General features: G+C 62.6%; 36 protein-coding genes and 1 pseudogene. 31 read left to right on the top strand and 6 right to left on the bottom strand.

The features are described 5' to 3' along the window. The coding region (locus GWP04_04310; GenBank protein ID NIA24770.1) for an 8-oxoguanine deaminase at positions 1 to 1,154 on the bottom strand (1,154 nt) is incomplete at its 3' end. A gap of 119 nt (positions 1,155 to 1,273) precedes the next feature. Here GWP04_04310 and GWP04_04305 point away from each other — a divergent pair. Further along, positions 1,274 to 2,274, top strand: a pseudogene (locus GWP04_04305) (adenosine deaminase). Here GWP04_04305 and GWP04_04300 read toward each other — a convergent pair. The 3 genes from GWP04_04300 to GWP04_04290 form a co-directional block, all read right to left on the bottom strand. Continuing rightward, complete coding sequence (locus GWP04_04300; protein NIA24769.1) at positions 2,259 to 3,203, bottom strand: hypothetical protein; 945 nt, start codon at positions 3,201 to 3,203, stop codon at positions 2,259 to 2,261. The pseudogene GWP04_04305 and the gene GWP04_04300 overlap by 16 nt on opposite strands. A gap of 54 nt (positions 3,204 to 3,257) precedes the next feature. Further along, entirely contained in the window at positions 3,258 to 3,485 is a 228-nt protein-coding gene (locus GWP04_04295) for a hypothetical protein (GenBank protein NIA24768.1), read from the bottom strand. 159 nt (positions 3,486 to 3,644) lie between these two features. Next, on the bottom strand, positions 3,645 to 4,469 hold the full coding sequence (locus GWP04_04290) for a hypothetical protein (GenBank protein ID NIA24767.1): 825 nt from the start codon (positions 4,467 to 4,469) through the stop codon (positions 3,645 to 3,647). Positions 4,470 to 4,608: 139 nt separating this feature from the next. On the opposite strand from GWP04_04290, the gene thrS reads away from it, so the two are divergent. Beyond that, positions 4,609 to 6,528: a threonine--tRNA ligase gene (thrS, locus tag GWP04_04285; GenBank protein ID NIA24766.1), complete on the top strand. Its 1,920-nt coding sequence runs from the start codon at positions 4,609 to 4,611 to the stop codon at positions 6,526 to 6,528. A 77-nt stretch (positions 6,529 to 6,605) separates the two neighbouring features. Then, positions 6,606 to 9,158: an MMPL family transporter gene (locus tag GWP04_04280; GenBank protein NIA24765.1), complete on the top strand. Its 2,553-nt coding sequence runs from the start codon at positions 6,606 to 6,608 to the stop codon at positions 9,156 to 9,158. A gap of 51 nt (positions 9,159 to 9,209) precedes the next feature. On the opposite strand, the gene GWP04_04275 is transcribed toward GWP04_04280, so the two are convergent. Both GWP04_04275 and GWP04_04270 read right to left on the bottom strand, forming a co-directional pair. Next, entirely contained in the window at positions 9,210 to 10,508 is a 1,299-nt protein-coding gene (locus GWP04_04275; protein NIA24764.1) for a citrate (Si)-synthase, read from the bottom strand. Positions 10,509 to 10,621: 113 nt separating this feature from the next. Beyond that, positions 10,622 to 12,673 (bottom strand): elongation factor G, encoded by a 2,052-nt coding sequence (locus tag GWP04_04270; GenBank protein NIA24763.1) that lies wholly within the window; start codon positions 12,671 to 12,673, stop codon positions 10,622 to 10,624. 117 nt (positions 12,674 to 12,790) lie between these two features. On the opposite strand from GWP04_04270, the gene GWP04_04265 reads away from it, so the two are divergent. The 28 genes from GWP04_04265 to GWP04_04130 all read left to right on the top strand — a co-directional run bounded on the left by GWP04_04265 (position 12,791) and on the right by GWP04_04130 (position 42,827). Beyond that, positions 12,791 to 13,363 (top strand): CDP-alcohol phosphatidyltransferase family protein, encoded by a 573-nt coding sequence (locus GWP04_04265; protein NIA24762.1) that lies wholly within the window; start codon positions 12,791 to 12,793, stop codon positions 13,361 to 13,363. Beyond that, positions 13,360 to 14,235, top strand: a complete 876-nt coding sequence (locus GWP04_04260) for a phosphatidylinositol mannoside acyltransferase (protein NIA24761.1) — start codon at positions 13,360 to 13,362, stop codon at positions 14,233 to 14,235. The genes GWP04_04265 and GWP04_04260 overlap by 4 nt, the downstream gene beginning before the upstream one ends. After that, positions 14,232 to 15,290 carry a glycosyltransferase gene (locus tag GWP04_04255; GenBank protein ID NIA24760.1) on the top strand — a complete coding sequence of 353 codons (1,059 nt, stop codon included), beginning with the start codon at positions 14,232 to 14,234 and terminating at the stop codon, positions 15,288 to 15,290. The genes GWP04_04260 and GWP04_04255 overlap by 4 nt, the downstream gene beginning before the upstream one ends. 65 nt (positions 15,291 to 15,355) lie before the next feature. Continuing rightward, positions 15,356 to 16,195, top strand: coding sequence for a pyridoxal 5'-phosphate synthase lyase subunit PdxS (pdxS, locus tag GWP04_04250; GenBank protein ID NIA24759.1), 840 nt, complete (start codon positions 15,356 to 15,358; stop codon positions 16,193 to 16,195). A gap of 56 nt (positions 16,196 to 16,251) precedes the next feature. Beyond that, positions 16,252 to 16,770, top strand: a complete 519-nt coding sequence (gene pdxT, locus GWP04_04245) for a pyridoxal 5'-phosphate synthase glutaminase subunit PdxT (GenBank protein ID NIA24758.1) — start codon at positions 16,252 to 16,254, stop codon at positions 16,768 to 16,770. Beyond that, positions 16,770 to 17,510 (top strand): YebC/PmpR family DNA-binding transcriptional regulator, encoded by a 741-nt coding sequence (locus GWP04_04240; protein ID NIA24757.1) that lies wholly within the window; start codon positions 16,770 to 16,772, stop codon positions 17,508 to 17,510. The genes pdxT and GWP04_04240 overlap by 1 nt, the downstream gene beginning before the upstream one ends. Before the next feature lie 50 nt (positions 17,511 to 17,560). Then, positions 17,561 to 18,037, top strand: coding sequence for a crossover junction endodeoxyribonuclease RuvC (gene ruvC / locus GWP04_04235; protein ID NIA24756.1), 477 nt, complete (start codon positions 17,561 to 17,563; stop codon positions 18,035 to 18,037). Beyond that, positions 18,034 to 18,603, top strand: a complete 570-nt coding sequence (gene ruvA / locus GWP04_04230; GenBank protein ID NIA24755.1) for a Holliday junction branch migration protein RuvA — start codon at positions 18,034 to 18,036, stop codon at positions 18,601 to 18,603. The genes ruvC and ruvA overlap by 4 nt, the downstream gene beginning before the upstream one ends. After that, positions 18,600 to 19,625, top strand: coding sequence for a Holliday junction branch migration DNA helicase RuvB (ruvB, locus tag GWP04_04225; GenBank protein NIA24754.1), 1,026 nt, complete (start codon positions 18,600 to 18,602; stop codon positions 19,623 to 19,625). Before ruvA ends, ruvB begins: the two co-directional genes overlap by 4 nt. Before the next feature lie 14 nt (positions 19,626 to 19,639). Further along, the gene (queA, locus tag GWP04_04220; protein ID NIA24753.1) at positions 19,640 to 20,641 is read left to right on the top strand and encodes a tRNA preQ1(34) S-adenosylmethionine ribosyltransferase-isomerase QueA; all 1,002 of its coding nucleotides are present in this window, start codon (positions 19,640 to 19,642) and stop codon (positions 20,639 to 20,641) included. Then, positions 20,641 to 21,756: a tRNA guanosine(34) transglycosylase Tgt gene (gene tgt / locus GWP04_04215; protein NIA24752.1), complete on the top strand. Its 1,116-nt coding sequence runs from the start codon at positions 20,641 to 20,643 to the stop codon at positions 21,754 to 21,756. Before queA ends, tgt begins: the two co-directional genes overlap by 1 nt. Before the next feature lie 55 nt (positions 21,757 to 21,811). Beyond that, complete coding sequence (gene yajC / locus GWP04_04210) at positions 21,812 to 22,093, top strand: preprotein translocase subunit YajC (GenBank protein NIA24751.1); 282 nt, start codon at positions 21,812 to 21,814, stop codon at positions 22,091 to 22,093. A gap of 2 nt (positions 22,094 to 22,095) precedes the next feature. After that, positions 22,096 to 23,619, top strand: coding sequence for a protein translocase subunit SecD (gene secD, locus GWP04_04205; GenBank protein ID NIA24750.1), 1,524 nt, complete (start codon positions 22,096 to 22,098; stop codon positions 23,617 to 23,619). Continuing rightward, complete coding sequence (secF, locus tag GWP04_04200; GenBank protein NIA24749.1) at positions 23,616 to 24,707, top strand: protein translocase subunit SecF; 1,092 nt, start codon at positions 23,616 to 23,618, stop codon at positions 24,705 to 24,707. Before secD ends, secF begins: the two co-directional genes overlap by 4 nt. Positions 24,708 to 24,930: 223 nt before the next feature. Beyond that, positions 24,931 to 25,455, top strand: coding sequence for an adenine phosphoribosyltransferase (locus tag GWP04_04195; protein NIA24748.1), 525 nt, complete (start codon positions 24,931 to 24,933; stop codon positions 25,453 to 25,455). Continuing rightward, positions 25,448 to 27,616 (top strand): RelA/SpoT family protein, encoded by a 2,169-nt coding sequence (locus GWP04_04190; protein NIA24747.1) that lies wholly within the window; start codon positions 25,448 to 25,450, stop codon positions 27,614 to 27,616. The genes GWP04_04195 and GWP04_04190 overlap by 8 nt, the downstream gene beginning before the upstream one ends. Before the next feature lie 109 nt (positions 27,617 to 27,725). Beyond that, positions 27,726 to 28,367 (top strand): MBL fold metallo-hydrolase, encoded by a 642-nt coding sequence (locus tag GWP04_04185; protein NIA24746.1) that lies wholly within the window; start codon positions 27,726 to 27,728, stop codon positions 28,365 to 28,367. Beyond that, complete coding sequence (locus GWP04_04180; GenBank protein ID NIA24745.1) at positions 28,364 to 29,584, top strand: histidine--tRNA ligase; 1,221 nt, start codon at positions 28,364 to 28,366, stop codon at positions 29,582 to 29,584. The genes GWP04_04185 and GWP04_04180 overlap by 4 nt, the downstream gene beginning before the upstream one ends. After that, the gene (gene aspS / locus GWP04_04175; protein ID NIA24744.1) at positions 29,572 to 31,338 is read left to right on the top strand and encodes an aspartate--tRNA ligase; all 1,767 of its coding nucleotides are present in this window, start codon (positions 29,572 to 29,574) and stop codon (positions 31,336 to 31,338) included. The genes GWP04_04180 and aspS overlap by 13 nt, the downstream gene beginning before the upstream one ends. A gap of 1 nt (position 31,339) precedes the next feature. Then, positions 31,340 to 32,668: an AAA family ATPase gene (locus GWP04_04170; GenBank protein NIA24743.1), complete on the top strand. Its 1,329-nt coding sequence runs from the start codon at positions 31,340 to 31,342 to the stop codon at positions 32,666 to 32,668. A gap of 54 nt (positions 32,669 to 32,722) precedes the next feature. Next, the gene (locus GWP04_04165; protein ID NIA24742.1) at positions 32,723 to 32,905 is read left to right on the top strand and encodes a hypothetical protein; all 183 of its coding nucleotides are present in this window, start codon (positions 32,723 to 32,725) and stop codon (positions 32,903 to 32,905) included. A 206-nt stretch (positions 32,906 to 33,111) separates the two neighbouring features. Next, a complete protein-coding gene (alaS, locus tag GWP04_04160; GenBank protein ID NIA24741.1) occupies positions 33,112 to 35,733 on the top strand; it encodes an alanine--tRNA ligase in 2,622 nt (873 codons plus the stop codon). Further along, complete coding sequence (gene ruvX, locus GWP04_04155) at positions 35,733 to 36,137, top strand: Holliday junction resolvase RuvX (protein NIA24740.1); 405 nt, start codon at positions 35,733 to 35,735, stop codon at positions 36,135 to 36,137. The genes alaS and ruvX overlap by 1 nt, the downstream gene beginning before the upstream one ends. Then, positions 36,134 to 37,195 (top strand): endolytic transglycosylase MltG, encoded by a 1,062-nt coding sequence (mltG, locus tag GWP04_04150; protein NIA24739.1) that lies wholly within the window; start codon positions 36,134 to 36,136, stop codon positions 37,193 to 37,195. Before ruvX ends, mltG begins: the two co-directional genes overlap by 4 nt. Positions 37,196 to 37,340: 145 nt before the next feature. Then, positions 37,341 to 38,309: a DUF4388 domain-containing protein gene (locus GWP04_04145; GenBank protein NIA24738.1), complete on the top strand. Its 969-nt coding sequence runs from the start codon at positions 37,341 to 37,343 to the stop codon at positions 38,307 to 38,309. 15 nt (positions 38,310 to 38,324) lie between these two features. After that, the gene (locus GWP04_04140) at positions 38,325 to 40,010 is read left to right on the top strand and encodes a type II secretion system protein GspE (protein ID NIA24737.1); all 1,686 of its coding nucleotides are present in this window, start codon (positions 38,325 to 38,327) and stop codon (positions 40,008 to 40,010) included. A gap of 54 nt (positions 40,011 to 40,064) precedes the next feature. Continuing rightward, positions 40,065 to 41,597 carry a PilT/PilU family type 4a pilus ATPase gene (locus GWP04_04135; GenBank protein ID NIA24736.1) on the top strand — a complete coding sequence of 511 codons (1,533 nt, stop codon included), beginning with the start codon at positions 40,065 to 40,067 and terminating at the stop codon, positions 41,595 to 41,597. Positions 41,598 to 41,606: 9 nt separating this feature from the next. Further along, positions 41,607 to 42,827, top strand: a complete 1,221-nt coding sequence (locus GWP04_04130; GenBank protein NIA24735.1) for a type II secretion system F family protein — start codon at positions 41,607 to 41,609, stop codon at positions 42,825 to 42,827. The last annotated feature ends 197 nt before the right edge of the window (positions 42,828 to 43,024 follow it).

Raw genomic sequence — 43,024 nt, 5'->3', positions numbered from 1 at the left:
GTGAAGTCCGCTGCCTTTCCGGTGGCGAGCGAACCGATATCGTCGCGTCCGAGCACGGCGGCTCCACCAAGCGTTGCGATCTCGAGCGCCGTTCGCACCCCCATGAGAGGTTCGTCGCCGTGGAGGACTCTCGCCAGCAACATCGCGAGGCGCACTTCGCCGAGGAGATCACTTCCATCGTTGGAGGCCGAACCGTCTACGCCGAGACCGACGCGGATCCCGGCGCTCAGGTAGCTCATGACAGGTGCGATACCGGAACCGAGCCGCATGTTGGAGGCCGGACAGTGGGCAACGCCCGTATCGGTCTCGGCCATCAGTCGAATCCCGGCATCGCCGACATGGACGCCGTGAGCGAACCAGACATCGGGTCCGACCCATCCCAGCCGCTCGGCGTATGCGACAGGCGGCACTCCGAACTGCGCGATGCAGAACTCCTCTTCGTCTGCGGTCTCGGCCAGGTGCGTGTGCAGCGAGACCCCGTAGCTGCGCGCAAGCGCAGCTGCCTCGCGCATGGCGTCGGTCGTCACCGAGAACGGCGAGCAAGGTGCGACGACGATACGCAGCATCGACCCGGGTGTCGGGTCGTGATACGACTCGATGACCCGCTGCGTGTCTTCGAGGATCGCGTTTTCATCCTCGACGAGGGAATCCGGAGGAAGGCCGCCATCGCTCTCGCCGAGGCTCATCGAACCACGAGCCGCGTGGAAACGAATACCGACTTCCCGGGCTGCATCGATCGTGTCATCGAGGCGGCTTCCATTGGGAAACAGGTAGAGGTGGTCCGATGTGGTCGTACAACCGCTGAGAGCCAGTTCGGTGAGACCGACCTTCGCCGAGAGGCGAATGTCGGCGGGCGTGATTCTCGCCCAAACCGGGTAGAGGGTCTGGAGCCAGGGGAAGAGTTCGGCATCTTGTGTTCCGGGGAGTGCTCGTGTGAGCGTCTGATAGAGATGGTGATGGGTGTTGACGAGCCCGGGCAAAACGACATGACCGGACACGTCCAGGACCTCGTCGGCCCTGTCGGGCAGCTCTGCGGTCGGCCCGACCTGCTCGATCCATCCGTCGCGTGCAAACAGGCCACCGTCACTGATCTCGCGTCGATCCGGATCCATCGTGACCAGGACGGCTGCGTGTTTGACGAGGAGAGTTCCCATCAGGACCTCGCTTTCTCGTGGCAGTTCTTGCATCGATGTCCGGTCGATCAAGACTTCGTTTCGACTTCCGTCTTTGCATCGTACCGGCGTAATCTTGGTGGAACGGGGAAAGGTACACGTTGGAGGATTTCATCCGAGAGCTGCCAAAGGCCGAGCTACACATGCATATCGAAGGCTCCCTGGAACCCGAGATGATGATGGCCTTGGCCGAACGAAACGATATCTCGATTCCCTTCGCTTCGGTGAAGGAGATCCGCGATGCGTACGACTTCAATGACTTGCAGTCGTTTCTCGACATCTACTACGACGGTGCCTCCGTATTGAGAACCGAGCAGGACTTCTACGACCTGGCCTGGGCCTACCTACGGCGCGCCGCAGCAGATGGCGTGAAGCGGGCTGAGATCTTCTTTGATCCGCAGACACACACTTCGCGCGGCATCGCGTTCTCCACCGTCATCTCCGGTCTGCATCGCGCCGTTGACGACGCACGCGATCTTGGGGTGTCGGCCGCGTTGATCATGTCGTTCTTGCGCCACCTCAGCCCGGAAGAGGCGATGCAGACGCTCGATGACGGCCTCCGGTACCGTTCGTGGCTGATCGGTGTCGGCCTCGACTCCTCCGAGAAGGGGCGGCCGCCGGAGCTTTTCGGGGAGGTGTTCGCCAAGGCACGGAGCGAGGGGCTGCATCTCGTAGCCCATGCAGGTGAGGAGGGTCCACCCGAGTACATCCGTCAGGCTCTCGACGTCTTGGGGGTCGAGCGGATCGACCACGGCGTCCGGATCGATGAAGATCCCGGACTGGTCCGTCGGATCATCTCTGAACGAGTGCCCCTCACGATGTGCCCGCTCTCCAACGTCAAGCTTCACGTATTCGACAAACTCGAACATCACAATCTGAAACGCCTGCTCGATGCGGGAGCGATGGTGACGATCAACTCCGACGATCCTGCCTACTTCGGTGGGTACATCGCAGATAACTACGAGGCCACACGGATGCTCTCGGGCTGACCACGAGCGAGATCGTGACGATTGCCCGCAACTCGATCGAAGCTGCATTCGTCACACCCGCCGAACGCGAGAATCTACTGGCGGACCTCGATGCCTGTCAGCTCACGAGATGACGTTCGAGTACCTGCCACACTTCAGGGCCGGCGAGCTTCGTTCGTAGCGACGCCAGAGTTCTGATGAAGGTGGGAACCGCCTGCTCGGGATCCATGGGATTCGGCCGCATCACGGCGAGTACCGCCGGTGTCGGTCGCAGGACGAGGGTATCGGTCGCCGGCCAGGCGGTTGCGACGGCGACGAGTTCGTCGTGGAGTGCAGAACGCCCGACCCGGTCGAACATGGGCTCGTAGAAACGGGCCTTCTGGCGTTGCTCCTCCGCGGCCATGGGAGCGAGGATCAGAAGGAGGTCAAGCGGCTCGGGGTTGCCGAGTACCAGGTCCGCATTGGTCCCGGAAACAACCCCACCGTCGACGTAGTTGTTTCCCTCGATTTCGTGCGGAGAGAACACGATCGGGACGGCGGAAGAAGCCGCTACGGCGTCGCGAAGGGCAACGACCGGGGCGTTGATGGTGCCGAACGCCGTCCGGCGCCGCTCTTGTAGATCATATGCCACGATCACGGTCGGACGTTCCGGCCACGTGTCGGCGATCGTTGGGGCCTGCTCTGCGACCCAGTCCGCGATGCCTGAAGGGTCGTATCGTCCTGGAGCCCCGATCACGGAGGTGAGACCGGGCCGCCGGAAACTGGGAACAACGCCGTGTCGAATCCACCTCCCGACACCGTGGATACGGTCCCTTCGATACACCCAGGAGCGGATGCGCTTGGCGACATCCTCTTGCCCCTCGCCCCTCTTGACGATGCTGTCCAGCGACAACGTTCCTGAACGAACGACCGCAGCGGCGAAGGCACCCGCAGAGGTACCGACGATGACGTCCGCGGTCTTGGGCTGCCATCCAGTAGCCATCTCGACGGCCAAGAGAGCTGCAAGGTGATAGGAGGCGCCGGTGACGCCTCCACCTCCAAGAACGAGTCCGACCCTACTCACGGGCAAGAACACTACAGGTATGCGTCGCCATTGAGTGACGTCGCCCGACGACGATCAGGAACTTACGGTGGCGCCGAACTGGTGGTGACAGCTTGGGCAAGCTCGGTCGGACTCATTCGTGTCGGCCCCGCACCACGGGCACGGCAGCTCGGTCGCAGACCGATACGCTTCATCCCAGGTGCCGGCCTCGAACGCGAAGCCGTCACCGGCATCTTGAAATCGGCGGCCGGCGAAGACGACGAGTGCCGTGATGAGCGATGCCGTCAACAACAATTGCACCATGCGGTCTCCTCTCCTGGCGAAGTGTATGAGGGAAGCACTCCAGAAGGAGGGATTTCGCGATCTCTGCTTTCCACACGCATGCCGGGTACCGGCGTGGGGCATCGGGATGAGACCAGATTTCGACTGACAACGGGCGACCGAAAGCCGGCGGCTTCTCGGTCAGGTGATCGCCGACACCAATTGGTCGACGAAAGGCTCGAGATCTTCGAGTCGTCCGTCTCTCATTTCCGCCTGCCGGAGCAGCGACGCGGATATGTGAAACGCCAACCATGCTTTGAGCACGTGACCGTGGATGGTGGCCCCATATGCCTGGGAAAAGGCATCGACGGCCGCGCTGGCATGCTGGGAGAGCTGCCAGTAGGCGAACGTAAAGTCCCACTCGGGAGGGGCCAGCGTGGCCCAGGTCCAGCCGGTCAAGGTGACCTGTCCATCGTCGTTGATGACGAATGCCTCCGGCGCCGGTCGCGTATGGCTGGCGCGAGGAGGGCCGGAGGGAGGGAACTCCAGGTCGGCGGCGAGTTCAAAGACAAGAGCAGGAATCCTCAATCGGCGCCGGTAGCGTTCCAATCTGGTGAAGTTGCCTCTGCTCGCTGTGCGCATCCAGTCTGAATCGATTCCCGCTTCGAGATTGGACAGTTGTGAATAGTCTGCGTCGTGGAGCCTCCTGAGCAGGATTCCGGCTCGCGCCGCCGCCTTTGCGTCACCAGGCAGCGCTCCAAGCGTCCACCTTCCCGCGTCGGCCAGGCGGACCCACTCCAAGTCACCTGTGGATCCCCATTCGAGAACGGTCGGCAGTCCCGGCAAGCCGGCAAGAGCGTCGAGGGCTCTGCGTTCTCTACGTGCGTATGAGGAGGAGCCGTACACCTTGAGAACCGACATTTGCCCGTCGGGAGCCCGCAGCCGGAACACGCTGTTGGTTCCGGTGGAGAGCGCGTTGGCGCTTCCTCCAGCAGCAAGTGTGCGAGCGATGTCTCTTGGCTGCACGTCTCCCCTTTAGGAACCAGTCGGCGATGTGGACGGCTTCGTTTACGCTACAGCAGACTAGCGGTATGTGTTGCATGAATTGTGGGGTATCAAAGGATGACACTCCGAAGCAGCACGAGAGAAGAAGGTCAATGTGTCCATCGAAATCGAGTTACCTGACGGTTCCAGAAGGCCTTTCCCCGACGGCAGCACCGGGCTGGATGTGGCAACCAGTATCGGAAAGAGACTTGCTGCCGCAGCCGTGGCCGTGAAGCTCGATGGTGTCCTGCTCGATCTCACCCGGCCCCTTCCGCACGGAGGACGGCTGGAAATCGTTACGGGGAACACGGACGAGGGGCGCGAGGTGCTGCGCCACTCCGCTGCTCACGTGATGGCACAGGCAGTGCTCTCACTGTTCGAAGGTGCCCGGTTCGCCATCGGCCCCGCCATCGCGGACGGCTTCTACTACGACTTCGATGTCGGCCGTCCCTTCACCGGTGAGGATCTCGAGAGGATCGAGGCTCGCATGCGCGAGATCGTGGCCGAAGATCAGCCGTTCATTCGCGAAGAGGTCTCTGAGGAGGACGCCCTCGCGATGTTCGCCGATCAGCCGTTCAAGATCGAGATCATCGAAACGGTCGAGGAAGGCGAACTCGGAACCGTGATCTCGATCTATCGCAACGATGGGTTTGTGGACCTCTGCCGCGGCCCCCATGTTCCATCGACGTCGAAGATCAAAGCCTTCAAGCTACTACGCAGTGCGGGCGCCTACTGGCGCGGTGACGAGCATCGGCCGCAATTGCAGCGGATCTACGGGACTGCCTGGGAGGACAAGAAGGCCCTTCAGGCCCACCTGGAGCGTCTCGAAGAGGCGGAACGAAGGGACCATCGGAAGCTGGGCGCGGAGCTGGATCTCTTCTCGTTCCCTCCGGAGCTCGGTTCGGGCCTCGCCGTCTGGCACCCCAAGGGTGGAATCGTACGCAACGTCATCGAGGACTACAGCCGGCGGGTACACATGGAGAACGGGTACGAACTCGTGGTCACGCCGCACGTTGCGAAGGCGCATCTCTGGGAGACATCGGGTCATCTCGGCTTCTACGCCGAGAGCATGTACCCGGCCATGGAACTCGACCACGGTGATCCGTACTACGTGAAGCCCATGAACTGTCCGTTCCACGTCCTGATCTTCAAAAGCCGGAGCCGTTCCTATCGGGAGCTGCCACTGCGCCTGTTCGAGCTCGGAACGGTCTACCGGTACGAGCGCTCCGGAGTCATTCACGGTCTCCTGAGAGCGAGGGGCTTTACCCAGGACGACAGCCACATCTTTTGCAGCCGCGACCAGATCGGAACCGAGTTGCAGGGTTTGCTCGATTTCGTCCTCATGGTGCTGCGAGACTTCGGGTTCACCGAATTCGAGGCCGAACTCTCCACCCGGCCCGAGAAGTTCGTCGGCGAGCCGGAGATGTGGGAACTGGCGACCGCCTCGCTGGCGACCGCCCTCGAAATGGCGAACCTGGAGCACACGGTCTCGGAAGGTGATGGAGCCTTCTACGGGCCGAAGATCGATGTGCACATCAGGGACGCGATCGGTCGAAGATGGCAGCTATCGACGATTCAGGTCGATTTCTCGCTTCCGGAGCGGTTCGATGTCGAGTTTGCCAGCGCGGACAACACACGTGATCGTCCAGTGATGATCCATCGCGCCCTGTTCGGGTCCGTCGAGCGTTTCTTCGGGATCCTTCTCGAGCATTATGCAGGGGCGTTCCCCGCCTGGCTCGCCCCGGTGCAGGCTGCGATCGTGCCGGTCGCCGACCGGCACCTGGACTACGCCAATGAGGTTGCCTCCCTGCTTCGCGGCGCAGGGGTACGCGCTCGAGTCGACGAGAGTCAGGAGACCGTGGGGGAGAAGATCCGACGCGCCTTGTCGCTGAAAGATCCGGCGGTTCTCGTGGTCGGAGATCGTGACGAGGAGGCGCGAACCGTGGGTCTGCGCCTGTACAGTGCCGAAAAAGAGGAACGCGGCGTAGCCCTCGAAACTGCTCTGGATCAGTTGGCGGCACTGGTCGCACCGCCCCGATAGCGGCGATTTCGCCTAGATAGGGGAGACCGGCATAATCTTTTCTCCCAGGGAGGGTGCTGACAACCAGGGAGACCTTCGTGAAACGATTCGTCGAAACCATCTCCGCTGTCGTGCGGCGGTGGCCGTGGTGGACCATTGTGGTGATGCTCGTGTTCACCGCGGTCCTGGCTTCGTTTGCTCGACAGGCAAAGGTGACTTCCGGGCAGGAAGGGTTTGCTCCTGACACACCCGAGATCGCCGCGTCGGAAGAGATACGAGAGCTCTTCTCGACCGGAAGCAACGAACAGGTCATGCAGATCATCCTCAGCGGCGATGACGTCATCACCGCCGAGGGGGCCCAGACGGTCGCCAGTATCGAATCGGCGATACGTTCGAGCGACGCCGCTGCCTACATTTCGGACCGCTCAGATCGGGCCGGCATCGTGTCGTTTCTCGGAGGGGTACGTCAGGCAGCGCAGATGCAGGGCATGGACCTGGGCTCCATCTCCGATGAGCAGGTGAAACAGCTCTACAAACTGAGCCTGCAGCACGCGGCGGCGGGACAAGCCGACTACTTGCGTGCCCTTGCCTCCACGAAGGGGAATCACGATGAGGCCACGGCACCGGCCGGACTCGTTGTGGTGTTTCTCGACACGTCGGCCATTCCCAACACAGGCGATGACTTCAGTGCCGTCGTCAACGTCGAGAAGGAGATCGCGGCTACTGCGGAGCAGCACTCGTCCGGGGACATCGATGTCCAGGCGTTCAGCATGCTGCTGCTCTTCGGAGATGACTTCGACTTCTCCGCGGAGGTCGGTCGCCTCTTCCTGAGTGCGTTCTTGATCATCCTGCTGATCCTCGGGTACGTGTACTTCGTGCGGCCTCGCAGGGGGCGTTCCGGATGGAGCGCGATTCGGCGCACGGCCGCCGATGTCGCACTAACCCTGGCCGTGATCCTGACGGCAATCGTGTGGATGCAGGGCTTCGCCGTGCTGTTGGGGCCTGACTACCTCGGCGTGATCGGTGAGCTGAACCAGATCACCCAGATCATTCCCATCCTGCTCATCGGTCTTGGTGTGGACTACGCGATCCACTTGACCGGGCGATATCGGGAGGAGATCGGTCTCGGCAAGACGGTCGCCGACGCTTCCACTCGGGCGATCGGAACGGTGGGTGTGGCCCTCATCCTGGCGACCTTGACAACCGCTGTCGGGTTTCTGACCAATCTGATCTCACCAATCCCCGGGCTCAGAGACTTCGGAATCCTCACTTCGGTGGGGATCGTCGCGGCGTTCTTGTTGATGCTGACGCTGCTGCCGGCGATCAGGCTTCTGCTCGATCGCCGTGCCGAGCGTGGGGGACGGTTGCACGCGGAGTCATTCGTTGCCGACTCGACGGCAAGGGCGCTTCCTCGCATTGCCGCGCGCACGGCGGTGCTCGCAGAACGTCTTCCTGTCGTGACGCTGATGGTGGCATTGGTGCTCGGCGGCCTGGGCGCCTACGGGCTGACGCAGCTCAAGACGACGTTCAGCTTCATCGACTTTCTGCCGGAGAACTCGCCGAGCGTTCGGGCCTTCAAGACGGTGGAAGAGCAGTTCGCGGGGGGCTTCGGTGAAGCGACGAACGTACTCATCAAGGGTGATGTGGCGACGCCACAAGCGTATGAGGCGATGCTGGCGGCGTGGAAGCAACTCGACGACACGCCGGACGTGGTGAGTTTCGGTGGATTTGCGGCAGCAGAATCTCCGCTCGGGGTCATTGCAGACTTGTTACGGTCTGGAGACCAGACGTTCCTGCAGACGGCCGGAGCAGCAGGTTTGGGGCCAGATCTCACTGTTGGACCGGATTCCGATATCGCTGCCATCTTCGACGCGGCCATGGCCGCGGCACCGGAGGCGATGGGCAGGGTGCTTCACAAGGACACCGACGGTTCCTACACCGCGGCCCAGTTCGTGATACAGACCGGGGCGGGCGAGGAGCGGGCCGCCGCCCTGGCCGAGAACCTTCGCCGAGACTTCACCCCGGTCACCGATACGGGCTTGACGGCAGTTCCGACGTCGACATCGATCATCTCGGCGGTGATCGTCAACAAGCTCTCCAGTTCACAGCTCAGGTCGCTGTTCGTGGCGATTCTCGTCGCGATGTTGTTGCTGACCGTCAACTTCTGGTTCGAAACGCGACGTCCCTTCCTCGGTGTGATCACCATCGCGCCGGTCGCTCTCGTCGTGTTGTGGACTTTCGGCATGATGGCGCTGTTCGGGATCTCCTTCAATCCGGTCACGGCGACGCTGTCGGCGATGGCGATCGGGATCGGTGTGCCGTTCACGATCCACGTCACGCACCGTTTCGAAGAAGACCGGGTTCGCTATGACGATCAGGAGGAGGCGATTCGTTCGACTGCCCGGCACACCGGTGCTGCTCTGGCCGGCTCAGCCTTCACGACGATGGCCGGGTTCGGGATCTTGATGACATCCTCGCTCAGACCGATGCAGCAGATGGGTCAGGTGACGGTCTTCGCACTCGGTGCGGCCCTCGTCGCGTCGGTGCTCGTGCTGCCATCCATGCTGGCATTGTGGGATACGTGGCATCGCAAACGCAGCACCACGACGTTCGATCGTGAGCGGCTCAGAGCGCACGGACACATCGAGTAGCAGACGAGGGGGCTCCGTCCGGAGCCCCCTCGAGTCGCTGGTTGGTCGCAGCTAGATTCCGGCGATTTCTTCGAGCATCGCTGTCGTCAACGACTTCGGCCGCTCGATCGGATAACCGAGTGCCCTGTCCCAGACGATGTTGGAGAGGACGCCGAGGGATCGGCCGATTCCGAACAGGACCGTGTAGAAGTCGTACTCCTGGAGTCCGTAGTGCCACTGAATGACACCGGACTGGGCGTCGACGTTCGGCCACGGGTTCTTGGCCTTGCCCTGCTCCTCCAAGATCGGCGGGACGACCTTGTACAGCATGTCCACATACTTGAAGATCGGATCATCCGGCAGATGCTTCAGGCAGAAATTGCGCTGTTCGGCATATCTCGGATCGGTCTTGCGGAGCACGGCGTGGCCGAACCCCGGGATGACCTGACCGGAGTTCAGCGTCTCCCAGACGAACTCCTTCATCTTCTCTTCGGTGGGGACCTCACCACCCATCTTCTCCATGACACCCTGGATCCAGCGCAGCACCTCTTGGTTCGCGAGGCCGTGCAGAGGACCGGCGAGTCCGTTGATCATCGCCGAGGCGGCGTAGTAGACGTCCGAAAGTGCGCTCGCGACCAGATGTCCGGCGTGGGCACTCACGTTTCCGCTCTCGTGATCGGAATGGAGGATGAAGTACAGGCGGGCTACGTCATCGTATGGTTCATCGATACCCATCATGTGGGCGAAGTTGCCACCAAGGTCCAGATTGGGATCCGGAGCGATGGGGGTGTCGCCCCTGTACTTGAGGCGGTAGATGAACGCTCCCAGTTCGGGGAGTCTCGCCCACAGGTTGAGGGCGTCCTCCAAGGTGGGCTGCCAGTGATCCATCTTCCCGAGGCCCTTGTTGTAGGCCTTCACATACTCGGATTCTCTCTGCATGGCCAGGATGGCGGCGGAGAACATGGTCATCGGATGTGTGTCTCGTGGCATCGTCCTGAGCACGTCGAAGACGTACTGGGGGAGACCCGAGCGTTCCTTCAACTCCTGTACCAGCTCCGCAACGTCGTCCTCCGTCGGGATCTCCCCGGTGAGGAGCAGGTAGATGTGGCCTTCGACATAGGGCATTTCTCGTCCCGGGACTTTTGGCAGCAGCGCCAACGTCTCGGGGATGGTGTGCCCGCGGAACCGGATGCCTTCGTTCGGGTCGAGGTAGGAGATATCCGTGACGAGGCACCGTACGCCGCGTGCACCTCCAATGACCTGTCCAATCGTGACGTCCGAGACCTTCACACCACCGTATTCCTTGGCAAGCCGGGTGGTACGAGGCCTCCACTCATCGATTTTGCGCCCGAGCGCTTCCTTCAGTGCCATTGTTCCTCCTTGGCGGTTGGAGTTTCCCGCAAGAGTGCCACCGGCACCCGGCTCGTTGCGTCCGGGTTCATGGGGGCGCTCTCGTAGGAGCGTCGTCGTGTGCGTCTCCCTCCCTACGCCTCTTCCTTCTGGGCAGAAGCGATGATCTTCTGTGCTTCTTGCCTCGGGACCTCCTCGTAGTGGTCGAACGTCATTTCAAAACTACCCCGCCCACCCGTCATGGAGCGCAGGTCGATCGCGTACCGCTGCATCTCGGCGAGGGGAACCTCGGCGGTGACGATTCGAAAGTGCCCCTCCGAATCCATTCCCAGTACGCGGCCCCGCTTTGCGTTCAGGTCGCCGATGACGTCACCCATGTAGTCCTCAGGGACCCGGATGTCTACCCGGACGATTGGTTCGAGCAGAGTGGGGCGCAGATCTTTTGCAGCGGCCCTGACGGCCAGGATCCCTGCCATCCTGAAGGACAGCTCGTCCGAGTCGACAGAGTGGTACTTACCGTCGTAGACGGTTGCCTTGACATCGGTGACCGGGTACCCCGCAAGGATGCCTCGTTCGAGCCCCTCACGTACGCCTTTGTCGACGGCTGGAATGTACTGGCGGGGGATTGACCCACCCTTGATCGCGTTGACGAACTCGTACCCGGCGCCTCGGGGCAGTGGCTCGAAACGCAGGAATGCCACGCCGAACTGGCCTCTCCCACCGCTCTGCTTCTTGTGCTTTCCCTCTGCCTCCGCCTTGGCGCCGATTGTTTCCCGATAGGGGATCTTGGGGATCGAGGTATCGACCTTGACCCCGAACTTGCGTGACAGACGGGCGATGGTGACATCCAGATGGGTATCACCGAGTCCGGACAGGACCGTCTCCTTCGTCTCGGAACGCCGATCGACTTGCAGGGTGGGGTCTTCTTCCACGATGCGCGCCAGCGCGGTCGAGAGCTTTTCCTCGTCCTGTGCCGACTGCGGCGAGACGACGACGCTCATCACCGGCTTCGGCATGGCGACTCGCTGAATGGTGATCTTCGTGCCGGGCATGTGCAGCGTCTCACCGCCTCTGAGGTTCTCGACCTTGGCGACGGCTGCGATGTCTCCGGTGACCAGTTCGGATGCGTCCTTGTGCTCCTTGCCCTGCATGAAGAACAGGTTGTGCACCCTCACCCGCTCGCCGGAGGAGGTCTCGAGATTGTCGTCGGCATGGACGGTGCCGGAGAAGACCCGGAGCAGAGAGATGCGCCCCACGTACGGATCGGACGTGGTCTTGAAAACGTACGCCACAGGGTCTCCGTCCGTGGTGATGGCAAGACTGCCGCCTCCCTCGAGAGGGACCGGTGGTCGCTCGAGGGGACTTGGTCCAAACTCGGTGAGGAACTCCGCGAGCGTGTCGATACCGATGAGACGAGTCGACGATCCACAGAGTACGGGCTGTATGTCGCCCGTGAGGATGCCCTGCCGGGTGACTTCGACGATCTTTGCGCGGTCCGGTTCAACGCCTTCGAAGTAGGCCTCGAGCAGTTCGTCATCGGTCTCCACGACCGATTCGACGAGCGCCATGTGCATCTTCGACATCGTTTCTTCCATCGACTCGGGCGCCTGCGTGGGCGTACCTTTCGGATTTCCGTCCGTGTAGGTCACGGCGGTGTTGGAGACGACTCGTACGAGACCGCTGAGTTCGGCTTCGGTGCCGATGGGGACCTGAACGGGAGCGACGCCCTTTCCGAAAGCCTCACGGAGAGCATCGAGGGTGAGCGAGAACGAAGAACGCTCCCTGTCGAGCTTGTTGATGAAGATGATGCGGGGAAGACCTTCTTCGCCCGCCATGTGCCACATGGCCTCGGTCTGGACTTCGACGCCATCGACCCCGGAGACGACGAATAGCGCGAGGTCTGCTGCACGCAATGCCGAACGTGCATCCCCGACGAAGTCGGCATACCCGGGGGTGTCGATCAGCGTGATCTTGTACCCCTTCCAGGGGAGGGAGGCGAGAGAAAGCCCGAGGGAGAGTTTTCTCTCGATCTCCTCGGGCTCAAAGTCCGTGACGGTGTTGCCATCTTCGGTCCGACCGAGGCGGGTGGTCTCTCCGGCAGTGAAAAGGAGCGCTTCTGCAAGAGAGGTCTTGCCGCTCCCACCATGACCAACCAATGCGACGTTCCTGATTCTCTCCGGGACCACGTGACCTCCTGCCGTTTCGTTGATTCTAGTGAGCCTCGACCGATCTCCTGCCGCTGTTCGACCGCACGTACGGGGGTTGGAACATGGAGGCCCGTTCGTGGTACGTTGCAGCATCGTATGATCGACATGAAAGCTCGCAAACGCACCACGGTTCTGCTTGCGCCGCTCGGCAAGGGGCTGGCCAGGATCGGTGTTCGGGCGTGGCAGGTGACGCTACTCGGGCTGGCAATCACCGTCACGGGTGCCGTGTTCGTCGGTGGCGGAAGGTTCCTCGTGGGCGCCATTCTCGTGCTGGTCGGTGCCGGGGTCGACGCGTTGGACGGCGCGGTCGCCAGAGCGAGTGATTCGGCGTCGGAGCGTGGAGCTTTCCTGGATGCCGCCACGGACCGCATCGGCGAGACGGCCATGTGGACCGGATTGGCGGTCGCCGTTGCGCAGACGACGTCGTGGGTTGCGCTGACCGTTCTCTGCCTCGGAGCATCGTTGATCATCTCGTATCTGCGCGCCAAGGTGGAGACGGGCGGAGTGGACGGACGGGGAGGCCTGATGGGTCGGGCCGAGCGGGTGATCCTGTATGGGGTGGGCCTGCTGTTCGGGTGGATCGGCCCCATGTTGTGGGCGATGACCCTGCTGACCTGGGCAACCGTGGTGCAACGTTTCTGGCTCGGGTGGAAGCGGCTCGGCACGTGAGTCTGTCCTATGCCGCCTATCGCGTCGGCATCGGTTTGGCAGGTGCGCTACCGGAAGGCGTGGTGCGCAGGGTGGGTGAGCGGCTCGGAAGAGCGGCTTTCGACCGTGCCGGGCGACGGCGCAGGATGCTCATCCGCCACATGAGTCGAGTGCTCGGGTCCGAACACGAGGTGGAAGAGGCGGCACGAGAGGCATTTGCAGCCTATGGCCGCTACTGGGCGGAGTCGTTCTGGGTTCGGCCACGCCGTGTTCCCGAGATCCTCCGCCATATCACCACAGAGGGGGTCGAACGGGTGGAGGCGGCGAGGGACGCCGGGTCGGGGATGATCTACGCACTGCCGCACATCGGAAACTGGGAAGTGGCGGGTACGGTCGCTCACGACCTTGGACTCGAACTGCTGGCTGTTGCCGAGTCCCTTCCCGACAGCAAGATCGTTCAATGGTTCGTGGATCTCCGGAAGTCCCTGGGGATCGATGTGGTTCTCGCCAACCAGCCCGGAATCATGGCCGGGCTGACCAAGGCCCTGGAACGGGGGGCCGCAGTCGCCTTGGTCATGGATCGCAACGTCCGCTCTGGCGGCGTGGAGGTCGATTTCTTCGGAGAACGGACATCCATGCCTGTCGGCGCCGCAGTGCTTGGGTTGCGAACCGGAGTGCCGGTGTTTCCGGTTGCTGCCTACTTCCGTGCGGGGAGGGGACATCATCTCGTCGTTGAGCCGCCGGTCGAAATGCCGAGTGAAGGGACCGCCAAGTCACGTGTCGCCGAGGGGACCCAGCGTGTCGCCCGAGCGCTGGAGGGCCTCATCCAACGGGCTCCGAGACAGTGGCACATCGTGCAGCCGAACTGGCCGTCCGATCGGGAGCGCAGGTGAGAATCGCGATTGTGAGCCCATACGGGCTCGATCGGCCCGGCGGCGTGCAGGAGCAAGCTCGTGGCCTGACGAAGCATCTGAGGTCCGCCGGCCACGACGTCCGTTTGATCGGCCCGGGAGCATCCGACGGATCCTGGATATCCGTCGGAGGGACCACCGAGGTGGAAGCCAACGCCGCCGTCGCTCCTGTCTGTCTCGAACCGGGAGCGATCGCGAAGGTGAAGGAGGCGATCGCCTGGGCGCAGGTCGTGCATATCCACGAGCCACTCGTTCCCGTGATCGGTCCGGCGGCGTGGATGGGCGAAGGGATACCTTCGGTGGGGACATTTCATGCAGATCCGGCAGCGGTTGTGAGGGGGATCTATCGATTTGGAGGACCCCTGCTTGCACATCTGCTCGGTCGAATCGATACGCTCACCGCGGTCAGTGAAGAAGCAGCCCGGGCCGTTCGAGGTTTTGTGCCCAATCCGGTAGTCATCCCCAACGGGGTCGACGTTGCCACGTTCGAGCCTTCTCCCGATCGTCTCCCGCACCGTGTAGCCTTCGTGGGTAGGGACGATCCGCGCAAGGGACTCGACTTTCTTCTTCAGGCGTGGCCCCGGGTATCGGGCGTGGTGCCAGACGCGGAACTCGTCGTCGTCGGGGCGCGTCGTGACCTGCAGATTCCCGGAGTGAGCTTCCACGGCAGGGTACCGGAGGACCGAAAGTGGTCTCTGCTCGGGTCCGCCTCGGTTTACTGTGCACCGAACACGGGAGGTGAGAGCTTTGGAATCACACTGCTCGAGGGGATGGCCGCGAGCTGCGCGGTGGTCGCCTCCGACCTCCCCGCGTTTCGTTCTGTCGCCGGGCCGGTCGCCGACTATGTCCGCCCTGGCGACGTCGAGCATCTCGCGGCTGCTCTCGTGAGTGTCCTTACGGATCGAGCACGTGCGCACACGATGGGGGAAGCGGCCAGACGACGCGCGCTGATGTTCGACTGGAGTCGCGTGATCCCTCGCTGGGTCCATCTCTACACCCAGGTATCCGAGCGTTTCGCACACCGGTGTCGTCGGTAGAATCAGATTGAGGAGGAACGAACGTGGAACGTGGAACTGATCTCGTAAAACGCGGCCTTGCCGAGATGCTCAAGGGTGGCGTGATCATGGATGTCGTCAATGCCGAGCAGGCGACGATCGCAGAAGAGGCCGGCGCCGTGGCGGTCATGGCGTTGGAGCGGGTTCCGGCCGACATCCGCAAGGAAGGCGGCGTCGCGCGCATGGCCGACCCGAAAAAGGTCGAGGAGATCATGGCTGCCGTCAGCATCCCTGTGATGGCGAAGGCTCGAATCGGGCACTTCGTCGAGGCCCAGATTCTCCAGTCGCTGGGGGTCGACTACATCGACGAGAGTGAAGTGCTCACTCCCGCCGACGAGGAGCACCACATCGACAAATGGCAGTTCACGACACCGTTCGTGTGCGGAGCCCGAAACCTGGGCGAGGCCCTCCGGCGAATCGCCGAAGGCGCCGCCATGATCCGCACGAAAGGCGAGGCCGGGACCGGCAACGTGGTCGAGGCGGTTCGGCACGTTCGCACAGTGAACAGCGAGTTGCGTGCGCTCACAACGATGGGTTCGGAAGAACTCGCGGCTGCGGCCAAAGATCTCGGAGCCTCGATCGAACTGGTCAGAGAGGTCGCCAAGACCGGCAAGCTCCCCGTAGTCAATTTCGCCGCGGGGGGGATTGCCACTCCCGCAGACGCTGCGCTGATGATGCAACTCGGTTGTGAGGGCGTGTTCGTGGGGTCTGGCATCTTCAAGAGTGAAGATCCTGCGCCCAGGGCCCGAGCGATCGTCGAGGCGGTGACGTTCTGTCACGATCCGGCAGCCATCGCGAAAGCCTCCGAGGGACTGGGCGAGCCGATGCGTGGCATCGACATGAGTGAGCTCGACGAGGACGATCTGCTTCAGACACGGGGCTGGTAGGAGTGTCGGACATCGGGATAGTCGCCCTGCAGGGCGACGTTCGCGAGCACGATCGCATGATTCGCGCTCTCGGATACTCGACGCGCGAAGTGCGACGGCCCGGCGATCTCGATGGGCTCTCGGGGCTGGTTGTTCCTGGAGGCGAGTCGACGACCATCGGTCGGCTCTCGGAACGCTTCGAACTGCTCCGTCCGCTTCGCGAGGTGATCGGCGCCGGCCTGCCGACCTTCGGCACGTGCGCCGGGATGATTTTCCTTGCATCAGGCGTCACCGAAGGCGAGCAACAGCAACTCGGGGTCATCGACGCAGTGGTCCGCCGTAACGCGTTCGGACGGCAAAATGACTCCTTCGAGGCCGATCTCGAGGTACGAGGTCTGGAACAGCCTTTCCACGCGGTGTTCATCCGGGCGCCCTGGGTGGAGTACCTGGGACCGAACGTCGAAGTCCTGGCGGACATCGGGGGGCATCCGGTGCTGATTCGGAGCAACAATGTGGTCGCCGGAGCGTTTCATCCGGAGCTGACCGGTGACGCGAGAATCCATAAGATGGCCCTGAGCGGCACGGGAGCTGGTTGATGTCTGGACATTCGAAGTGGTCGACGATCAAACACAAGAAGGGGGCGAAGGACGCCCAGAGGGGGAAGCTCTTCGCGAAGCTCGTCAAAGCGATCGAGATGGCCGCGAGAGAAGGTGGCGGTGACCCTGCGGCGAATGCGGCGCTTGCACATGCCATCGATAAGGCGAAGTCGGCCTCGGTCCCCAACGACAATATCGACCGTGCCATCAAACGAGGCATCGGTGAGGTGGAAGGTGTCTCCTACGAGGAGTTCTGGTACGAGGGATACGGGCCGGGCGGCGTCGCACTCTTTGTGCAGGTCCTGACCGACAATCGCAATCGTGCCGCGTCGGATGTGCGCTCCACGTTCTCTCGGAACGGTGGAAGCCTAGGTGAGCCGGGCTCCGTTTCATATGTCTTCGAACAGAAGGGGTACCTGCTCGTTGAGGGTGACGAGGACGAGATCATGCTTGCAGCACTCGAAGCCGGAGCGGAGGACATACGACCTTCCGACGGCGCCTTTGAAGTGATCACGGAACCCGGGCTGTTCAGCGAGGTACGGCAGGCGCTGGAGGGAGTCGTCACCAGGATCGAGACTGCGGAGGTCACCCGGCTCCCGAAGACGACGGTTCCGGTGGACCGTTCCTCGGCAGCGAAGGTCCTGCGGCTCGTCGACGCCCTCGAAGATCTCGACGACGTGCAGGAAGTGTTCTCCAATTTCGACATCCCGGATGAGGTGATGGCCGATCTCATGGCCTGATCGGTGCGCAATCCGCGGGTGTGTCCGAGACCCCGGTTATGATCGTACATATGTTCGTTCTGGGTATCGATCCCGGTCTTACGACGACCGGCTATGCAGTGGTCGCGGCTCAGGAGATCGCCGCGATCGGAGTGATCCGCACGCAGGCCGGTCTCCCGGTTCCGGAGCGCCTACTGGAGATCCATCAGGATGTGAGCGCTCTGATCCGAGAGTTTCACCCCTCTGTAATGGCGATAGAGCAGGTCTTCGTGAACCGCAACCTCCGAACGGCGATGTCGGTGGTGAGAGCATCCGGTGCCGCGATGCTGGCTGCCGCTGCGGCCGGGATTCCGGTCCTGGAGTACACGCCGTCCAAGGTGAAGGCGGCCGTGGCCGGGTACGGGAGTGCCACCAAGGGTCAGGTGCAACGGATGGTGGCGCTGCGGATGAGACTTGGCGAAGTGCCGAAGCCGCCGGACGCGGCTGACGCACTGGCCGTCGCTCTCTGTCACCTTCAGGAGGACGGCCTGCGCAGGAGAGTCCCGTGATTGCATCCCTGAGCGGCGCGATTGTGGCCGGGACGAGCGATCGGGTGGTCCTTCAGGTCGGCGGTGTCGGTTTCGAGGTCAGAGTGACACCGAGTACTCGCGCCGAGATCGGCCGAGCAGGAACCGAGGCGACGCTGCACACCCACCTTCACGTCAGAGAAGATGCACTCGAGTTCTACGGCTTCACCGCCGCCAGTGACCGAGATCTCTTTCGACTGCTGCTCACTGCCTCGGGCGTCGGTCCGAAGGTGGCGATGGCCGTGATGGGCGCCCTCACGGCGGACGAGATCCGTCGCGCCGTGATCGCGGAGGACGCAGCCGCCTTGACGGTGGTCCCCGGGATCGGCACGCGCAGCGCCCAGAAACTCATCCTGGAGCTGCGCCCGAAGCTTGCGGGGGCGGAGGCGGACATGATGGGCGGTGCCGCGCTCTCGCGGGTGCGTGAAGCGTTGGAGGGTCTTGGCTACGCGGCGGATGAGATTCACGAAGTCGTTGGCTCCCTTCCGCCCGATGCACCCATCGAGGACAATCTGCGGATGGCACTCAAAGCACTGGGAAGACGATGAGAGAAGACCTACTGACCTCGGCACGACTTCCGGACGACGAGACGACCGACGAAACGCTTCGACCGGAACGTCTCGAGGACTTCGTGGGGCAGGGCAAGGTGAAGGAACGTCTGCAGATCAGCCTCGACGCGGCCAAGCACCTGGGGCACGCGCTCGACCATGTGCTTCTGTCCGGTCCTCCCGGACTTGGCAAGACGACACTCGCAGGGATCATCGCGCACGAGTTGGATACACGGATCAGGGTCACATCGGGCCCTGCGCTCGAACGGCCCGGTGATGTAGCGTCGATCGTCACGAACCTCGAGGACGGTGAGGTCCTGTTCATCGACGAGATTCATCGACTGCCTCGCGCCGTCGAGGAGGTGCTGTATCCGGCGATGGAGGACTTCCGGCTGGATATCGTTCTCGGCAAGGGCCCTTCGGCGCAGTCGATCCGGCTCGAATTGCCTCATTTCACGTTGGTCGGCGCGACCACGCGCAAAGGCAAGGTCACTGCTCCGCTTCGGGATCGTTTCGGTATCGTCGACAAACTCGAGTACTACTCGGATGGAGAGCTCGAGCAGATCGTCATGCGTTCTGCCGGAATCATGAGGGTGCCGATCATCGAAGGGGGAGCGAGGGTGGTCGCGGGGAGGAGTAGAGGTACTCCCAGGATCGCCAATCGACTCCTCTCCAGGGTGCGGGACTTTGCTGTCGCTCGAGCCGGAGGCATCGTGGACGAAGAGACCGCTTCCGAGGCGCTGCGGGTCTTTGAGGTTGACGAACTCGGTCTCGATCGCGTGGACCGGGACATCTTGCGTGCAGTGGTCGAGACCTTCCGCGGGGGTCCCGTTGGCCTGTCCACACTGGCGATCGTCGTTGGTGAGGAAGCCGAGACGGTCGAGGATGCCTACGAACCATTTCTCCTGCAACGAGGGCTTCTGCAGCGAACCCCGCGGGGCCGCATGGCGACGGCAGCCGCGTTTCGTCATCTGGGCCTCGAGCCTCCCCAGAACCTGCAGCCGCGCCTGCTGGATACCTGAGAGCCGAGCAGATCATGCTGACCAGCGAGTTCGACTACGTCCTGCCCCGGATTGCCATCGCCCAAAGGCCGGTCGCACCCAGAGACGCGGCGCGCCTGCTCGACGCGAGGGATCTCACCGACCGGACGTTCCGGGACCTGCCGGCCCTGCTCACGCCGGGCGACCTGGTGGTTGTCAACAACACGAGGGTGCGCGCCGCCCGCCTCCATGGTCGCAAAGAGGAAACGGGCGGCGCGGTCGAAGCGCTGATCCTGACCCGGTCGGATGATGGTCACTGGGAGGCTCTGGTTCGGCCCGCCCGACGTCTGCACGAAGGAACCAGGCTGCGATTTGGGGACTTGCGTGGGCGCATCCTCGAAGAACCGGTACGCGGCAAGGCACTGCTCGAGTTTGAGGGTAGCGACATCGAGGCGCTGATCGCGGCCCACGGAGAAGTGCCCCTCCCGCCGTACATCACGGCCGGACCGTCGGACCCGGAGGACTACCAGACGGTATTCGCCGACAAGGTGGGATCGGCCGCTGCGCCGACCGCCGGCCTGCACTTCAGCGCTCCGGTTCTGGCCGAACTGGCCGATCGCGGTGTCGATGTCGCCACCGTAGACCTCCAGGTTGGCTTGGACACATTTCGGCCGATCGACACCGAGCATGTCGAACATCACGAGATGCACACGGAACGTTTCTCGGTACCGGTCGCAACGGCCGCTGCGGTGGCCGAGGCTCGCAGGCGCGGCGGCCGGGTCGTGGCCATCGGCACCACCGTCGTCAGGGCGCTCGAAGCCGCATCGGTTGGAAATGAGGTGCACGCCGGTGAAGACTCGACGGACTTGTTCATCCGTCCGGGCTACCAGTTCAGTGTCGTGGATGCGCTGGTGACCAACTTCCACATTCCCCGGTCCTCGCTCATCGTTCTCGTCGCCGCTTTTCTCGGACATCGATGGAGGAGCGTCTATGCGACGGCGCTCGAACGTGGCTACCGTTTCCTCTCATTCGGTGACGCCATGTATGCGGAGCGATGATGCGGTTTGAAATCGGGGCGATCGATGGTGCTGCGCGAACAGGAACCCTGGCGACGTCTCACGGCATCGTCAGGACCCCTGCCTTCATGCCGGTGGGAACTCGGGGTACGGTCAAGATGGTCGATAGTCGTGATCTGGCCGAAGCAGGCACACAGATGGTCCTGGCCAACACCTACCACCTGATGCTTCGCCCGGGGGATCACGTCGTCCGTGATCTGGGAGGTCTCCACGCGTTCATGGGCTGGGATGCTCCGATCTTGACCGATTCCGGTGGATATCAGATCTTCTCGCTCGACGCGAAGGTAACCGAGGAAGGTGTGCAGTTTCGATCCTCATACGACGGCTCCCGAGTGGAACTCACTCCCGAGGACGCCGTGGGAGTTCAGGAGAATCTGGGTTCCGACATCGCGATGATGCTGGACGTTCTCATCGGTCTGCCGGCACCTCGAGAAGATGTGCAGGGCGCCATGGAGAGGACGCTGCGGTGGTCCGCCCGGGCGGTGAAGGCGCACGAGAGGGAAGACCAGGCGCTCTTCGGGATCGTTCAAGGCGGCACCGACCCCGAACTTCGCAAGAAGAGCGCGGCGGTGACCGCGACGCTGGGATTCGACGGGTTCGGTATCGGGGGGCTGTCCGTCGGGGAGTCGGAAGCCGAACGCAACCATGCGATCGAAGTCGTGGTCGCAGAGCTACCGGAAGATCGCGTTCGCTACATGATGGGACTTGGCGATACCGAGGGGATGCTCGACAGCGTCCTACGAGGTGTGGATCTGTTCGATTGCGTCTGGCCGACACGGCTTGCACGCCATGGGAAGGTGCTTGCCTCGACGGGCGACTACAGCATTCGCCGAGCCGAGTCCAAACGCTCCGCCGCACCGCTCGATCCGAGCTGTGGCTGCCGAACATGCGGGTCATACAGCAGGGGGTATCTGCGTCACCTATTCCTGACGGGCGAACCGACGGGTCTTCGGTTGCTGACGCTGCACAATCTCGTCTACACGGCGTCGCTGATGGGCCAGATCCGCGAGAGCATCGAATCGGGAGCTGTAGAATCGTTCCGGCGAGCGACTCTGGAGGCGAGAGTTTCCGCCCGATCGGAGGACTCGCTAGCATGACGGCCGCCCGCTCAGCGCGGGCACCCAGTCACGAAGAAGGGTTGACGTGTTGGTATTGGCTCAGACGCAGGGTGCGGGCGGAAGCTCCTGGACTTCGTTGATCTTCCTCGCGCTGCTGATCGGGATGTTCTATGTATTGCTCATCCGACCGCAGCGTGTCAGGGCGAAGAAGCAGCGGGAAGTCGCCGCGAGCCTCCAAATCGGCGACAAGGTGCAGACGTACGGCGGTGTGTTCGGTGTTGTGATCTCACTCGATGAAGATTCTGTCGTGCTCGGACTCGAAGAAGGACGGATGCGCATCTCCCGGCGAGCAATTGCCGGGAAGCGAGACAGCTGACCATGGCTCGGCGCGTCATCACTCTGGTCATTGTGCTGCTGCTCGCCTACGGGGGCGTGGCCATAATCGTTGGGACGCATACAACTCCGAAACTGGGACTGGACCTCAAGGGAGGAACCTCAGTCATTCTGCGAGCACCGGACGGGACCGATCCAGATGTGCTGGCAAAAGCAGTAGAGATCATGCGCGGGCGCATCGAGGCATTCGGTGTCCAGGAGCCCGAGATCTCCATCAGTGGGAAGAACGGCGTGCTCGTTCAGCTTCCGGGCGTCACCGATCGTGAACGAGCGCTCGAGGCAATCGGACAGACCGGCGTGCTCTCTTTCCGACCGGTGATCGAGTCTTTCCTCCGCAGTCCTCTGCTTCAGCCTCCAACGACGACTACCGAGGCGACTGGTGAGACGACCGGCTCGAGTGAGTCGACGACGACCACCACCTTGCCTCCGAACGTTGATCCGGAGACGGGCTACACCATAAAGGATGATCCCACACTGTTGGACGCGTGGCTCCCCGAGTACGGCCCCGACGGGAACGTGATCGCCGGATACCACGTCGGCACGCTGATCAACCCTGAGACAGGGGAGCCGGACCCGCTGACGGGCAAGGACCTCACTGAAGCGTTGGCGAACTTCAGCCAGAACGGGCAATGGCAGGTCAATCTGCGTCTGAATGACGAGGGAGCCCGCAAGTTCCAGGAGATCACCAAGGCTGCTGCGCAGTATCCGATCGGGGATCCAAGACGGCAGATTGCCATCGTGCTCGATGGAAAGGTCATCTCCTCGCCGCAAGTGGCAGAGTCCGTCGACCCGAACCTCGGAATCGCCGGGGGCACGGCGGTCATCACTCTCGGCGCCGGGGAGAATCAGCAGAGCGAGGCGCAGGATCTCGCCGTTGTCCTGCGGTACGGTTCCCTCCCCATTGCCTTTGAACGCGACCAGGTGCAGAGCGTTTCGGCGACCCTCGGTGCGGACTCACTGCATTCCGGCCTCGTGGCCGGCCTCGCGGGTCTGATCCTCGTGGCGATCTACATGATTCTCTACTACCGGTCTTTGGGTGCGGTAACGATTCTCGGGCTGAGCGTGTTCGGTTCACTGATGCTGATCGTCCTCGGACTGCTCAGCAAGACCTCCGGGCTCACCCTCACCCTCGCCGGCGTGACCGCAATCGTGGTTTCGGTCGGCATCACCGCGGACTCGTACATCGTGTTCTATGAACGTATCAAAGAAGAACTCCATCGGGGCCGAACGATGCGCGCGGCGGTCGACGAAGGCTTCTCGAGAGCATTCCACACGATCCTCACCGCGGATACCGTCTCGTTCCTTGCCGCAGTGCTGTTGTGGCTGCTCGCCGTGGGTCCCATCAAGGGCTTCGCTCTCACACTGGGCATCGCGACGTTCCTCGACATCCTCGTTGCGTACTTCTTCACTCGAAATGCTGTCAGCATCATCTCCCATGGACCCCTGGGGGAGGGCGGTTTCTTCAGCATCCGTGCCGCTGCCGGCGGAGTGCGGGGGGAGGCATCATGAACTTCGTCACTCGTTTGTATCGGGGGGAGACCTCCTTCGACTTCGTCGGGGCAAAGCGGATGTGGTTGACGATGTCATCGTCGTTCGTGCTGGTCTCGCTCCTTGCGATCATCATCTTCGGCCTCAACTTGAGCTTGGATTTCAAAGGTGGCGTGGCCGTGGACGTCAACAACGTCGCCGGTGTCGACGTTGCGACGGTCCGGAACGCGTTGACCCCGCTCGGGCTCGCCGATGCGAAGATCCAGATGCTCGCGGGTGGTGACGATATCCGGGTTCAGGTCGGCGCCCTGAGTCCAGAAGAATCCCGCGCGTTCCAGGAAGCAGTCGCCGCTGTTTCAGGAGTATCACTCGCCGAGGTATCCGTGGAGGAGGTCGGGCCGACCTTCGGCGCGGAAATCACCAAGCGTGCGGTTATCGCGCTCGTCGTGTTCCTCGCAGCAGTTGTCCTGTTCATGACGTGGCGACTCGAATGGAAGATGGCCGTCTCCGGTATCACCGCGCTTTTCCACGACTTGATCATCACGTTTGGTGTCTACGCCCTCACACGATTCGAGGTGACACCCGCAACCATCATCGGTGTGCTGACGATTCTCGGATACTCGTTGTACGACACCGTCGTGGTGTTCGACAAAGTGAAGGAGAACATCGAGGAGTTGCACACCGAGCGAATGACGCTGACAGAACTCGTCAACCGTTCGATGAACCAGGTGCTCATGCGGTCGATCAACACGTCGTTGACGAGCCTTCTGCCGGTGGGGAGCCTGTTGTTTGTCGGCTCGTTCCTCCTTGGTGCCCACACACTTCGTGACTTCGCTCTCGCCCTGTTCGTCGGAATCGCAGCCGGCACGTATTCCTCGATAGGGGTCGCCTCGCCGATCCTCGCAACGTGGAAAGAACACGAAGACGAATGGGCGCGAGTGCGTCGCCGCAAAGAGCGCGGGAGAGGTGATGGAACCCCCCGGCGAGCGAAGGCAACCGTCGTCGAGACTACCGACACGGCCCCGAAGCCTTCGCAGGGGGCTCCGAGGCGTCAGAGTGGGGCCGCCCCGCGGCCGCCGAAGAAGGGGAAGAAGGGCCGCCGGCGCTAGGAACCTGTGGCGCACTGCGCGGCACGCGTCTCGACAGTGCTGAGGAGTTCAGCCACCACACCAGCTTCCAGCCGCCGACTCTCGCGTTCTCAGCCTTCAGCAGGAGCCGCGACGGTCGCCCTACGGTCTTGGGTCTCCGCCATGCCGCGATACTGAAGACTGTGTACTGAGTACTGACCACTGAGTGCGCGAGCAGAGCGGGCCCGTGCGGTACACTTCGTCGGTGAAGAATCGATCCTTTGTCGACTTGATCCGTGATATCCCCGACTTCCCGAAGCCGGGAGTGCTGTTCAAGGACATCACCCCCGTGCTTGCAGATCCGGAAGCGTTCGCCGAGTTGGTGGATGATCTGTGCGCTCCGTACAAAGTAGGAACGATCGACAAGGTGGCGGGCATCGAAGCTCGCGGCTTTATCCTGGCCACTCCCGTCGCGGAACAGCTCAAGGCAGGATTCGTCCCGATCAGGAAACCGGGGAAGCTGCCCGCAGAGATCATCCGACAGACCTACGAACTCGAGTACGGCACAGACGCGCTCGAGATGCATCGCGACGGTGTGAATCCGGGTGACCGGGTACTGATCGTCGATGACGTTCTGGCAACAGGCGGGACGGCCGCCGCCGCCATCCGTCTCGTGCAGCAGCTCGACGCGGAGGTCGTTGGTGTGGCCGTGTTCATAGAATTGGGATTCCTGAGAGGGCGGGCATCTCTCGACGACGTGGGACTCCATGCCCTCGTCACGTATGACTGATCCGACCGATGAGGGGTTGGATCGGATTCTGAGCGCGTACGCCGCGCACCACCCGAAGGGTGACAGTGAGGTCATCCGAAGGGCATACGAGTTGGGCAAGCGGCAGCACGAAGGCCAGATACGTCAGACGGGTGATCCATACTTCACTCATCCGGTTGCCGTGACCGAGATCCTGGCGGACTACGGCCTCGATACGGAGACGCTATGCGCAGCCCTGTTGCACGATACCGTCGAAGACACGGACCTGACTCTCGAAGACGTGCGGGAACAGTTTGGAGATGAGGTCGCCTCCCTCATCGATGGAGTGACCAAACTCGACCGCATCAAGTTCGGTTCGCGTGAGGAGGCACAGGCGGCCACGATCCGCAAGATGGTTATCGCTCTGGCGAGAGACGTACGTGTGCTGCTGATCAAGCTGGCAGATCGGTTGCACAATCTGCGCACGATCTGGCCATTCCCCGAAGAGAAGCAGCAGCGAATCGCCAGAGAGAGCCTCGACGTGTACGCACCGCTCGCTCATCGTCTTGGGGTCCAAGACATCAAACACGAGATGGAGGACCGCTGTTTCGCGATCCTGTATCCCCGGCGCAACGCGGAGATCAAGGCCCTGCTGAAGCAGCGTGCCCCGCAGCGCGACGCGTACCTCGACGTGGTCATCGGAGAAGTGAAGCAGTTGATGAAGGACGCCCATGTCGATGGCGAGGTCACAGGTCGTCCGAAGCACGAATACTCGATATATCGCAAGATGGTCAACAGCGGGCTTCCATTCGAGCGCATCCACGATCTGATCGGGATCAGGGTGATCGTGGACGGCGTGCGGGACTGCTACGCGGTCCTTGGCTTGGTGCATGCAACTTGGCCGCCGGTGCACGGTCGGTTCAAGGACTACATCGCCATGCCCAAGTTCAACCTCTACCAAAGCTTGCATACGACGGTGATCGGCCCTGGCGGGGGGCCGCTCGAAGTGCAGATCAGGACCCGTGAGATGCACGAACGGGCGGAGTTCGGCATTGCCGCGCACTGGCGTTATAAGGAGGGACGATCGGCAGACACCCTCCCGTGGATGGCCGACCTGCGATTCCTCCAGGACGAGTACGAGGATCCAAACGAGTTCCTCGCAGGACTCAAGCTCGACCTCTATCAGGACGAGGTGTTCGTGCTCACGCCCAAGGGAGACGTGAAAACGCTGCCGAAAGGAGCGACACCCGTCGACTTTGCGTACAGGGTTCACACAGAGGTCGGACACCGGTGCGTGGGTGCCAAGGTGAACGGACGGTTGGTGCCACTCGACACGAGGCTCGAGTCGGGCGACATCGTCGAGATCGTCACGTCGAAAGCACAGGATGCCGGACCGAGCAGGGACTGGCTGGCCTTTGTCCGCACGTCGAGGGCACGGGCGAAGATTCGCCAGTGGTTCGGCAAGGAGCGTCGAGGAGCGGCTCTCAGCGATGGACGCGAAGCGGTGCTCACGCTCTTGCGAAAAGAGGGCCTCGGGCTGCACGCCAACCAAAGGGACGAGCTTCTCGCTTCTGTGGCAGAGCGTCTGGGCCAACGAGACGTGGAGTCGCTTTTCGTCGCGGTCGGTGAAGGGACTGTGGCCGGTTCGACCGTAGTCGCCCGGCTCCTGCGGCTCGCTCGCCCTGAAGAAGAAGAGGCCGCGGAAGCGGCGGCTTCCGAACTTGCCCCGATGAGACCTGGGCCGGACGCGGGCGTCGGAGTGATCGTCGAGGGACTCGACGACGTGTGGGTGCGGATAGCTCGCTGCTGCGCACCGCTACCCGGTGACGACATCGTCGGCTTCGTCACCGTCGGGCGAGGCGTGTCCGTGCATCGCTCGGACTGCACGAACATCGCGTCACTGGGAAAAGAACGCATGATCGATGTCAGTTGGGCACCCGACAGAGTGGGGCGCTTTTCGGTGTGGATCCAGATCGAAGCCCTCGACCGTCCCCGGTTGTTGCGCGATGTCACCGAACGGATCTCCGACGTCGGCGGTGACATTCGGGCCTCCTCTTCGACGACGAGCAGAGATCGAACCGCAGTCTTGCGGTATGAGGTCGAGTTGTCCGATCCCGGCCAGGTGGATCGTCTCATCGACGGGCTGCGTGGCATCGAGGGTGTCTATGACGCCTATCGCCTGGTTCCACGGACGAGTGACTAGTGGGTGGTGAACCCCCGACTCTGTGAACCCTGGGCTCGTAGGTACCCCAGGGGCGCGTACGAGCCCAGGGTTCAGTGGGGGGACACCGGGGGCGCTACGCTCTCGTGCCATGTTGATCGCTTCGGACACCCTGTGGTACGCGCAGACGAACACGTACGTGATCGCCCCCGACGTGGGAGGACCCGCCGTCATCATCGATGCTCCACCGGAGCCGGAGACGATCCTCGCGTCGGTGGCCCGTTACGACCTGACACCGGTCGCCCTCTTGCTGACCCATGGGCACGTCGATCACACAGGCGGAGCGGGAGTCATCGTCGACCGGACCGACGCGACGGCCTATGTCCATCCCGACGACGACTTTCTGACACTTCACCCACTCGAGCAACTGAGGGTCCTCTTCGGGATGACGCCGGACGGGGAGTTCGCTCCGCCGCGGCGGTTCGAACAGCTCGTAGACGGCGCGCTTCTGCACGTTGGGGGGCTGGAGATCGAGGTTCTGCACACGCCGGGTCACACTCCGGGGCACTGCTGCTTCCTGCTGCAAGACACTCTGTTCTCCGGAGATCACCTCTTTGCAGGTTCGATCGGCCGGACAGACCTACCGGGTGGCGACATGGAGACACTTCTGGAAAGCATGAAGGCCAAGATCCTGCCGCTGCCGGACGACACCACGGTGTATCCGGGGCACGGTCCCGCGACTACGATGCGTGCCGAACGCCGCAGCAACCCGTTCCTCCGGAACCTCCGATGATACGCGCACCCAAAGGCACCGACGACATTCTTCCTCCCGTTTCACGGATATGGCGGAGGCTCCTTCGCGCGTGGGACGACCTGACCGAGCGGTATGGATACGACTTCACCATCACGCCGACGTTCGAAGCCACCGAGGTGTTCTCGCGCGGCGTCGGTGAAACGAACGAGATGGTCGAGAAGCAGATGTACACCTTCGTCGACAAGGGCGGACGCTCACTCACCCTGCGACCCGAAGGAACGGCATCGATCATGCGAGCCCACCTCCAGGCAGGGGGCGTCGGAATCCGCAAGGCGGCATATTGGGGACCGATGTTCCGGTACGAGCGTCCGCAGGCGGGCCGTCGGCGCCAGTTCTACCAGCTCGGCGTCGAGTACATCGGGACTGCGTCGCCGCTCGCAGATGCGGAGGTCATCGAACTCGGCTACCGCTATCTCGTTGCTGCGGGTGTGACCGAGGTGGAGGTCGCTGTGAGCTCGATCGGCGACAGTGCCTGCCGCCCCGCCTACCTCGAGCGTTTGCGTTCCTATCTGCGAGAACGCGAGGACCGGCTGTGTGCGGATAGCCGGAGCCGGATTGCATCCAATCCCATGCGTGTGCTCGACTGCAAAGTCTGCAAACCGGTTCTTGGAGACGCTCCGGCACCGGTCGATGACCTGTGTGACGACTGTCGACAGCACTATGACCAGGTCAAGAAGACGCTGGGCGCACTCGACATCCCGTATCGCGAAGACCCGCACCTGGTGAGGGGGCTCGACTACTACACGCGGACCGCGTTCGAGTACATTGCCACCGGGCTGGACACGGCCCAGAATGCGGTTGGTGGGGGAGGCCGCTACGACGGACTCGCGGAGACCCTCGGGGGAAACTCGATTCCCGGTGTGGGGCTTGCGATGGGCCTTGACCGCATCGTGCTCGCGTCCGGCCGCGACAAGATGGACGGCGAGTTGGACGTGTTCATCGTTGTGGCACATCGGCCGTTGGAAGACGATGGGGTTCGTCTGGCGTCGGAGCTGCGTGAGCAGGGTTACAGGGTCGACTTCGACCCGGAGGGAAGATCGGTGAAAGCCCAGTTCAAGATCGCATCGCGTCGTGGGGCGGCGAGAGTCCTCGTGGTGGGCGAGGAATGGGAACGGGGGGTTGTGACGGCGAGAGACATGAAGACGGGGGATCAACGAGAGGTCCTCATCGAGGAGGTTTCGGAATGGCTGAGCTAGACGGCGTGTACCGCAACGCGTATGCCGCGGAAGTGACGGCGGAGCGTGCCGGGGAGACCGTCCGGCTGGCCGGCTGGGTGAGCCGCCGTCGCGACCACGGGGGAATCGTGTTCATCGATCTGCGGGACGCCACGGGGATCGTTCAGGCGGTGATGGACCCGGAGCAACTTCCCGCCGCGCATCAGCTGAAGATGGAGTATGTCATCTCGGCGGAAGGGCAGATACGCAAGCGCCCGGAAGGCACCGAGAATCCCGACATGCCCACCGGTCAGGTCGAGATCACCGTTTCGGGATTGGAGATCTTGTCTCCGGCCGACACCTTGCCGTTCATGATCGACGACCGGGTCGACGTGGACGAACTCATCCGGCTCGAGTACCGGTACCTGGACCTTCGTCGGCCGAGAATGGCCGCGAACCTGCGTGCCCGCTCGACCGCCCTGAGGGCCATGCGTAGAGTGCTGGACGAACGGGGCTTCATGGAGGTCGACACGCCGACCTTGATTCGTTCCACCCCTGAGGGTGCCCGTGACATGCTGGTTCCTTCACGGCTCCGAAAGGGATCGTTCTACGCGCTGCCGCAGTCTCCCCAGCTGTTCAAACAGTTGCTCATGGTCGCGGGCGTCGACCGTTACTACCAGATCGCCCGCTGCTATCGAGATGAGGACTTCCGGAGTGACCGCCAGGTGGAGTTCACCCAGCTCGACGTCGAAGGCGCGTTCTGGGGCCGCGAAGGTGTCTTTGCGACCTTCGAGGCGGTGGTCGTGGAAGTCGTGCGACTCCTGCGCGGGTCCGCTCCGACCATCCCGTTTCCCCGCATGACCTGGCAGGAGGTCATGGATACCTACGGTACGGACAAGCCGGATCTTCGCTTTGGGATGCAGATCCATGATTTGGGTGCCGTGTTCGCCGACTCGGGCTTCGGTGTGTTCTCGTCCGTGCTGGCACAGGGCGGCAGCATCAAAGGCATCAACGCCGGCAAGCAGGGACTCTCCCGATCCGGCTTGGACGGTCTGGTCGAGAGGGCCAGGCAGCTGGGAGCGAAGGGTCTGGTGTGGCTCATCGTGGAGGAAGCCGGCCTTCGGTCGCCCGTCGCCAAGTTCCTCTCCGAGGACGAACAATCCGGCCTGATCGCCGAACTCGGTGCAACCGAAGGCGATCTTCTGCTGCTGGCCGCCGACACGCCCCGTATCGCATCCGCAGTGCTGGGACAACTGCGCATCGACCTCGGCGCGCCGGAAGGACACGACGAGTTGTCGTTCTTGTGGGTGACGGACTTCCCGGTCTTCGAAGTCGGAGACGGCGGAACCCTTGCACCGGCCCACCACCCGTTCACCGCGCCGCTCGATGTCGATGAGATGCGTAACACGCCCGAAACGGCCATCTCGCAATCGTACGACCTTGTGCTCAACGGTTCGGAGCTCGGATCCGGCAGCGTGAGGATTCACGATCCTTCCGTGCAGCGGCAGGTGTTCGAGATCCTCGGGATCACGGATGAAGATGCCGACCGGCGGTTCGGCTGGTTCGTGAAGGGCCTACGGTTCGGAACGCCGCCGCATGCAGGCTTCGCTCTGGGAGTCGACCGTCTGCTCGCGTTGCTGCGGCAAGAGCGATCGATTCGTGAAGTCATCCCGTTCCCGAAAACCCAAACGGGGCTCGACCCGATGAGCGGATCGCCGACCCCTGTGGACGACACCCAACTGAAGGAGCTCGGGGTGGAACTGCGCCCGGAAGTGAAGGCGGAACTCGACGGCTGAGATGGACGACCTGTTCGCAGCCCACCGGTCAGAAGTGAAGTCCAAGGTGGCTCCACTCGCATCCCGTATGCGCCCTGCGACCCTCGACGAAGTCGTTGGCCAACCACATCTGGTGGGTCCTGGTGCAGCCTTTCGTCGTCTGCTCGAAGCCGGCCGGCCGATCTCCATGATTCTGTGGGGTCCGCCCGGAACGGGGAAAACGACACTTGCACGGCTGGTCGCGGGGACTTCGGGCGCCCGGTTCGAACAGCTCTCCGCGACGGCCGCCGGAGTCAAGGACGTGCGACGGATTCTGCTCGAAGCAGAGCGTAGGCTCGGTGAGGAAAGCCGTAGGACGGTGCTGTTCCTCGATGAGATGCATCGTTTCTCGAAGTCGCAACAAGACGCGCTGCTGCCCGGCGTCGAGGACGGCACGATCATCCTCGTGGGCGCGACCACGGAGAACCCGTTCTTCGAAGTGAACTCCCCGCTGATTTCTCGGGCCAGCTTGTTCCGTCTCGAGAAGATCGAACCGGAGGAGCTTGGAGTGTTGATCGACCGGGCAATCTCCGACTCGGAGCGAGGATTGGGTGACAGCGGTATCAGCCTGGAGGCTGAGGCTCGGAGGGCGCTCACCGAACGTGTCGGCGGAGATGCCAGGGCGGCACTGAACGCTCTCGAGATCGCGGCTTCGCTCGCGCTTGGCGCGAAGCGAGTCGAAGTCAGCCGGGACGATGTGGCAGAGGCCCTGCAGCGTCGCATCGTCCTGTACGACAAATCGGGCGATCGCCACTACGACGTGATCTCCGCATTCATCAAGAGCTTGCGAGGATCCGACCCGGACGCCGCCCTGTACTGGCTGCACACCATGCTCGTGGCAGGCGAAGATCCCGAGTTCATCATGCGCAGGATGATCGTCTTCGCGTCCGAGGACGTTGGTCTGGCCGACCGGCACGCGTTGCCCATCACGATTGCCGCCTCGCGGGCCCTCGCCTACACGGGACTTCCCGAGGCTACCTACGCGTTGACGCACGCAGCGCTCTACCTTGCCACTGCCGTCAAGTCCAACACGGTCGCCGTCTCGATTCGCAAGGCACGCGCCGCAGTCGAGGAGACCGCAGGTGCGGACGTGCCGGCCCACCTTCGGTCCGCCGCGTACCCCGGAGCGAAGGAGCTGGGTCACGGCGTCGGATACCGCTATCCGCACGACTACGAAGAACACGTCGTCGCCCAGCAGTACCTTCCCGACGAGGCGGTCGAGCGTGAGTTGTTCACTCCCGTCGATCAGGGAGACGAAGCCGGTATCAGAGAGCGCGTCGCATCATGGCGACGGTTCCTCAGAGGCAAGTGACGACGGGCAACGTGGCGCAAGTGACACGCAGCTCTCTGCACTAACCTGCCTGCCATGATGGTGAGGCTGTGGTGGTTCCTGCTCGGCGCAGGCTCGGGAGCGTGGGGCACGATCTGGCTACTGAAGCGCATGCAACGAGCACGAGCGGCTTTGGCTCCGGCGAACCTTGCGAGACAGAGCGCGCTGACGGTCGCCGATGTCCTTGCAGCCGGAGGCAAACGTCTGAGAGCCCGCTGAGCAATGTAAGGCGCGCATCTCGACGGTGTGCCGAGGACCTCGGTCAGGAAGCCGGCTTCGGACGGCCGGCTTCCAGCGGGAATCGCGACGTTCGCCCTACGGTCTTGACGCCGGGTAGGTCGCGGTACGAAATACGAAGTACGAAATACCCGGTACCGACATCACCCAGCAGACTCCTGACGGCTGACCGCTAACCTGGACGTTTCATGGAATCCACACTCATACGCTCATCATTTCTGCGCTTCTTCGAAGAGAGAGACCACGTCGTTCGTCCTTCGGCGTCGCTGATTCCCGTCGATCCCACCCTCTTACTCACCAACGCCGGCATGGTTCCGTTCAAACCGTATTTCCTCGGGGAGGAACCGCCGCCGTTTCCGAGAGCGGTGTCGGTGCAGAAGAGCTTCCGGACGGTCGATATCGACATCATCGGGACCACGGCTCGTCACTTCACGTTCTTCGAGATGCTGGGGAATTTCAGCTTTGGGGACTACTTCAAGGAGAAGGCGATCCCCTACGCATACGAACTCGTCACCGAAGTGTTCGACATCGACCCGGAGCTGCTGTGGTTCACGGTGTACGAGACCGACGACGAGGCTGCCGAAATCTGGATCGACGGCGTGGGCGTTCCTCCCCACAGGGTGCAGCGCAGGGGAAAGGACAACTTCTGGCAGATGGGTGTGCCGGGCCCCGCCGGCCCATGCTCGGAGATCTTCTTCGATCGCGGCCCTCGGTACGGTGCAGATGGCGGCCCGGCGGTCGACGAGGAGCGCTTTATCGAGATTTGGAACCTCGTGTTCATGCAGAACGTCCAGGATCGCCCCTACCACGTCATCGGGGACCTTCCGGCCAAGAGCATCGACACCGGCATGGGACTCGAACGCGTAGCGATGGTATTGCAGGGCACGGAGACCGTTTTCGACATCGACACGGTTCGACCGGTGCTCGCGGTGGCCGAGCGCCACGCCGGAGTCGAATACGGCCAGGACCCTCTCACGGACGTGTCTCTGCGAGTGCTGGCCGATCACGGCAGATCGATGACGGTGCTCATCGCAGACGGGGTCGTGCCTTCGAACGAAGGTCGTGGCTACGTGCTGCGCCGGGTCCTTCGAAGAGCGGTGCGTCACGCATGGAGACTCGGTGGCAAGGGCGCTGTGACTCCTGATCTCGTCGAAGCGACGATCGATGTACTCGGCGACAGCTATCCAGAACTGCTCGAGAAGAAGAGCTTCATCCAGGATGTGGTGAGCCGGGAGGAAGAGCGGTTTCGTCACACGCTCGCCTCGGGCCACAATCTGCTCGATCAGGCGCTCACGAGCCTGCAGCGCGGAGACAACCTCTCTGGCTCGGTGGCATTCAAGTTGCACGACACGTATGGCTTTCCTGTCGAGCTCACCACAGAGATTGCGGGAGAGCAGGGTGTCGAGGTCGATCTGGAGGCGTTCGAGAGCGAGATGGCCGAGCAGAGGGCCCGGGCTCGGTCCGCATGGCGGGGAGGCGAGGAGGCTGCCGACGCCGGCTCCTACCGGCGGCTCCTCGACAGGGTCGGGCCGTCCGAGTTCCTCGGATACCACGACCTGATCGCACCTGCCTCGGTGGTCGGCATTGTCAGGGACGGCGAGTCTCTGGAGGTCGCGGCGAAAGGCGAGACCGTGGAGGTTTTCCTCGACCGGACGCCGTTCTACGCCGAATCCGGGGGGCAGGTCGGCGACAAGGGCCTTCTCGAGAGTGAAGGCTTTCGAGGTGTGGTCTTCGACACGCAGCAGGCGGTACCTGGACTCACCTCGCACCACGTCAAGGTGACGAAAGGCCGCCTCCAGGTAGGCCAACGCATCGAGGCGATGGTGGACTCGGCTCGGCGTGAGGCAATCTCCAAGAGCCACACCGGGACCCACATCCTTCACTGGTCGTTGCGTGAGGTGCTGGGTGAGCACGTTCACCAGGCAGGATCGCTGAATGAAGCCGGGCGTCTTCGGTTCGACTTCAGCCACTACGGCGCTCTGTCGCAAGAGGAGTTCTCCGAAGTTGAGCGACTCGCGAATGAACGAGTGATCGCCAACCCGGCCGTGCGAGCCTTCACGACCAGCATGGACGAAGCCCGGGGCCTGGGGGCGCTGGCGTTCTTCGGCGACAAGTACGGAGATGTCGTCCGTGTGGTCGAGATCGGCGATTTCTCGAAGGAATTGTGCGGTGGCACGCACACTCAGAGCGCAGGTCAGATCGGTCCGCTCATCATCCTGGGCGAGTCGTCGATCGGCTCGAACCTGCGCCGCGTGGAGGCATACTCGGGTGACAACGCCTATGAGTATCTGGCCGGACTGCGACGGCGCCTGGGCGAGACCGGCCAGATACTCAGGTCCAAACCTGAAGACGTTCCATTGCGGGTCAGGCAGTTGCTCGATCGGACGCGACACCTCGAGGAAGAGCTTTCCGCGTTGCGCTCGAAACTGGAAGCGGAGGAAGCCCAGGTCCTCGTCGCAGACGCCACCGAGATCGGAGGAGTGAAGGTCGTCGTGACCGCCCGGGAGGAGACTCCTCCGGGGCAGCTGCGAGCCCTGGCGTTGGAGATCCGCGACCGCCTTGGCAGTGGGGTCGTCGTCGTCGGCAGCAGCTACGGTGGCAAAGGAGCGCTCGTCGGTGTCGTCAGCAGGGACCTCGTCGCACGAGGTGTCTCGGCTTCCGAACTCATCCTGGCAGGCGCCCGCAAACTCGGCGGTGGAGGAAGCCGAGATCCCGAACTCGCTCAGGCCGGTGGTCCCAGAGGCGGGGAGCTGAGTGCAGCTCTCGACGCGGTCAGGGAAGCAGCCGGAGTGGCGTTGACCGGTCTCTGATGGGTCGCATCCTTGCCTTGGACTACGGAACCACCAGGATCGGCGTGGCGATCTCCGATGCTCTGCGAATCACGGCACAGCCCCTCGCAGTGGTTCCGTCCGAAGAATTCGAAGAGCGACTTCGAGAGCTGACCAAGGATCGTGACATCGACCTGGTCGTCGTCGGCCTGCCGACGTCCCTCGACGGCTCCGAGGGGCCATCGGCCGCCGGAGCACGGCGGCTCGCCGAGCGTGCCGGGGCGATCACCGGTGTCAGCGTCGAAATGGTCGACGAGCGGTTCACGACGACGGCTGCCGAGCGTGTGCTCATCGAAGGGAACGTCCGTCGTCGCCGTCGTAAGGAAGTCGTCGACAAAGTCGCCGCCGCGGTGATCTTGCAGGGCTATCTGGAGACTCTGCGATGAAGAGTGGAGTATCTCGAGCGGTCACGATCATCGTAACCGTCGTTGTGGTCGCCGTCGTTGCCGTCGTGGGGGGACGCAGACTTGCCACCTGGGCCGGAAGCCTGGGAAGACCGACCGACGTCACGGCTTCTTCGGACATTCAGGCAGGTGCGCCGGTCACCATCGAGGTTCCCGCGGGATCTTCTGCGCGGCAGATCGGAATCATCCTTGCAGAGAACGGGGTGGTGTCTTCGGCTCTCGCGTTCGAACTCGCTGTCAGGGGGTCGGGGGAGGCCGAGCGGCTTCAGGCGGGCACGTATCAGCTCGAGACCGGCATGACGGCGGGCGACGCCCTGAACGTTCTCTTGCGGGGGCCCGTCGTCGAGAGTTACCGGGTGACGGTTCCGGAAGGCCTGTGGGTGACCGAGATCCTTGACAGCCTTGCCGCGCAGACCGTGTACGACCGTGAGGATTTCGAAAGCGGACTCAGCAACGTCCACTCATCTCACGGGTATGGCGGAGGAGGTCTCGATTCGTGGGAGGGCGGCCTCTTTCCCGACACCTACGAGTTCGCCCCAGACGCTTCTGCAGAGGAGATCCTTCAGCGCATGGCGACGACGATGGACCGGCGAATCGAGTCCGTGGACTGGAGCGGCCTCGAGGCGCAGGACTTTACCGTGAAGGACGGTGTCATCATCGCTTCGATGATCGAGGCCGAAGCGAAGCTCGATGAGGATCGGCCGCTGATCGCCAGCGTCGTGTTGAATCGACTCGAGATCGGCATGCCGCTGCAGATCGACGCCACCGTGCTCTACGCCCTCGCTGAGCGGGGCAAGGTGCTCAGTTCCAAGGACCTGGAAGTCGACTCTCCCTACAACACTTATCGGGTGCAAGGACTCCCTCCGACACCCATCGGGGCCCCAGGGCTCGCCAGTTTGGAGGCAGCAGCCCATCCAGCCGAGAGTAAGTATCTGTACTACGTCTTGACGGACAAGGCCGGGGGACATTCCTTTGCGGCGACCTACGACGAGTTCCTCGCACTCAAAGCCCAGGCAAAGCGTGACGGGGTCATTCCTTGACGTACCAGGTACCCGGCACTTCGTATTCCGTACTTCGTCGATCGCCGGTAGCCGACTGCTGATGGTTGACGGCTGGTCGTGGTGCAAACCCCTCAAGCCCACCGACGCCGGCGCCGACACCTGAGTCGAGAGAGGAGGGTTCGGAATGTCGTTGAGCGGTGCGCTGGAGTCGTTTCCTGTGGTTGAAGTCCTCAAGCTCGCTGGTCGAACCGGGAAGACCGGCGTTCTGCGCGTCGACGCGCAGGGTCTCGAAGCACGAATGTACCTTGCCGAAGGGCAACTGAGTTTTGGAACGACCAGGCGCGACGAGGAGTTCCACAACAAGCTCGTCGACGCCGGGCTGGTCGACCCGAGAGCCTGGGTCGACGTTGAGCGAAGAGAGCGCAGCATCGCCGACATCCTGAGCGAAGGCGCAACGCAAGAACAGCTCTACGCGTTCATGCTCGACCAGATGGCCGACGTGCTGTTTCGTGTGCTGCGAGAGACGAGCGGTCGCTTCGCGTTCTCAGAAGATGTTGCCCCGCGGTTCGAAACGGGGGTCCTCCTCGATGTGGAGCAGTGCGTTAGCGAGGCGGAGCAGCGCCTCAGTCGATGGAAGGAAATCGAGTCGGTGATTCCAGGCGTGGCGTTCCATCTCAGCCTTGCACCGGACGCAGCAGACGGATCTCCGGTGCAGATCGACGCCCAGGAATGGCGCGTCCTCGCCAGTTTCGTCGGCAGTGGCACCGTCAAGGAGGCATCCAGACGGCTCGGCTGGTCCGAGTTCAGAGCTGCCGAACTCATGGCGGCCATGGTGCGTCGCAACATCCTCGTGGTCGCCGATCACAGGCCCGAAGGTCGCTACACCTACGGGGAGGACGGGTCTTCGCACACCAGATCGGGTGCCCCCACGATCGAAGTTCTCGGCCCGCGCCTTCCTGCCCCTCCCAAGGACGCAGACGAGGAACCAAAAGAGGAGCCAAAAGAGGAGTCAAAAGAGGAGTCAAAAGAGGAATCCGACTCCGAAGTGATTCGCTCCGCCCTGTCGGACATCGTCACGCCGTCTGAGCAGGAACCGCCGGCCGGACCGAAACGCCGCCGGACCCTCGGTGCCATCATTCGAGAGGCGGAGTGACATGGGTGAAGACCGATGACGAGTCGCAGCATGGTCCGCAAGGACTCGGGACATCTCGGCGCGCTACTCCTCGAAGAGGGAATCGTCACCCAAGAGGCGCTGGATCGAGGACTCGAGATCCACAACGAGGCCGGTTTGCCGCTCGCGCGGGTACTGCTGGATGAGCATCTGGTCGACGAGAGAGATCTTGTTCGCGTTCTCGCACGCTCCATCGGCCTGGACTTCGTGGATCTTCGTGAAGTCACGGTCGACCCTGCCGCCGCCTCCCTGATCGCAGAGTCGCTTGCCAGCCGTTACGCAGCGATTCCGATCGGTTTCGAGGACGACCGTCTCGTTGTGGCGATGGCGGACCCGGCGAATGTGCTTGCCATCGACGATATTCGTGCGATAACGGGTCGCGAAGTCATTCCGAAGGTGGCGACCCGTAGCGATGTCGACGAGGCGATTCGGAGGATGGCTGCGTTGGACACGTCGGTGTCGGACCTCGCCGAGCTTGCTGCGGAGGACTCGGTCGAAGCTCAGAGCCTGAACGCACTCGACGCGGCTGCCGACGAAGCGCCGGTCGTGAAGCTGGTCAACATGTTGATCACGAGAGCCTCCGCGGATCGTGCTTCCGACATCCACATCGAGCCGACCGAACGGGACCTCCGGGTGCGGTTTCGCATCGACGGCGTGCTGCACGAGATCATGCGAACGCCGCGATCGATCACCAACGCCGTTGTCAGCAGACTCAAGATCATGGCCGACATCGACATTGCCGAGCGGCGTCGGCCACAGGATGGTCGTATCAGCCTTCGCGTCAGCGGTCGCCAGCTCGACCTGCGCGTCTCTACGCTTCCCACGATCTACGGCGAGAAGGTCGTCATGCGTCTTCTCGATACCTCAACGGCTCTCCTCGAGCTCGAGGACCTCGGATTCTCGCCCTACACGCTCAAGGGATATGCCGCTTCCTACGAGAAACCATATGGAACGATCCTCGTCGTCGGTCCAACCGGGTCCGGGAAATCGACAACGCTGTACGCAACGCTCAACGTTCTCAACAAGACCGAGACGAACATCATCACCGTCGAGGATCCTGTTGAGTATCGACTGCCCGGCGTGAACCAGGTACAAGTCAACAGAAAAGCAGGGTTGACTTTCGCCTCCGGGCTTCGGTCCTTCCTCCGTCAAGATCCAGACGTGATGCTCGTCGGAGAGATCCGTGATACCGAGACCGCCTCGATCGCCATCGAATCTGCACTCACCGGGCACTTGGTGCTTTCGACGCTACATACGAACGACGCGCCTTCCAGCGTGAGCCGCCTGATCGAGATGGGAGTGGAGCCGTTCCTGGTCGGGTCCGCACTCGACTGCGTTCTCGCACAGCGTCTGGCGCGCCGGCTCTGTGAGAACTGCAGGGACGAATATGAACCGACCGAGGCGATCCTGGCACAGGCAGGATTCGATGAGGTCCCGAAGACACTGCAAAGGCCTGTCGGCTGCAAAATGTGCTCCAACACGGGCTATCGAGGGCGAGTCGCGGTCCACGAACTGATGACCGTGACCGAAGAAATCGAGCGTCTCGCAGTGGAGCGTGTGTCCACCGATGTTCTCAAGAAGGCGGCGATCTCGGCAGGGATGCGGACTCTCCGCCAGGACGGCATGGTGAAGGTTGCCGCGGGCGTGACGTCACTCGAGGAGATCCTTCGAGTCGTGGTGTGAATCGTTCAAGGAGCGTTTGGTTGTCGCCGAAGCTCCTGTGAGAAGGAGAAACCAGTGAGCGGAGCATCGCGAAAACTTGGAGAGCTGCTCGTTGACGGTCGTCTGCTATCACGTGACGCACTCGAGGCGTTTCTCGAAGAGGAAGCGGCCACCGGACTTCCGCTCGCCAAACTACTCGTCGAGGGGGACCACGTTCGAGAGGAGGACGTGCTTCAGGCAGTCGCCTCCCGTGTCCACATGCCATATGTCGATCTGGATGAGATCTTCATCGATCCTCGAGTAGCCGGGCGTCTGGAAGCATCCAAGGCCAGGTCTCTCGTGGCCGTTCCGGTCGAGGAGGCGGATGCGTCATTGGTCGTCGTGGTCGCCGATCCATTCGGGGAGAGCATTCACTCTGAACTCGAAGAGGCGGTCCAAGGTCCGGTGACACTCGGCCTGGGAACGCGAGCCGCGATTCATCGTGCACTGGACTCGATCCACGGACCGATCGAAGAGGCCAGCGTGCCGGATCCCGGGCGCGAACCAGTCATCAGCGACCTGCTCGCCTACGTGATCGACCACGAGGCGTCAGACTTGCACCTGGCCGTCGGAGTCCCGCCGCAGGTCCGAATCAACGGTCACCTCCGGCCGATCCCTGGTTACGAGGCGCTGCCGCCTGCCACGTTGCGCCGTCTCATCTACGGGATCCTCACCGAGCGCCAGCGTGAGAAGCTGGAAGAAACTCTGGAACTCGACGGTTCGCATCCGCTGCCAGGTCGCGGGCGCTTCAGGATGAATGTCTTCTTTCAGCGGGATTCGGTCGGCGCGGTCTTTCGTGCCATTCCCACAGAGGTCAAATCCCTGGCAGAGCTTGGCATTCCAAGAGTGGTCGACGAATTCGCCGACTACCAGCGAGGTCTCGTCCTCGTCACCGGTCCCACCGGATCGGGCAAGTCGACCACGCTGGCTTCGATCATCGACCAGATCAACGAGCGACGGTCGGCACACATCCTCACCGTCGAGGATCCGATCGAGTTCCTGCACCGGCACAAGAAATCGATCGTCAACCAGCGAGAGGTCGGCAACGACACACTCGGGTTCTCCCAGGCATTGCGTCACGCACTTCGCCAGGATCCGGATGTCATCCTGGTGGGGGAGATGCGGGACCTCGAGACGATCTCGACAGCGTTGACCGCGGCGGAGACGGGCCACCTCGTGCTGGCCACTCTGCACACGCAGGACGCGGCACAGACGATCGACAGGATCATCGATGTGTTTCCGGCTCATCAGCAGCAGCAGGTGCGGGTCCAGCTGGCAGCATCCCTCCAGGCGGTGATGACCCAGCAACTGATCGAGACGAGAGACGGAACGGCGAGAGTTCCGGCCGTCGAGATCCTCATCGCCACCCCTGCCATCCGAAACCTCATCCGTGAGACGAAAACGCACCAGATCGCAACCGCGCTTCAGGCGGGGGGGAAGTACGGCATGCAGACCATGGATCAGGCACTCGCCGCACTCGTCCGCAAGAACAAGATCACATTTGCTCAGGCGACCGAACGGTGCATGAACATCGAGGACTTGCAGCGGCTCGTCGGCAGAGTCGCATAGGAGGAAGTCATGGTTGCCACGTTCACCTACCAAGTTCGGGACGAACAAGGGCATTTGCATTCCGGCGAACTCGAGGCGGGTTCATCGGGAGCGGCGGCCAAGGCCCTCCGGGAGCGTGGGTACACGCCCCTGTCCCTGGAAGAGAAGAAACAATCCGCCCTCCAGAAAGAGATCACGATCCCCGGTCTCGGGGGGCACATCAAAGCGAAGGAAGTCGCGGTGTTCTCCCGGCAATTCGCGACGATGATCAACGCCGGCCTCTCGCTCCTTCGGTCGCTCGATATTCTCGCCGAACAAACGCCCAACAAGGTGTTCGCTCAAGCCATCAGGGATGTCAAGACCGACGTGGAGAAGGGGAGGAGCCTCTCCGAGGCGATGCAACGTCACCCGAAAGCGTTCAACCGGCTCTATGTGGCGATGGTTCGTGCCGGAGAGATCGGAGGCGTTCTCGACACCACGCTGCTCCGGCTGGCCGATTCGCTCGAACGACAGGTGGAGATGCGGGGCAAGATCAAGTCGGCGATGACCTACCCGGTCGCCGTGCTCGGCCTTGTCGTTCTCATCCTGACGGCGATGCTGATCTTTGTCGTCCCCATGTTCGAGAGCATGTACGCAGACCTCGGTGGCACGCTTCCCTTGCCGACCAGGATTCTCCTCGGCGTGTCTGGATTCACTGTGTCGAACTGGTACATCATCTTTGGAATCACGCTCATTGGAGCCTACGGCTTTCGACGCTGGGTGAGTTCAGAGCAAGGCAGGTTCCTCTTCGACCAGATCAAGCTGCGGCTGCCGATCTTCGGTGAGCTCACCCGGAAGAGCTCGATTGCTCGGTTCTCGGAGACTCTGGCGTCCCTGACCAGAACGGCGGTCCCGATCCTGCAGGCAATGGACATCGTGGCCGACACCGCCGGCAACGCAGTTGTCGCGAAGGCCATCCGGGATGTGCAAGCCTCGGTGAAAGAAGGCGAGTCCCTCGCTGGACCGCTGTCGGAGCATCCGATCTTTCCGCCGATGGTGGTACAGATGCTGGCAGTCGGTGAAGAGACCGGAGCGCTGGACACGATGCTCGACAAGCTCGGAGAGTTCTACAACGCCGAGGTGAACGCAACAGTCGACAGCCTCACGTCGTTGCTCGAGCCGTTGCTGATGGTCGTGCTCGGCGGGTCCGTAGGGACGATGATCATCGCCTTGTACATGCCGATGTTCAATCTCATCAACCTGGTTCAATAGCATTCAACGTCTGTGCCAAACCCCGCTTTGCGGGGTTCCGTCGCGTCCATCGGACGCGCCAGGGTTGCTGCCTTTCCCAGGAGACCTGCTCCACCATTTCCTCCCCCAGCGAGGGCTCTGGCGAGCGTTGGGGGAGGTGTCCTCGGGGTTCTGGCCGAGGACGGAGGGGGTCCTGGCGAGCGTTGGGGGAGGTGTCC

Source organism: Gammaproteobacteria bacterium (assembly GCA_011682695.1).
Taxonomy (GTDB): Bacteria; Actinomycetota; Acidimicrobiia; order Spongiisociales; family UBA4744; genus BMS3Bbin01.
Note: the sequence above shows the minus strand (reverse complement) of the source record. Positions and strands in the feature narration are given on the sequence as shown.

Excerpts from the sequence above, each read along its gene's own strand:
- GWP04_04295 (NIA24768.1), bottom strand. The coding sequence starts at position 3,485 with ATGGTGCAATTGTTGTTGACGGCATCGCTCATCACGGCACTCGTCGTC.
- GWP04_04275 (NIA24764.1), bottom strand. The coding sequence starts at position 10,508 with ATGGCACTGAAGGAAGCGCTCGGGCGCAAAATCGATGAGTGGAGGCCT.
- GWP04_04265 (NIA24762.1), top strand. The coding sequence starts at position 12,791 with ATGATCGACATGAAAGCTCGCAAACGCACCACGGTTCTGCTTGCGCCG.
- pdxS (NIA24759.1), top strand. The coding sequence starts at position 15,356 with ATGCTCAAGGGTGGCGTGATCATGGATGTCGTCAATGCCGAGCAGGCG.
- pdxT (NIA24758.1), top strand. The coding sequence starts at position 16,252 with ATGATTCGCGCTCTCGGATACTCGACGCGCGAAGTGCGACGGCCCGGC.
- GWP04_04240 (NIA24757.1), top strand. The coding sequence starts at position 16,770 with ATGTCTGGACATTCGAAGTGGTCGACGATCAAACACAAGAAGGGGGCG.
- ruvC (NIA24756.1), top strand. The coding sequence starts at position 17,561 with ATGTTCGTTCTGGGTATCGATCCCGGTCTTACGACGACCGGCTATGCA.
- ruvB (NIA24754.1), top strand. The coding sequence starts at position 18,600 with ATGAGAGAAGACCTACTGACCTCGGCACGACTTCCGGACGACGAGACG.
- queA (NIA24753.1), top strand. The coding sequence starts at position 19,640 with ATGCTGACCAGCGAGTTCGACTACGTCCTGCCCCGGATTGCCATCGCC.
- tgt (NIA24752.1), top strand. The coding sequence starts at position 20,641 with ATGCGGTTTGAAATCGGGGCGATCGATGGTGCTGCGCGAACAGGAACC.
- secD (NIA24750.1), top strand. The coding sequence starts at position 22,096 with ATGGCTCGGCGCGTCATCACTCTGGTCATTGTGCTGCTGCTCGCCTAC.
- secF (NIA24749.1), top strand. The coding sequence starts at position 23,616 with ATGAACTTCGTCACTCGTTTGTATCGGGGGGAGACCTCCTTCGACTTC.
- GWP04_04190 (NIA24747.1), top strand. The coding sequence starts at position 25,448 with ATGACTGATCCGACCGATGAGGGGTTGGATCGGATTCTGAGCGCGTAC.
- GWP04_04185 (NIA24746.1), top strand. The coding sequence starts at position 27,726 with ATGTTGATCGCTTCGGACACCCTGTGGTACGCGCAGACGAACACGTAC.
- GWP04_04180 (NIA24745.1), top strand. The coding sequence starts at position 28,364 with ATGATACGCGCACCCAAAGGCACCGACGACATTCTTCCTCCCGTTTCA.
- aspS (NIA24744.1), top strand. The coding sequence starts at position 29,572 with ATGGCTGAGCTAGACGGCGTGTACCGCAACGCGTATGCCGCGGAAGTG.
- GWP04_04170 (NIA24743.1), top strand. The coding sequence starts at position 31,340 with ATGGACGACCTGTTCGCAGCCCACCGGTCAGAAGTGAAGTCCAAGGTG.
- GWP04_04165 (NIA24742.1), top strand. The coding sequence starts at position 32,723 with ATGATGGTGAGGCTGTGGTGGTTCCTGCTCGGCGCAGGCTCGGGAGCG.
- alaS (NIA24741.1), top strand. The coding sequence starts at position 33,112 with ATGGAATCCACACTCATACGCTCATCATTTCTGCGCTTCTTCGAAGAG.
- ruvX (NIA24740.1), top strand. The coding sequence starts at position 35,733 with ATGGGTCGCATCCTTGCCTTGGACTACGGAACCACCAGGATCGGCGTG.
- mltG (NIA24739.1), top strand. The coding sequence starts at position 36,134 with ATGAAGAGTGGAGTATCTCGAGCGGTCACGATCATCGTAACCGTCGTT.
- GWP04_04145 (NIA24738.1), top strand. The coding sequence starts at position 37,341 with ATGTCGTTGAGCGGTGCGCTGGAGTCGTTTCCTGTGGTTGAAGTCCTC.
- GWP04_04140 (NIA24737.1), top strand. The coding sequence starts at position 38,325 with ATGACGAGTCGCAGCATGGTCCGCAAGGACTCGGGACATCTCGGCGCG.
- GWP04_04130 (NIA24735.1), top strand. The coding sequence starts at position 41,607 with ATGGTTGCCACGTTCACCTACCAAGTTCGGGACGAACAAGGGCATTTG.